Consider the following 56634-nt stretch of genomic DNA (forward strand, 5'->3'; position numbering starts at 1 on the left):
TGATAGCGCCAGCGTGCAAACGCTTGCACGCCTTGGCCTCAAGACGGCAGGCAGCCTGTTTGATCTGCCGCGCCCGGCCCTCGCCCGCCGGTTTCGCGGCAAACCGTCCAAAATGGTGGCCGATCTTCTGACGCGGCTTGATATGGCCATCGCTGGTCGCGAAGCCCCTATATCGCCCCTTGAAGCGCTGCCGAGCTGGCAGGTGCGGCAGGCGTTTGCTGAGCCAGTGCTGCATACTGAAACTGTTGAGATCGCCTGCCGCCAGCTGCTTGAGGAGCTCACAGGCGCGCTTGCTCGCGCCGAACAGGGCCTGTCGCGCCTTGGCCTGCATGCCTTCCGCGTGGACGGCAGCGTGCAACAGGTCACCATCGGCACCAACCGCCCCAGCCGGGACGCCGGGCACCTGATGCGACTTCTGGCGGAAAAAATTCCGCTTCTGGAGGCCGATTTCGGCTTCGATTTGTTGATCCTCAAGGCTTATGAGACCGAACGCCTCGCCCCCACCCAACTGACGTCCAGCCGGGACCGGGAGGACCAGACAGCCTCCGAGGTGCTGGACAGGCTGAGTACCCGCCTGGGTCCTGGTACGGTCAGGCGCCTCAAGCACCGGCGCAGCCACCTGCCGGAACGCATGCAAAGCTTCATGCCCATAGGCGCCGACGCGTCTGACTGGGAAAGCCTGCCAGACGACCTGCCAGACAGGCCGCTCCGCCTGCTGTGCCGCCCCGAAGCCATCGATGTACTGGCGGAAGTGCCCGAGGGCGCGCCCAAGCGCTTTCGCTGGCGCCGGATGGAGCACCGGGTTGTCCGCGCCGCCGGCCCCGAACGGATCGCGGCCGAATGGTGGCTGTGCGAAGAAGACCGCACCCGCGACTATTATAAGGTGGAGGTGTCATCCGGCGCCCGTTTCTGGCTGTTCCGCTATGGTCTTTACACAGTTCCCGGTCCCGGCGCCCATCAGGCTGAGCCCGCCCGGGAGGTACCGGACTGGTATCTCCACGGCTTTTTCCCCTGAGGTCGGCCATGTATGCGGAACTGCAAATAACCAGCAATTACAGCTTCTTGTGCGGCGCTTCTCATCCAGATGAACTGATCATCACGGCCAAGGCGCTAGGGCTGAAGGCTGTGGCCATCACAGACCATAACACCCTGTGCGGTATCGTCCGTGGACATATCGCTGCCAAGGCTCACGGCATCGACTTTATCCCCGCCTGCCGGTTGAACCTGCGCTGCGGTACCAGCCTGCTGGCTTACCCCATAGACCGCGCCGCCTATGGCCGGCTGACGGAGCTGCTCACAATTGGCAACCGGCGGGTGGAAAAAGGCGCCTGTGACCTGTCGCTTGAAGATGTAGCGGCCTTTGCCAAAGGCCATATCTTCACCCTGCTGCCGGAAAGCGTGGGGGATGCGCTGCCCAAAGCCCTGCCCCAACTGAAGGAACAGCTGGATGCACCGCTTTACCTGGCGGCCTCTCACCGCTACCGGGGGGATGACCGGCAGCGGATCGCTGTGTTGGCGAGCGTGGCCGCACAGGCCCGAGTGCCCCTTGTTGCCACAGGCGATGTGCTTTATCACGCGCCAGACCGGCGGCAACTGGCTGACACCCTCACCTGCATCCGCACCCACAAGCGTATTGAGGAAGCTGGATACTTGTTGGAGGCCAATGCCGAACGCTTCCTCAAGCCCGGGCATGAAATGGCGCGCCTGTTTTCAGACCATCCAGATGCCATCAGGAACACGCTGGAGATCGCACAGCACTGTCGCTTTTCGCTGGATGAGCTGCGGTATAACTATCCGACCGAGCCGGTACCTGACGGCTTGACGCCACAAGACCACTTAGCGCAGCTGTCACGCCGCATGATCAAGGGGCGCTTTCCTGCCGGCGTGCCGGATCATGTGTCCGCAACCCTAGAGCGCGAACTCAGCATCGTCGGCCGCAAAAACTATGCGCCCTATTTCCTGACCGTCTATGACATTGTGACCTACGCCCGCAGCCTGAACATCCTGTGCCAGGGGCGCGGATCTGCGGCCAATTCAATTATCTGCTTCGCCCTTGGGATCACGGATGTGGACCCAACCGAGGTCGACTTGCTGTTTGACCGCTTCATCTCGGACGAACGCGACGAGCCCCCGGACATCGACGTGGATTTCGAGCATGAGCGCCGCGAAGAAGTGATCCAATATATCTACCGGCGCTATGGCCGGCACCGGGCCGGACTTGCGGCCACGCTGATCACTTACCGCCCGCGCAGCGCCATCCGCGAAGTGGGCAAGGTGATGGGCCTGTCGGAAGACACCATCGGCGCGTTATCTGGCACGGTCTGGGGCTCCTACGGCCATGACATCCCCAATGAGCAGGTCCGGGAGGCCGGGTTTGACCCTTCGGACAAGCGGCTCAGGCAAACCCTGACACTTGCCCATGAAATCATGGGATTTCCCCGGCACCTGTCGCAGCATGTCGGCGGCTTTGTGCTGACCGAAGCACCGCTTCATGAAATCGTGCCCATCCAGAATGCCGCGATGGATGACCGCACAGTGATTGAATGGAACAAGGATGACCTGGATGCCCTGAATATCCTGAAGGTAGATGTACTGTCGCTTGGCATGCTGACCTGCATCCGCAAAGCGTTCGACATGATCCGCTTCCATCACGGCCTGCCGTTCACGCTCGCGACCCTGCCCAAAGAAGACGGCGCCACCTACGACATGCTGGAAAAAGCCGACACCATCGGCGTGTTTCAGGTGGAAAGCCGCGCCCAGATGAGCATGCTGCCACGCCTGAAACCACGGAAGTTCTATGACCTGGTCGTACAGGTAGCCATCGTCCGCCCCGGGCCCATTCAAGGAGATATGGTTCACCCCTACCTCAGGCGGCGCCAGGGCAAAGAGGAACACGAGCTTCCGTGGCGCGACCCTGCGTTCGGCACGGCGGATGAACTGAGGGATGTCCTGAAGGCAACTTACGGCGTGCCGCTCTTTCAGGAACAGGCCATGAAAATTGCGATTGTCGCGGCGGGCTTCAAGCCCGCGGAAGCCGACCAACTCCGGCGGTCGATGGCGTCTTTCCGCAACCACGGCACCATCCACAAGTTCGAGCAGAAGTTCATCACGGGCATGACAAGCCGCGGCTACAAGGCCGATTATGCCGAACGCTGTTTCAATCAGATCAAAGGGTTTGCCGATTACGGTTTCCCGGAAAGCCACGCGGCGGCTTTCGCCATGCTGGCCTATGCCTCTGCCTGGCTCAAGTGCCATTATCCCCATGTGTTTGCAGCCGCCCTTCTCAATTCGCAGCCGATGGGCTTCTATGCCCCGGCGCAGATTGTACGCGACGCGCGCGAGCATGGCGTGGAGATCCGCCCTGCAGACGTCAACAAAAGCAGTTGGGACAGCCACCTGGAGCCCGCACCTGACAATGAGTGGCAATGGGCCATACGCCTGGGGCTTCGCCAGATCAAAGGAATCGCGCAGATAACGTCCGATACGCTGACCAAGGCCCGTACCCGCCCCTATGAGGACGTAGCAGACCTGCATCGGCGCACTGCGCTTCCCATCAGCCAGCTTGAAAAACTGGCGGAGGCGGATGCGTTCCGGTCCTGCGGGCTCGACCGGCGACAGGCGCTTTGGCAGGTGCGTGGCCTCGTGGATGCCCCTGACTTGCCTTTGTTCCAACATTCGGGCACGCGGGAACAGGCGGAAGCGGATAGCGTTACCCTGCCTCAGATGCCGCTATCGGAACATGTGGTCAATGATTATCAGACCATGCGGCTGTCGCTGAAGGCCCACCCGCTTTATTTTCTTAGGCGCAAGCTGCAGTCACAGGGAGCTATCCGGTGTACTGATCTGGCCGAGTGCGGCGACGGCGCCAAAGTCAAGGTGGCGGGCCTGGTGCTTGTGCGCCAACGCCCCGGTAAGGGGAATGTGGTTTTCATAACGCTGGAAGATGAAACCGGCGTCGCCAACATCATTGTCTGGAAACGGTTGTTTAAAAAACAGCGCGCCGTCGTGATGTCCAGCCGACTTTTGGTGATTGAGGGTCTATTGCAACATGAAGATGGCGTCACCCATTTGATTGCAGAGCACCTGAGTGATGCATCGGCTAATTTATTGCTGCTGTCGGATGAAAATCCCGCGGCAGAGAATCTCCCAGCCTATCGTGGCGCGACCCACCCCCGAAATGTTAAAAATCTGGTACCCAAGAGCCGGGACTTTCATTAGGAATTGCATGAATACACGCACTGCGCTATTCAAACAAGAAAAGTTAAGTCTTTGATATATATAATTTTAAACCTTCAGGCTCGCAATTTAATCGACAATTTTAGTAAAAAAAAGACCTAGATTTGTAACATCATTAACCTTTGGCTACTAATCTGGACATACTGAAATCAAACGAAGTTCGTGCCTTATGTCTATGTCTGAAAAATTGTTTGGCGGCCTGTTTTTCTTCCTGTGCGCGCCAATGCTTCTCATCCTGGCTCCGACGGGCCTGAGCTTCGGCGTGGTTTCACTCGTATCCCTTGGGTACACGCTGCGTTACATCGTGACCACCCGGCACCGCTGCAACAGCTGTGGGCACATCTTCACATTTCGACTGAAAGACTATATTGCACTGGCAAAAAGCCGCTTCTGCTGCCCGCACTGCAAGAAGAAGAAGCGCTGGTCTAGCCTGTCTCACTATTAAGGCATAAATTCCGGAAAATCAGGAAACAGGTTGAAGCCGGGTTTCGAAAGTCCCCAGGGCATCCATGCGGTCTTTCAAAATCTGGGTTACCTGATGATAGTCCTTGGGCGTGTCCACATCGATCGCAGCTTCAGCAAAAGGCAAACGCACGGCACGCGCTTCGACACCCAATACCGCAGACGCACGCCCGAATGCCTCGTCCACAGTATAGCGTTTAAACAACAGCCCCAATAGGTTGCGATAGCCAAACGCTTTAAAGAGCTGCCAGGGTTTCTTGCGCTTCATTTCAATTTGTCGCCAGAAATCGAGCACAGGCAATGCACCAGAATTGGTGAAGGCAAAAAGATTTGCACCGGAAAGCTGGGTCTCGCGAAACGGCAGGTACGTCCGCTTCGATCCTGGGTGCTCGGCATCCAGGTGTTTTTTCTCGACAAAGCCAACAGACAAGGCGCCGCCTTCCATGGCTTCCGTACAAAAACGATCTACCATTGCCGATGTAAGCAAGGCGTGATCAGCTGTCGTCACAAGAAACGGCCACTCCCCGCCAGCGCTTTCAAGGGCACTGCCTACGCTGCAACAAATGGTGTCGCGGCAAGGAATAACCTCAACCGGCACATCGTACCCTGCCCGAATATCAGGGCAGCATTCTTCCAGCTGCGCAGCGTCATCAAAGACGATGACGACACGCTTTACTGAGCGGGACCGAACGAGAGAATCAACAACGCGTTCAACCATCGGCTTGCCGCAAATGGGAACCAGCGCTTTATATTGACCGCCAAAAATTGAAGCAACAGGGTCTGTGTTCGACCGCGTACCCGCCAACACCACAGCTGTGAACCGTCGCTCTACAGCAGACATTTCAGACAACCGGTTTAACGTGTTGGAATGATTGGGTTGATGTGCAGCCTCAAACTCATACATGGCCATTTCTTTCATGCCCGGACAGCCCCCCTAATACCCCTATTAAACCTACCGACCGTTCATGGCCGAGTTTTCCGGTCCTCCCAAACCGGCGGTTCGCTTCCGAACCGACCCCTATCTGTATAGGAGCTGTCATGCAAAAGCAATGATTCTGACCGATACGCATCACAAAAGCCCGGTATTCAGGCGATCTGAATACGCCTTCAGGACATGGATTTCTGTAGTTTAGGTGACCAGAGCGAGACCCAAAAGCCTGCCACCAGCCAACCAAAAATGACATCAGACGGCCAATGGACACCAAGATAGATTCGGCTGAGTCCAATCCCGATGAATAGTAGCGAGACACCGATCACCAGTGTCCGGCCCCGCAGCGATGCGCTATAGAGCCGGGCAAGCATAAGAAGTGAAAGGAATACGGCAGCAGAACGCAACGTATGCCCGCTGGGGAAGCTGGCACTGGATGCATGCACGACATGCTCGACGATATCAGGACGTGCCCGACCGAATACAGCTTTCAGAATAGCCGATAGCAAGAAGGAACCGCCAGCCATCACCAGCAAATACAGAGCAGCCGAGCGCTGCTTGCGCACCATCAGCCAGCCAATCGTCCCAACCGACAGGATGATTAATGTAATAGTGTCGCCGACATGCGTTAACCCCAGGACTGCCTTTTCAACCCACAAGGGGCCGACTGGGTCTGCGCCAGCTGAGTCTGCGCGGAATGCCAACACGCCTGCTCGATCAAACCCGTCAAGCACGCCGGAGAAGGTTACGCCCACCCAGACAATACACAACAGCAGGAACAAAAGTGGTAAGCGATATGCCTGAACCCAAGACGATTGAGATTGTGCGGTCATATGGTGCCCTCCCTGGCCTGATTTTCGGTCCTATCTATAGAGCTTGCTCCGGGTAAAGACAAAGATATTCGGGTTCATAATCTGGCCCTGCACCGCCCAGAATCTATCGGTCGCGATGACATCTGCGCCTAGGTTCAAAATATCAAGATACTTGCTGTCGTCACCCGACCGGAAGATCTGACCATCAATTGAATAGCCAGGATTGCCAAGGGTGCCCACGATAACGCGCCAGCCCCGATCATGGAGCATCTGGTAGAAATCCTTCGGTGCAAGGCTGGTGCCCGTCCAGGCAATGATGGTTTCAGGTTTTAGGCCGCTGGCCTCAACAGCCGCCAGCTCTTCAACGTTTCGCATGGTTACGGTTTGCATCATTGATGGTGCAATGGCTTGATACTCAAGTGCCTGATCAAGCGAATAGGTTATCGCAACGACATAGTCGCTGGCGCCGGCAGCCTCAACCTCACGCGCGACAGCCCGGAAGTCAGTCCCCGTCTTGATATCCAGGGTCAGGATCGCACGCCCTGTCGTCCACCTGAGCACATCAGAAAGCTTGGGCACCCGATGACCGGTGTTACGGCCTTCCTGGTCCACCAACGTCAATGGCGCAATGTCAGGCCAGACCGCCTCCGCGACACGGCCTTTACCGGTGGTCGTGCGGTCCAGCGTGTTGTCATGCATCAGGATCAATGTGCCATCCGCCAATTGGGCGACATCCACTTCCATAAGACCTGGGCCGTACCGCAGCGCATTCTGCATGGCCTCAATGGAATTTTCCGCAAACCCCGGCGCTGGAGCACCCCGATGATGGCTGACCAGCGGTATCCTGAGCGGGTGCCAACGGAAGAAATCTGCCAATCCGCCGGGCGGCACCTCCAGATAATAATAGCTGTCACCAACCGGTGGCGGCACGTTCTCTGCCTGCACAATGGGGCACGACAGGAAAAGAGCGAACAGGAAAGCCAGCGACTGCAGCCGTTTTATCATCGGATATCGTCCTTCTAAGGGTTGACCTTCATTGCCCAAGCCACGAATGTGTCGAAGCAGCAACCAACAGTTCAAGGGTAGTTCTATCATGTCAAGCAATGCATCAAATGCAGCCTATTCGGTGGATGACCTTCTCGAGATCATGCGTAAGCTGCGCGACCCCGATGGTGGCTGCCCATGGGACCTGGAGCAAAGCTTTGAAACCATTGTACCCCACACAATTGAGGAAGCCTATGAGGTGGATGAAGCGATCCGTCACCATGATATGGAATCGCTGAAGGATGAACTCGGCGACCTGATGTTCCAGGTGGTGTTCCATGCCCAAATGGCCATGGAAGCCGGCCATTTTGCCTTTGACGATGTGATCAATGCTATTTCTGACAAGATGGTTCGACGACACCCGCACGTGTTTGGCGACGCATCGATTGAGACAGCTGATGCACAAACTGCTGCTTGGGAAACCCAGAAAGCGAAAGAACGCCAGAAGAAGGCTGACGAGCAAGGCAAGATAGCCTCAGTTCTTGACGGCGTATCCATCAGCCTGCCCTCGCTTTTGCGCGCAGTGAAGCTGCAAAAGCGGGCCGCCCGGGTCGGCTTTGATTGGCCAGAAACCGCCTGTGTGCTTAATAAAATGCAGGAAGAAGCAGCCGAACTGGTCGAAGAATATAAGAAAGGCACCGACAAGGATCGCCTTAAGGAAGAATTTGGGGACCTTTTGTTCGTAATGGCAAACCTGGCCCGCCACATGGATATCGACCCAGAGGAAGCCCTGAGGGGCGGTAACGCCAAGTTCGAACGACGTTTCCACCGTATTGAAGCATTGCTCGCGGAAAAGGGTAAAGAGCCAGCCCAGTCATCCCTTGAAGAGATGGACCGCCTTTGGGATCAGGCCAAGGCCGAAGAGAAAGCCGCGGAATGACCGAAGACGAGGACATTCTAAGAAAATTACAGCCGCTACTGGCCCGACATCCCCATGTTTCGGTGGAACTGACGGATACCGGCTTCAGGACACTTCTCGCCAATCGAAACCCCAACCTGCTCGGTAATTTTGCGGGTGGCGACATGGCATACGCCGCCAACGCAGCAGCCGGGTTTGCCTGTATCGTTGCGGGTACGATCGCAGAAACTGCCTCAATTAACATTGAGTGTCTGGCGCGGGGAGATGGCGAATTTCTTGTAGCCGATGCCCAGATCATTCGCCATGGTAGTCGACTGATCAGAACCAGGGTTGATGTTCACGTGCGGAAAGGTGAACGGGAAAAACTGGTCGCGATCGCACAGATCAACATGGCGCCATTGGCTGACCAGTCACTGCTTGATTAACTGAAGGAAAGCAGCGGGAAAGCGCCCGCTGTCACTATCTTGTTTTTGCAGTGAATTTTGCCCAGGCAACCGGATCAACGGTGAAATTATAGCAGACACCGTCTTCGCCATGTTCTTCGCTCAGAATTTTGGCATTGGCATGAAGCCAGGCCTGCGTGGCGCCGTCGCTATAAGGCACCGTCAGTTCAACACGGTGGTCCTGTGCACTCAAAATGGCGTCAATCGCCTGAATAAGCGTATCGCAACCTTCGCCTGTCAAACCGGACAGCGCCACCACCCGGTCCTGGCGGTCCGCCTTGTTCATGGCGGCTTCACGCATTTCTTCCGTCAGCAGGTCAGCCTTATTGAGCGCCTCAATGATCGGCGTGCCGTCCGCATCGCTTTCAAAATCAACGCCCAAGTCGCCCAGAACCTCTTCGACATCCTTTTTCTGCACATCGCTGTCTGGATGGGCTGCGTCGCGCACATGCACGATGACGTCTGCTTCCAGCACTTCTTCAAGCGTTGCACGAAAAGCCGCCACCAACATGGTGGGCAGTTCCGACACGAACCCAACAGTGTCTGAAAGAATGATCTTGCGCCCGCTTGGCAGGTCAATTGACCGCATGGTTGGGTCGAGAGTGGCAAACAGCATGTCTTCCGCCAATACTTCAGCGTCCGTCACCATGTTGAATAAGGTCGACTTCCCGGCGTTCGTGTACCCCACCAGAGCTACAATCGGATATGGCGTTTTCTGCCGCTGTGCGCGGTGAAGAGTGCGTGTCCGTGTTACAGTCTCAAGCTGGCGCTTGATCCGGGTAATGCGGTCGGCAATGATCCGGCGGTCGGCCTCAATCTGGGTTTCACCCGGACCGCCCATGAAGCCGGCACCACCCCGCTGGCGCTCCAGGTGGGTCCATGACCGCACAAGCCGGCTACGCTGGTAGTTGAGGTGTGCAAGCTCTACCTGCAACTCCCCTTCCTTGGTGCTGGCGCGGTTGCCGAAGATTTCGAGAATCAGCGCCGTGCGGTCAATGACCTTGGCGCCAACTTCGCGCTCCAGGTTCCGCTGCTGGATCGGGCTCAGTTCACAGTCGAAGATAAAGAGATCGATCTCTTCGTCCTTGGCGAAGTCTTTCAAATCGCCAAGCTTGCCGACACCCAGGTAGGTGGCCGGGCGCACACCGCGCAGCGGTATACATTCGCCACCGACAAGGTCGATGTCGATGGCAAGCGCAAGCCCTTTGGCTTCCTCGAGGCGGGCCTCAGGAGAGCGGACAAGCGCGTCTGCTTTGCGGGAATCCTTCACATAAGGATGGACAACGAATACGCGTTGACGGGCTGCCTCATCCTGGAGGTAGCCTAATCCTTCGGTTGACCAGCCGCCGCCCGGCTGATCGGCCGAACGGTCATCGGATCGGTCGGTCAATTAGTCCTCAATATCTTTTTCCGGCTCAAACAATTGCACTGGGCCAGATGGCATCACCGTAGAGATTGCATGTTTGTAGACCAGTTGGGAATGGCCATCACGGCGCAACAACACACAGAAGTTGTCGAACCAAGTGATTACTCCCTGCAGTTTAACACCGTTGACTAAAAATACCGTTACCGGCGTTTTGGTTTTGCGAACGGCGTTAAGAAAGACGTCCTGGAGGTTTTGATTTTTTTCTGACATGGACTGTCCGTTTGTTTTTTACGTTATAATCATTGCGCCTGTAGAGCATAGTGCCGCCGCCGATCCGTTTGATCCGGTGCCGACAAGCACCTTCCCCGTCATATATCGGCTGCGGGTACATATATGTCAGACACTCTCGCTGTCGGTCAACAGCCTTCGTACATTTATCCGCGCCAAAAACTTCTTGTGATCAAGGCAAGAAACAGTGATGCCTCAATCCGCCCAAGCAGCATCAGGCCGGACATAATCATATAGTCAACTTCCGTCAGCCCTGAAAAACCGCTGAAATATGGATCGATCATGGTAATCAGCGGCCCGGATAGCGTCAGGGCCGACACAGACATGGCAAGCGCAGACTGAAAATCAATACCCAGGATTGCCAAAAACAGGCTGCCAAATACAAGCATCAGCACAAAAGCGCCGACCAGAAGCCAGATGGCCTCGATATCCCGGCGCTCGATGGCAAAGGACTGGAACCTAAGGGATTTTACGCCGTGGGGGTGCGCCAGCCTGTCCACTTCCTTGCGCGTCAGGAAATAGACCACAATCAACCGCAGCTGCTTGATGCCGCCCGTCGTGCTGGCTACTGCCCCACCAAGACAGGCTAGGACAATCAGGATTATGGCACCGGCATCGATGCCGTCACCTGTGAACCCCATGTCTGCCGGTGAGAATCCGGTGGTAGACATGGCCGAAATCGCCACAAACAGGCTGTGCCAAAGGCCCAACCAATCGCCGGGAAATGCCAAGAGGAACAGTACGCCCGTTCCGCCAGCCACCAACAGCAGGACGCTTTTGCTTTCCAGCCCCTGCGGATGCTTGGCCTTTACCCGTAACAGCCGGGCCCGCATGATGTCCCAATTGAGCATCGCGAAAACCATGAACACAGCCAGTACTGCCTGGGTCCCGACGTCTTCGATCTTGTTAGATCCATCAGGCCCTATGCCCGTGGTGCTGATCGCACTCATGGCCAACTGCAGGGCTTCAAAAAGCGGTACGCCAGTCAACATCAAAAAGGCGCAACAAGCTACTGTAAATAAAGCATAAATTGGCGCTATTGAGATAGCCACTGCACGGAGCCGGGGATAGCCCGTTTCACTGTCACCATATGGCAGTGGCGAGCGGTGCAATTGTACACCGCCACTATTGATCGCAGTCAGGATCGACAAGGTCATGCAAATGGCCAGAAACCCGCCAATCCAGGATGCCTGCACACGCCAGAAAGCAATGGAAACGATGGTTTCATGCGCCCCTTCGTAGGCACTGCTGCCCGTCGTCGTGATCAGAGACATCCCCTCGAAGAAAGCTGGCACCAACCCTTGATCCGGAAAGATGAAGAAGAAAGGCATGCCCGCAACGATCGCGAGCGCGATCCCGCCCACCACCGGCAACAGGATGGTCAGCCGTGTCACTTTGATTTGTGGTGTTGAACGGAACCCAAGGAAAAGCGACCCGCCGATGACCGACATCACCATGATGGACGCCAGGAAGCCGCTTGCGGCATGCGCTTCCTCAAGAGACGTCGCAATGAAGAAGGGTACGGCCTGTGTGGCGCTCAGAAGAAGGATCCAGCACCCAATCAGGTAAAAAAGCCGGCTACGCCACATGTGCTGACCCTAAAAGATGTCGGCGCGGGCAGAGAAGAGCTGCTCGATCTTTTTCACCGCTTCCGAAAGGGCAAGGATAACAACCCGGTCCTCACCCATCAGTACGGTATCTGCGCTGGGCGTAATCGCTTCTTCACCGCGCACGATCATACCGAATTTCACATCGCCGTGCAGCCGGAGCTCACCTATCGATCGCCCTGCAACTTCCGAGCCTTCAAGGACTTCCGCCTCAATGATCTCGGCTTTGCCCTCAAAGATACTGTATAGGTCGCGGATACGACCACGGCGGATATGGCGCACGATGGAGGATACTGTGGTTTCCCGCGGGTCAAGCGCTACATCGATCCCCAGCGAGCCAACGAGGCTACCGTAGATTGGGTTGTTCATCAGGGTAATGGCCCTTGGGCAGCCCTGCTGCTTGGCCAGCAATGACGACAGAATGTTCACCTCATCGTCGTTGGCCACGGAAACAATCGTATCTGTCTGGGCAATGTTAGCTTCCTGGAGAATTTCCCGGTCAAGCGCGTCACCATTAATCACAACGGTTCGGCCCAATTTTTCCGCGATCAGTTCAGCGCGCTTCTTGTCATACTCGATGATTTTGAGGTTGCTGACCGACGCATTGCCTTCAAGCTGCTGTGCCAGGAACAGGCCGATGTTACCGCCGCCCACGATCACAATACGCTGGGCAGCCTTTTCTTCGTGCCCAAACACAGCCATGGCCCGCTCTGTTGTCCCGGTTTCAACCGCAATATAGATAGCGTCACCCGCCTGCAGTTGGTCATCGCTTCGAGGCACGAATATCCGCTCTCCGCGCACCACAGCCGTCACGGTGGTCTGCAGGTTCGGGAACAGTTCGGTTAGCTGCCTCAGCGGCGTATCCACGACCGGGCAGTTTTCATCCAGCACAAGGCCAATCATACGCACGCGGCCGTCCACGAACGGCACCATATTGAAGGCACCCGGGACTTCGAGCCGACGCCGAAGGGCTTCCGCCACCTCAAGTTCCGGCGAGATGATCACATCAATCGGCATATTCTCGCGGGAGAACAAATCACCCCACGTGGGCTTCAGGTATGTCTGGTTCCGGATGCGGGCAACCTTGGTAGGCACACTGAAAAGTGAGCTGGCCACCTGGCATGCGACCATATTGACCTCATCCGACCAGGTTACCGCGATCAGCAGTTCCGCGTCTGAGGCCCCTGCCCGGTCCAGCATGGACGGATCGGATGCATGGCCCACAAGTGCCTGCACATCGAGGGATTCACTGATTTTTCTGATGAGGTCCGGTGACCGGTCGATCACCGTAACATCATTCTGTTGGTCGGCCAGGTGCTTCGCGATATTGAAGCCCACTTGGCCGGCGCCACATACGATGACTTTCATAATTCCCCGTAACGCCTAATAGCTATCGTCGCCAGTTCAGACCTCAGACCCATCGCCATTCCTGGCGGATCCGGTCAAGCCCAGAGACTTCAGTTTCCTGTGCAGGGCGGAGCGCTCCATACCAATGAAAGCGGCCGTCCGCGAAATATTGCCACTGAAACGGTTGATCTGAACTTTCAGATATTCCCGTTCAAAGGCCTCCCGTGCCTCCCTCAGCGGCGTGGTCATAATGGCGCCATTGCTGCCTGAGTGCAACAGATCACCGGAACCGCTCTGAATTTCCGGCGGCAACTGATCCGCCGTGATTTCACCGTCCAGGTCATCGGAGCCCATGATCACCACGCGTTCCATGATATTTTTCAGCTGACGCACGTTGCCTGGCCAGTCGTAGGATTGAAGCGCCGCAATCGCGTCATCTGCCAGATGCACCTTCGGACGGCCTGTGGCTTCCGCAAGTGCGTCCAGAAAGTTCTGGGCCAACATCGGAATATCTTCACGCCGTTCGGACAGGGACGCCATCTTGAGCGGCACCACATTCAACCGGTGGAAAAGGTCTTCGCGGAAACGGCCTTCAGCAATCTCAGCAACCAGATCCTTACTGGTTGCCGATATCACCCGCACATCCACTTTTACACCCGTGTTGCCTCCCACGCGTTCGAACGCCTGATCCGTCAGGACCCGCAGAATCTTCGCCTGCGTCGGCAAAGGCATATCGCCCACTTCGTCGATGAACAATGTGCCGCCGTGCGCGCGCTCAAAGAGACCGGTTTTCACAACCCCGCCGTTTTGTTCAACGCCGAAGAGCTCCTGCTCCATCCGGTGCGGCTCCATCGAAGCGGCACTCACCACAATGAAGGAGCTGCCTACCCGGTGCGACCGGTTATGGATTTGCCGCGCCGCGACTTCCTTGCCTGAGCCGGACGGGCCATGGATCAGCACCCGGCTGTTGGTGGCTGCCACTTTCTCAATGCTTTGCCGCAAACCATTGATAGCATTTGATTTTCCCGTGATATCCACGGTGAAAACGGATCGCTTCTTCAGCTCTTCGTTTTCGCGGCGCAGGCGCTCCGCCTCCGTCGCGCGCTGGACCGTCAATAGCAGGTGATCCGCCTCAAAGGGCTTTTCGATAAAGTCGTAAGCCCCCTTCTTGATCGCCGCCACAGCTGTTTCGATATTGCCGTGACCACTGATCACAACGACCGGCAGCTCCCGGTGGCGGGACTTCACCAATTCAAGGATTTCCAGCCCATCAAGCTTGCTGCCCTGAAGCCAGATATCCAGCACCATAAGTGACGGCAACCGAGCTTCAATTTCGGCAAGACCGGTATCGCTGTCGCGCGCGGTGCGCGTGTTGTAGCCTTCGTCTTCCAAAATCCCGGAAATCAGTTCACGAATGTCTTCTTCGTCGTCGATGATAAGGATATCAAGAGCCATCTTTAGGCTTACTCCCTGTTTGGTCACTCAGCCGCGCTGGCGCTGTTTTTCGGCGTCAACTGCGGGTTCTCAGATTCGGTTGGGTTCGCTTCAGCACGCTGATGCAAGGCAGCATGCGAGAATGTCAGCACGGCACGGGCACCCACAGGCTTGCGGTCCTGGATTTTTACGGTGCCGCCATGCTCTTCCATAATGCGGCGCACAATAGCAAGGCCAAGACCTGTGCCTTTGGCGCGGGTGGTCACATAGGGCTCCATCAGGCGGTTTTTCTGTTCCTGAGGCAGGCCAAGGCCATTGTCCTCCACTCTGATCTCCGTCCGGGTATCATCCTGGATCATCGTCACCTTGATCAGTCCGGGTTCAACGGTATCGTTGATGTTTTCCATGTCTGTCGCGGTACGCGCCAGCACGGATTCAGATGCGTTTTTCAGGATATTCGTCAGCGCCTGCCCGATCAGGCGGCCGTCACACGGCAGCGGATGGCGCTCTTTGGGGATATCCGTCGTGAACTGGATTTTCGAAGACGCCACGTCCTGCAGGAACACAGACTGCTTCACCACGTCGACAAGGTCGGTTTCCTTGAAGATGGGTGACGGCATCCGCGCAAATGATGAGAACTCATCCACCATACGACGCAGGTCACCTACCTGACGGATGATCGTGTCGGTACACTGGGAAAAGACCTTGGCGTCCGTGGTGATTTCCTTGGCATACTTGCGCTTGAGACGCTCGGCCGACAGCTGAATTGGGGTCAGTGGATTCTTGATCTCGTGAGCAATCCTGCGGGCCACGTCCGCCCATGCGGCGGTCCGCTGGTCGGCCAGCTGTTCCGTCAGATCGTCAAAGGTCACCACATAGCCTGCGATATTGTCGTTCTCGGACTTTTCAACGAATACCCGAACCAGAAGCGTGCGACCCTCTTCACCCACTTCAACCTGCACCTGGCCCTTCGCTTCGCCTGCGTTCGATCCTTCGGCCTGAGCTAGCAGTTCGCGGAATTCAGGCACCACATCATGCAGACGAAGTCCGATCAGTTCATCGTGAGCCCGCCCGAGAAGGCTAGAGGCCGAACGGTTCGGCAGGAAGATAGTGCCGTCCTGCTGCATGCCGATGACGCCTGCAGACACGCCCTCCAGCACTTCTTCCAGGAAGCGGCGGCGTTCATCCAGTTCCTTGTTGGCGTCCAGAAGCGCGTCCTGCTGTTTGGCCAGTTGGTCAGTCATGCGGTTGAAGGCGCGGCTTAGAGTGCCCACCTCGTCGCTTGTCGGTACACTGGGCACCCGGGCATCCAGTTCGCCCTTCCCGACCCGCTCAGCGGCGTCCACAAGGTTCGACAGCGGCGTTACCAGCCTGCTGGAGAACCACAAGCCGACCCAGATCGCAGCAAGCAGAATCAAGAGTGCCACAATGATGAATACCACGTTGAACTGCAGCTGTATGTCGCCGCGCTGCACCTCCAGGTTTTGATAATCTGCTACGGCACTGCGTGTCGCTTCCAGATAGGCCAGTACCTGTGGGTTCAGGTCTCGCGCGACATAAAGATACGTCGGCTTGAAAAAGGAGGTCAGGCGGATCATACCAACCACGGTGTTGTCCGCACGGTTTGAGGCCACGAAGGTCCCATCATGCCGCACCCGGTCGATCATATCGTCCTTCAGGCGGATGGTGGCCAGCTCCAGCCCCTGACTAGCCCGGGCGAGCACGCTTCCCTCAGTGTCACTGTCCTCAATCTCGATCACCAGCACTTCCGAAAGCAGCCGCGTATTCAAGGCGCCGTAAGCTACCTGCCTCAACGCCAACTGGTCGGCCTGCTGCAAGGGTGTCATGCGGTTGAAGGCCAGCGCAATGGCCTGCATGTCCTTCTCGATCGTGGCGCGGTGTTCGACCATATAGGCCTCCGCCACCTCAAGAGAGTTGTTGATGGTGGAACGCACCTTCTCGCTGAACCAACCCTGAATACCAAACTCTAGGAACAGGGCCGAGAAGACGGTCATGATGATCGGCGGCACAATCGCGATGGCGATGAAAAAGCCGGTCATCTTGGTTTGCAGGCGTGAACCTGCCGCTTTGCCTTTCTTGGAACTCCAGATACGCACGAACCATCGGCCAATAGACACGCCAAGCGCCATCAGAAGCGCCAGGTTGATGGCCAGCAGCACCCGCATGGTACGACCGGACGTTACCTCAAACGGTGCCGACTTGCGCGACATGGTGATGTAGGTAGCAATCGCGGCGATCACTGCCAGAATGGACAGGAGAATCTCAAGCCGACCGCCCAGATTGAAGCGCCGAGCCCAAAGCATGAAGCGGGCCCAACGGCGGTTAGGCAGCTTCGGAATCTTGGGTGCATCTGGCGAGGCGATCTTTGACATAGCGCCCATGATGCATATTTGTCACATTTGTTCCAGAAATATCACACTGGTGCGGCAAAAAAATTGCGCAGCCCAAGCCCTAGTTGGATTTGGCAGGCATGGAAATATCCAGTTCACGGATCTTTTTCCGGAGCGTATTGCGGTTAAGGCCGAGGAGCTCAGCCGCCTTCACCTGATTCCCTTGTGTTACAGCGAGCACTTTCTGGATCAAGGGCCGCTCGACTTCCCGGAGAATGCGCTGGTACAGGCCCGCAGGCGGCAGATCGTCATCGTGATAATCAAAATATTGGTCCAGATGCTGGCGAACCGTTTGCGAAAGATTACCGCCGCTCACACTGGCCATCATGCCCATCGGGGCACCGGCGAGCTCTGACGTCGACCGCTCAAACTCGCTTTGAATGATGGTGCCGGAAATCTCATTGCCCGGATAAAGCGCGCAAATCCGGTGTAGGAGGTTTTCCAATTCGCGTACGTTGCCAGGCCAATCGAACGATTTCAGTACCTTTTTGGCGCCGTCTGTCAGCTTCTTGAGCGGCAGGCCACTGTCTGCGGCCTTCCTCAGGAAATGTTCAGCCAGGTCCGGGATATCATCCGCACGATCCCGAAGCGGCGGCAGATTGAGCGGCACCACGTTCAGGCGGAAGAACAGGTCTTCCCGGAAATCGCCGGACCGCACCATATTGCGCAGATTGCGGTTGGTTGCGGCCACAATACGGACGTTTGCCTTGATGCTGGCCTGACCGCCCACAGTCCGGTATTCGCCTTCCTGCAGTACCCTCAGAAGGCGCGTCTGGGCCTCAAGCGGCATATCGCCGATCTCATCCAGAAACAGCGTACCGCCCTTTGCCTGACCAAAACGGCCCAGCGTTCGGGTTTCAGCACCGGTAAAGGCGCCGCGCTCGTGACCAAAAAGCTCGCTTTCGATCAGTTCCTTGGGGATGGCTGCCATATTGACCGGCACAAATGGATTGTCTGCCCGCGGCCCATGATTGTGGATCGCACGCGCCACCAGTTCCTTGCCTGTACCGCTTTCGCCCGTCACCATCACTGTCAGGTCGGTGTTCACCACCCGTGCCATAGTGCGGTAGATTTCCTGCATGGCGGTAGACCGACCTATGATCAGGCTATCATCTTTTTCGATTGCAGTATAAGAACTTGCCCCACGTTCTTTAAGTGCTTTCTTAACCGCGGAAACCAGCTCATCAATATCGAACGGCTTCGGCAGATACTCATAGGCGCCCTTGCCGGTTGCCGCCATGGCTGTCGCAAGCGTATTCTGGGCACTCATGATAATGAACGGCAGATCCGGGCGTGCCTCAATCAGTTCCGGCATAACGTCCAGCCCGCTACCGGACGGCATGACCACGTCGGAAATCACCACATTGCCCTGCCCGCCCAGCACAAGGCGCTTCAGCTCAGGGATATCCTCAGCCTCCAGCACAATCCAGCCTTCCTGGCGCAGTGCTTCGCTGACCACCAGGCGAATTGTCATGTCGTCATCTGCAACGATAATGTTCGGTTTAGCCTGAGCCATTATTTTGCGTCCTCATGTAGGGCAAGCTGAATTTTGAACACGGCACCGCCGTGTGGATGGTTGTCGCAGGTCACTGTACCGCCCATTTCACTGACATAGCGCGCCACCAGGGCAAGCCCAAGCCCGGTACCACCTTCCTTGCCGCTTACGAATGGGTCGAACAAGTGGCCTTTCAGGTGATCGGGGATGCCGGGCCCGCTATCGTGGATCGCGATCTCGATCGGCAGGCGAATACGTTCGCCAGACCGGCCTGTGATCCAGATACCGTGGCGATATGACGTCGTGATGGTTATGTCCGCTTCGGCCCCCGCCGCCTCAACAGCATTCTTGATCAGGTTCAGGAAAATCTGCACCAGGCGGTCGTAAAGACCAGCGACCGGTGGCAGGGATGGGTCAAACCGCGGGCGGAAGATACATTTGGCACCAAATCCAGCCACAGCCACATTCAGCACATGATCCAGCACTTCATGGATATTCACCGGTTCCAGTACCGCCTGCGACGGATTACTGAAGGTCTCTAGTTCATCCACCAGACCCTTGATGCGGTCGACTTCCTTGCAAATGAGTTCAGTCAGCTTGATGTTCTTGTCATCAAGCGCCCGGCCCATCAATTGGGCTGCACCACGAATACCCGACAGCGGGTTCTTGATTTCGTGTGCCAGCATGGACGCAAGACCACTGACGGAGCGCGCAGCGGCTTCCATGTGGTCGCGTTTTTCCAGAAAAGCGGTAATCCGCCGCGGCTGGGCCGTCAGAAGGGTCGCCCCCTCGCTGCCATATGGGTGGGCATGCAGGTCCATCAGCTCAATATCACCAATTGGCGGCACCACCGAAACGTCATAGCTGTTCAGGGGTGTGTTTTCGTCCCGTGACCGCGCAACAATATTGAGCGCCTCAGCGCCGATGCCTCGGATCTGGCCGATCGATGCGCCAATCAGGCTTTCGCGGCTGCGTTCAAAGATTGCTTCTGCCTGGGCATAGACGTCAAGGATGCAGTTATCGGCACCAACAACGAACACGGCTTGAGAAAGGCTATGCAGGATGTCCTGGGCGACAATCTCGTCCACCGGTTTCCGATCCAAGCCCTCCCCCGCGCTTGTCATCACGCAGCCGCCTGTTCGCACAGCGGCAAATAGAATTCCCTGAGCGCCGCCTTGACCTTCTCAGGTTCCTCAATGCGGTTCACTTCATTGCGGAACTCTGCAGAGCTGTGGAGCCCCTTGGTGTACCAGCCCAGATGCTTGCGTGCGATGCGAACGCCACCCTCGACGCCATAATGGCTCAGGATGTCATCATAATGTTCCAGCACGAGGTCGAGTTGCTCTTCAAGCGCAGGCTCGTCAATCTTTTCGCCTGTGCGCAGGTAATGCATAACCTGGCCCACAAGCCATGGCTTGCCGTAGGTGCCACGGCCGATCATGACGCCGTCAGCGCCAGAATCCTGAAGCGCCTGGTCGACGTCGTCGAAGGTGTTGATGTCGCCGTTCACGATGACAGGCAGGTCCACAGCTTCCTTGACGATGCCAACCTTCTTCCAGTCAGCATGGCCGCGATACATCTGGCAGCGCGTACGCCCGTGAACCGTGATCAGCTTAACACCGGCTTCCTGTGCGATCTTCGCAAGCTCCGGCGCGTTGAAGCTGCTGTCGTCCCATCCGAGGCGCATTTTCAGCGTAACAGGCAGGTTCACCGCATTTACAGTCGCGTGAATCAGCTCACCCGCATGGTCCAGGTCCCGCATCAAGGCGGACCCCGCATGGCCGTTCACAACCTTTTTGACCGGGCAGCCCATATTGATATCGATGATGGCCGCACCGCGATCTTCGTTCAGCTTGGCAGCTTCCGCCATACGCGCGCCTTCACAGCCCGCCAGTTGAACCGACATCGGAAATTCCTCGGCGCAGCTGGTGGCCATTTTCTGGCTGCGTTCGCTGGCGCGGATCATGGCTTCAGACGCAATCATTTCAGACACGACAAGGCCAGCCCCGTAGCGCTTTACCAAACGCCGGAACGGCAAATCAGTAACGCCGGACATGGGCGCGAGGATCACAGGGTCTTTGATTTCGACCGGACCAATGTTAAGAGCCATTTTACAAACCTACACTTTACGCTTATACGCACTGCCTAAATATTGGGCACTGCTTATGCCAGAAGTTTTGGTAAAAAGCCAGCCCGAGATTGAAAGGCCTCGCATGACGCAAGTTTCTATCGTGATAGTGGCCGCCGGGCGTGGCAGCCGGGCCGGAGAAGGCCTGCCGAAGCAATATCGTAAGCTGGGCGGAAAGATGGTGCTGACGCGTACCATCGAATCGTTTCTGACGATTGATCCTGCTTACCGCATTCAATGCGTGATCCATCCTGACGACGAGGCCCTGTTCCAAGAGGCTACTGTTGGCTTTGACTTGCCTTCACCCGTTCACGGCGGCGCGACCCGGCAGGAAAGTGTCTATAAGGGCCTCAAGGCCCTCAGCCCCGACACAGACTATGTTTTGGTCCATGACGCAGCGCGGCCATTTGTGACGGCGGACGTTATCTCTGGCGTCATTGATGCGCTTGATGCCAAGGCCGAGGCCGTTGTGCCTGCTGTCGCGATTACTGACACCCTCAAGAAGGCAGCAGACGGCATAATTCAGCACACGGTTGACCGCACCAACCTCTTCGCTGTGCAAACACCCCAGGGGTTCCCATACGCCAATCTCATGGCAGCCCATGAGGCAGCAGTAGGTAAAGATTTGACGGATGATGGCGCCGTTGTGGAAGCTGCAGGCGGTAAGGTTACCCTCTCAGTTGGCGACGGCCGCAATTTCAAACTGACAACCCCAAACGATTTCAAGAAGGCAGAGCAGCAGATCATGATGGCCCTTGGCGACATTCGAACCGGCAGCGGCTATGACGTTCACCGCTTTGAAGGCGGCGATCATGTCTGGCTGTGTGGCGTCAAACTACCGTTCACCAGATCCCTCAAGGGCCATTCGGACGCCGATGTCGGCCTGCATGCGCTGACGGACGCCATCCTGGCGGCCTTGTGCGACGGCGATATCGGAACCCACTTTCCGCCCTCAGATAATCAGTGGCGCGGGGCCCCAAGCGATGTGTTCCTCACCTTCGCCCGAGACCGGGTTCTGGCGCTGGGCGGCCAGATTGGCCATGTCGGTGTCTGCCTGATCTGTGAGAAGCCCAAGATTGGCCCGCATAAAGACGCCATGCGTGACCGTGTCGCCGAGCTTTTGGAAATTCCGGCAAGCCGTGTGAGCGTGCAGGCCACAACGACTGAAAAACTGGGCTTCACCGGACGTGAGGAAGGCATCGCCGCGCAGGCGACCGCAACCCTCCGCCTGCCACTGGGAGATATTTGATGGCGAAAGTATCCTTGCGTACATGGGAAGGCCGGCACCGGAGCTTCGCCTTCTGGTGGGTAACAGCGCTTGGTTCAGGCATGTTGCGGCCAGCCCCTGGCACCTGGGGATCACTGCTTGGGGTCATTGCCGGATATTTTATGCTGGAAGGCGGTGTCGACCAGATCGAGATCGCAGCCTGGGTGGTGGGGATCACGCTCCTGTCCTCCAAACTGATAGACAGTATTGAAGCCATCACAGGCATCCACGACGCACCTGAGATCGTTATCGACGAAGTTGCAGGCCAATGGCTGGCGCTGCTGCCGCTCGTGGGCCTGACAGGGTCGCCTTTCCTGTTCGCCTTGGCTTTCCTGTTGTTTCGCTTTTTCGACATTCTCAAACCCTGGCCGATCGGCTGGCTGGACCGGCAGGTGAGTGGTGGTTTTGGCGTCATGGTGGATGATTTGGTGGCTGGCCTTATGGCCGCAATTGTTATATGGGTCCTTCTAACATTCGATTTGTTAGAGTGGGCGATTTAATGGTATCCAGATTTAAAGAACAAATATCCACAAAAACACCCGGCTTTATAATAAGCCTGACAATCGGACTGGCCGCCAGTTTCCTGAGCGAACATTACGGCGCCCCGGCAATGCTGTTCGCCCTTCTGCTTGGCATGGCCATGAGTTTCCTGTTCGAAGACCCGAAGGCCCGCCCGGGCATTGAATTCACAGGGTCAACCATCCTGCGCATCGGTGTTGCCCTGTTGGGCTTCCGTATCGCCTTTTCCGATGTTGTAGCCCTTGGTTGGCCAACGGTGACCATGGTTGCGCTGGGTGTCGGCAGCACCATCCTGTTTGGCGTGCTGGTTGCTCGCCTGTTGGGCATGAGCAGCCCGTTTGGCGGCCTGACGGGTGGCGCAGTGGCCATTTGTGGTGCGTCTGCCGCGCTGGCGATATCAGCCGTCCTGCCAAAGGGCAAGAATCTGGAGCAGGACACGATCTTCACCGTTGTGGGTGTCACCACGCTGTCCACCCTGGCGATGATCCTTTACCCGATGATCAGTGCTTTCTTTGGTTTGAACGACGCTGAAGCGGGTATTTTTATCGGCGCCACCATTCATGACGTGGCCCAAGTGGTGGGGGCTGGCTATTCTATCTCACCCGAAGCGGGTGATTTGGCAACGCTCACCAAACTGATGCGGGTGGCGTTGCTGCTGCCTGTCGTCTTCATGTTTATCATGGTGTTCAGGAACAGCCCGTCAGAGGGCAAGAAACCGCCACTGTTGCCACCGTTTCTCGCGGCTTTCGTACTGTTTGTGGTGATCAACAGCTTTGTGCCGTTGCCTGAAGTCGCCACAGAAAACTTGACGGCCTTCTCAAGAGTTTGTCTGATTACTTCCATTGCCGCCATCGGGCTCAAGTCCGACCTGAGGAAAGTGATGCAGGTAGGCCTGAAGCCTGTCCTTTTGATGGTGGCGGAAACCGTATGGCTCGCGGGCCTGATCCTGCTGTGCCTGCCAATGATTGGATAAGCATGTTCAACACAGAGATTTTGGCACTGGCGGAAAAGGTACTTGATTTGGCCAGAAGCCAGGGTCAGATGATCGCCACAGCCGAATCCTGCACAGGGGGCTTGATCGCGGGCGCACTGACCGAAATAGCCGGGTCATCCGATGTAGTTGATCGCGGCTTCATAACCTATTCAAACGAAGCAAAAAACCAGATGCTGGACGTGAGCTCTGAAAGCCTGGCGCGCTTTGGTGCCGTATCCGAGGCTGTTGCCAAGGAAATGGCATATGGCGCCATCGCAGCGTCCCGTGCGGACGTCAGCGTGGCGGTCACAGGCATTGCCGGTCCCGGTGGCGGGTCTGCCGAAAAGCCCGTGGGACTGGTTTGTTTCGGGCTGTGCCGGATTGGCGAATCCCCGATCGCCCAGAGCATCCAGTTCGGTGATATCGGACGCAGCGACGTAAGGCGCCGCACCGTTCTAACCGCACTGGAAATGCTCCATGACGCGTTATCGACTTAGCTGTCGAGCTTTTTCGACCAGGATTCCACCTTCACTTTCAGATGGTTATGCTCGTCCTTGATTTCGCGCTCAAAATGCTCGTCGAACGACTCGCCCTTTTCCTGCGCCTTTACGACGCGATCATTGAATGCCTTCAACTCGGCCACCAGCTTGTCATAATCCCGCTTGTATTCGCCACTTTCGTCATTGTCGAAAATCGGGTGCTCGGAATGCTCTTCCAGATACTGTTCGCGGGCGCGAAGCTCTTCTACCAGTCGATGCATAAATGTGGTCATGGTTGCCTCCTTTTATCTGAGAGGAGCATCATAACACAGGGATTTGCGGGGAAACTTGACGGGCGTCAAGTGGGTCAGGCAGGGCCGTAAAGCACAGTGGCACGCTCTTCAAACGCATGCATCATGCGCTTGCAGGCTTCGCCGAACAATGGGCCAATCACCTGATTGAGGATGCGGCTGGAAAATTCGAAATCCACTTCGAAATCCACAAGACAGTGGCCATTTTCCTGAGGAATGAAGCGCCAATGGTTATAAAGCCGCTTCATCGGGCCTTTGATGTAATCCACATCCACCTTGCGGTTTTCCTCGAGCGTCACGCGGGAGGTGAAGCGTTCGCGGAACATTTTGAACCCGATGATGACATCGGCGTCAAACTGTCCTGCTTTTCTGCCATATACGCGCGCGCCCAGGCACCAGGGCAAAAACTCGGGATATTTTGCCACGTCGGCGACAAGAGCAAACAGCTGCTCGTCCGAATAAGGTAAAACCTTCTTTTCAACAAAATGGTGCATCAACAACCCTCATACTCGGCTCGCCACGTCCTAGCCTGATTTGACATGAGGGTAAAGCCCTCAGATCAATCCCGCCATTTTTGCAAGGACCAGTATGCCGGCAACCAAAATGCCCGTGATACTCTGAAGTATTGACGACAAAACAACGGCAAAGAAGGCCTTCGGCCATGACATGCCAAAGAACACCTTGGCAGCATGCAGTAACACGATGAACCCAATGAAGACGCTGATGCCTTGATCACTGCTCCCAGCTGCCGCAAGCACGATGACAAGCAGGGCAGAATACAGATTGGTCTGTCCCATGGCAAAGGCGAGAAAGCTGAGCGTTTCAGCATAGTTCCTGCCCGAGCGCCAATATTGCCAGCGCAGCAGGAAAGCGAACAACGGCAGTGTGAGGAAGGAGATGAGATTCATATTTTCCCGAAGGACTGACCTTAAGGCTTCGCCTATCTGGAAAACCGTATCCGTTTCCTTGACGTCACCATCAATATGAACCATTCCATCGGCCATAGTGTCCAACCCGATGGTCAGCGCGATGACGGCAAGAGCAAATGCCGATGTTACCAGGAAATACTTGATGGGATTGACGTAGGAAAACCGTTGGCCGCCAATATAGTTCAGCGCCACCTGGCCCGGATTTCTTGTCAGCTCCCTTATCGTGCGCCAAATTGTGGAATCAAGGTCCATGAACGCAAAGAAGGCATTCACAAACAGTTCCTTTGCGCTCAGGCGGCTTGGGATGTGCTTCTGGCCGCAGGCGCTGCAGAAAGATCCATGCAGATATGCGTCGCAGTTTTTGCAGGTGATGACCGCCTTGGCTGACTGTGTTTCTGCCATTGATAGACTTCCCCATCAGGCTAAAAGCCCTACCCCAAACATTTCAACGGACACCCTTCAAGGGACGCCGGTCAGCCATGTCTGGTCTGCAATAGATCTCGCTGATTTCTGCGCTGCAGTTTCTATACTGGATTGTCGGCGCGTCGGTCTCGATTACTCTGCAGCCTTGAGCTGCTTGTCGCGCGCAGCCTTCAGCAAGGCAAAGTCGTCGCCCGCCAGATAGCTTGAACGCGTCAGGGGGGAGGATGAGATCATCAGGAAGCCCTTGCCCTTTGCCATACGCTCGTAGGCCTTGAATTCAGCGGGTGTCACGAACCGGTCAACCTTGGCGTGGCGCGGCGTGGGCTGAAGATACTGGCCAATGGTCATGAAATCGATATCCGCCATGCGCATATCGTCCATCACCTGGCTCACTTCCATGCGCTCTTCTCCAAGGCCAACCATGATACCGGATTTGGTGAAAATGGACGGGTCCACCTTCTTCACGGTTTCAAGCAGGCGGAGCGACTGGTAATAGCGCGCGCCAGGGCGGATCTTCGGGTAGTTCCGCGGCACGGTTTCCAGATTGTGATTGAATACATCTGGCTTTGCTTCGGCAACCATCTCGATGGCGCCCGGCTTGTTACGGAAGTCAGGTGTCAGGATTTCGATGGTCGTGGTCGGGCAGCGGTCGCGGATCGCGCGGATCACCTTGACGAACTGCATCGCGCCGCCATCATCGAGGTCATCCCGGTCCACAGACGTAATCACAATGTGATTGAGGCCCATTTCGGCGCAGGCCTCTGCCGTGTTCATCGGCTCCAGCGGGTCAACCTGCATGGGGCGACCTGTCTTGACGTTACAGAAGGCACAGGCCCGGGTGCAAGTGTCCCCCAGGATCATGATGGTGGCATGCTTCTTCTGCCAGCATTCGCCCAGGTTCGGGCAAGCCGCTTCTTCGCAGACGGTGTGCAGGTTCTTGGAGCGCATCATGCGGCGTGTTTCCATCGCCTGCTTGCTCGTCGGCGCCTTAACCCGCAGCCAATCCGGCTTGCGCTGGTACCCGGTCGCCTTCTGCTCAGTTGTCTTCTGTTCAGTCGTCATGCTCGAAACACCATCTTTGCTAGCGTTAAACGGTATAAGGCCGCCATTTTGGCGACCTTATAATGCATTAAGGGCGGTGACATCCACCAAATTGTGCAAACCAGCTATGCGCTACCCTGTAACCGGATATGGGCAGACTGCGCCAGGAGGCTCTTGCTTGCCCTACAGTAGCACATAAAGCAGGTATCCGGCCACGCCCAGATGTGCCAAAAGCGTCAAGATCATGCCGAACGCACGACTGTTGCCTGTGCCATCGGTGGCGAGCATGGAAAATGCATGAAATGCGCGGCCCAGAAGCATGCATCCCCCGGCCCCGAACAGCACCGGCGGTCCAGCCCCGTTCATTTCACACAGCGCAAATACCACGAGGAAAAGAGGCACATGATCAAGGAAGTTTGATTGGGCAGCTCTTCGCCGCGCCAAGTCCTTATTTCCGCCATCCCCAAAGAAAATGCCGGTTGAAACACGCTTGATCCCAACCTGTAGCGTCAAGGGCACCAACGCGATAGCAAAGATTGCCGCCAGAATCGCAGAAAACTGTAAGCTCATAAATTTCCCCCAAGTATGTGATTTTCACTATTCCTACATTGGCATATCGAGAACCGGAGCCACTTCAATAGTGCCCCCGACATGGACATGCGGCGAAACCGCCGCCATCTTCAGCGCAGCATCCATGTCGACTGCCTGAACCAGCGTATACCCAGAGATCGGGTTAGCGCCGCCGCCTTCAACAGCCCCGTCCCCCGTCACAGTATGGGATTTACCCACAGCGTGACCCCGATCAAGCACGGCCTCGCCAAGGCCTGCCATCCAGTCCATCCAGCTCGCCATATGGGCCTTACCTTCCTCTTCGGTCATTGATGACGGCCCACCATGGTAAGCAAATACAAATTTGGGCATGTGACTCTCCCTCTTAGGTGTCTTGAAACGATGAAGGCATCATGGGGGGAAATAAAATATGTTAAAGAACATATTAAGGAAGATGCTAGCATTGCCGTGAAGGAGGCGCCCCATGCCCTATAGTGCAGAACACAAGGAACAAACCCGCGCCAAGATTGTTGAAACCGCGCGCAAACTGTTTAACCGTCACGGCTTTGACGGTGTAACCATCGATCAGGTTATGGAAGCCGCCGGCCTGACAAGGGGCGGGTTCTACAACCATTTTCCAAACAAGCAGGCGCTCTACAGCGCAGCTGTATCCAGCTTCCTGATGGGCCGCGGGGCGAAATGGCGCGCCGAAGCCGGGGTCGACCCCACCTGCCCTAGCCCAGAAATGGTGATGAACATGATGAAAAGCTACCTGTCGGACGAACATCTGGGTGATGTGGAAGGTCAGTGCCCGATGATCGCGCTGCCATCGGACGTCGCTCGGGAAAACGATGCCGTAAGAGAAGCCTACCGCCAATTGCTGGAATCGATGGTGTGGCTTTTCGAGCAATGTATTGGATCTGGCCAAGAATCCCGCCGACAGGCGCTGACGCTGGCCGCGCTGTGTGTCGGGGGAATGACGCTTGCCAGAACCCTGCCGGACTGCGAGTTAGCACAGGAAGTCAGACAAGCGGCCCTTAAGTCTGCGGAAGATATACGCAGCAGCAAGGCGGCCTGATCCGACCATAAAAAACGGGGCGCTTGGCCCCGTTTATGCTCTGAATACAGTGTCTAGAAGTGAATGGCCTTGCCATAAGCATCCAGCACGCTTTCGTGCATCATCTCACTGAGCGTCGGGTGCGGGAACACCGTGTGCATCAGTTCCGCTTCCGTGCTCTCAAGCGTACGGGCCACAACATAGCCCTGGATCATCTCTGTCACCTCGGCACCCACCATGTGCGCGCCCAGCAGTTCGCCGGTTTTCTTGTCAAAGACAGTTTTCACCATGCCTTCCGGCTCGCCAAGTGCAACAGCCTTACCGTTACCAATGAAGGGGAAGTTGCCGACGCGTACGTCATAGCCTTCTTCCTTGGCCTTGGCTTCGGTCAGGCCAACACTTGCCACCTGTGGGCGGCAATAGGTACAGCCAGGGATATTGCCCTTGTCCATCGGGTGCACGCCTTTGACACCGGCGATCTTCTCAACCGCCACAATGCCTTCGTGCGATGCCTTGTGGGCAAGCCATGGTGCGCCAGCAACGTCGCCAATGGCCCAAAAGCCGTCCACGCCAGTCTGGCCCCATTCGTTTGTGACGATATGTCCGCGATCAACCTTGATGCCCACGTCTTCGAGGCCAAGGTTTTCCACGTTCCCGGTGATACCGATGGCAACGATCACACGGTCAACAGTGATCTCTTCCTTCTTGCCTTTGGTCTCAACCACGCATGTAACGTTGTTCTTGCCCTTCTTCAGCTCGGTGACCGACGCATTCGTCTTAATGGTCATGCCCTGCTTCTTGAAGGATTTCTCTGCAAATTTCGAGATATCGGCGTCTTCAACCGGCAGCACCCGGTCCATCATTTCAACAACGGTCACGTCTGAACCAAGTTCGTTGAAGAAGCTTGCGAACTCGATGCCGATCGCGCCAGAGCCGATGACCAGCAGTTTCTTCGGCATTACCTTTGGTGCAAGTGCGTGCTTATAGGTCCAGACCAATTCACCGTCTGCCTTCAAGTGTGGCAGCTCACGCGCCCGTGCGCCTGTCGCCAAAATGATATTCTTGGACGTCAGCTCCGTTGTCTTTCCGTCCGGCCCATTCACCACAAGCTTGCCCTTACCGGCAATTTTTGCGTCGCCTTCAACATGAACAACCTTGTTCTTCTTGAGAAGCGACTTGATACCGCCGTTCATCTGCTTGGCAACGCCGCGGCTGCGCTTGACGATCGCATCCAGGTCAAAATCGATCTGGCCGATCTTGAGACCGAAGTCTGCGCCATGCTTGGCTAGATGCAGCACTTCAGCCGACCGCAGCAGCGCCTTGGTCGGGATACAGCCCCAGTTGAGGCAAATGCCGCCCAGGTGTTCGCGTTCAACGCAGGCGACCTTCATGCCCAGTTGAGCACCACGGATCGCAGCCACATAGCCACCCGGGCCACCACCAACAACTACAAGATCATAACTCTGAGACATTCTTTAAATCCTTTCGGGATTTTCAACGCGCCTTGGATCGTCAACGCCACCCGTGTGGTCGGTCGTTGCCTTTTCGATCAACAGGACGCTGCATTCCTCAGGCGCATATGGTTTGTGTTCAACGCCCTTGGGCACCACAACCATTTCGCCTTCCTCAATCCAGTCCTGGCGATCCCGATAGTCCATGCGGAAGCGGCCATCAATCACCAGAAAGAACTCATCTTCGCCTTCATGGGCGTGCCAGACAAAGTCCCCAGACAGTTTGGCCAGCTTGACGTGATAGCCATCCAGATCCCCGATCAGTTTCGGAGACCAGTGATCGCTGAATGTGGCTAGCTTGGCCTTGAGATTGACTGGTTTCATCAGACACTCCCCTAGAGCAGCATTGTGATCGGGTCTTCAATGTACCCTTTGAAGGCCGCCAGGAACTCAGCGCCTACAGCGCCGTCAATCGCACGGTGGTCGCACGACATAGTGACATTCATCACCGTGGCAACAGCAAGCGCCCCGTCCTTGACGACAGGCCGTTGTTCACCGGCTCCAATGGCCAGAATCGCACCCTGCGGCGGGTTAATCACCGCGCTGAATTCCTTGATCCCATACATGCCAAGGTTCGAGATCGAAATGGTGCCGCCCGCATATTCTTCCGGCATCAGCTTGCCGTCACGGGCCTTGCCTGCAAGGTCTTTGACGTCTGAGGAAATCTCAGCCAGGCCCTTCTGGTCTGCGCCGCGCACGACCGGCGTTACCAGGCCACCATCCACAGCAACCGCTACAGAGATATCAGCACGTTCGTACCAATACATCTTGTCGCCTGCGAACTGGACGTTGGCAGCAGGCACTTTCTTGAGCGCCAGCGCCGTCGCCCGGATGACAAAATCATTCACGGAGAGCTTAACGCCGCTGTCGGCCAGCTTGGCATTCAGTTCCTTGCGCTGCGCCAGCAGCTTATCCAGCTCACATTCGATGGTCAGATAGAAATGCGGCACGGATGTCTTGGATTCGGTCAGACGCTTGGCGATAACCTTGCGCATGCCAGACAGGCGTTCTTCGTGATAAGGAATATCGTCGTGCGGGCCATACTCGGTTGCTGCAGCCGGTGCTGCCGCTGGGGCGGAAGCAGGCGCGGCGGCGGGTGCTGCTTTTTCTGCGCCACCTTCAACTGCGGCTTCAACGTCGCGCTTCACGATACGGCCGTGCGGGCCGGAGCCGGAAACTGCGGCCAGGTCGACGCCTTCCTGCTTGGCGATGCGCTTCGCAAGTGGCGACGCCTTAATGCGGTCGCCGCTGTCTTGGGCAGGCGCTTTTTCCGATTTTGCTGCTGGCTTGTCATCAGCTGCCGGTGCGGGTGCTGCTTCTTTGGCCTCTGGCTCAGGAGCAGCCTCTTTCTTTGGCTCTTCCGACGGCACTTTGACATCTTTGACGTCTTCGCCCTCTTCCGCCATAAGCGCAATCAGTTTGCCCACCGGCACTTCGTCCGTGCCTTCAGCCACCAGGATTTTCGCGACTGTGCCGTCGTCGATGCTTTCAACTTCCATCGTCGCCTTGTCGGTTTCGATTTCAGCGATTACATCGCCGGATTCTACCGTATCGCCTTCTTTCACCAACCATTTGGCAAGCGTGCCCTTTTCCATGGTGGGCGACAGTGCAGGCATAAAAATTTCAATAGCCATACTCGTTCTCTTCCGGTCTGGACTTCCGGGCTGTTATTGCCACAGCCCGTTCATATTTACCCCAAGCGCATATCCAAGCGCTCCAATCAAGATCAGCAGGATCAAGGCAACGACGATATTTTCAACGCCAAGCAGCGGTCTTCCTTTGTTTGCCGCACCCAAAGTTGGATCACGATAATCCAACTTTGATCTGACACTTTGAAATTTGCCTTTCAAAGCGTGACGGTTAACAAGGCGACGCCACTTCCTTCCCCTCATCCAATCTCCTTATTACTCCGCGTAGCAAACCGCTTTTGCGGCTTTGACGATGTCGGCTGCGCTCACAACCGCGGCTTTTTCGAGGTTGTTGGCATATGGCAGCGGTACATCCACGCTGTTCACGCGGGTGACCGGCGCGTCCAGCCAATCAAACGCCTGCTCCATCAGCTGCGCCGATACATCAGATGCCACCGAACACTGTGGCCAGCCTTCTTCCGCAATCACACAACGGTTGGTCTTCTTGACGCTTTCGATCAGCGTATCAAGATCAAGCGGGCGAATGGTGCGAAGGTCGATCACCTCGGCATTGATGCCCTCTTCCGCCAGCATGTCTGCAGCCTTGAGCGCCTCCCCCACGGTGATCGAATAGGACACGATGGTTACATCCGCGCCTTCACGGAAAATACGCGCCTTGCCGATTGGCAGCGTGTAATCATCCAGCTCAGGCACTTCGAAGCTTTCACCGTACATCAGCTCGTTCTCAAGGAACACGACCGGGTTCGGATCCTGGATCGCAGCCTTCAGGAGGCCTTTACAATCCGCCGCATCATACGGTGCAATGACCTTCAGGCCCGGCACATTCGCATACCATGCCGCATAGTTCTGGCTGTGCTGCGCGCCCACGCGGGATGCCGCGCCATTCGGGCCACGGAACACAATCGGGCACTGCACCAGGCCGCCTGACATATAGCGGGTTTTGGCAGCCGAGTTGATGATATGGTCAATCGCCTGCATGGCGAAGTTGAAGGTCATGAACTCAATCACTGGCTTCAGGCCAGTAAAGGCCGCGCCTGCACCGAGACCGGCAAAACCGTGCTCTGTGATTGGCGTGTCGATCACGCGTTCCGGGCCGAATTCGTCCAGCAGGCCCTGGGTTACCTTATAGGCACCTTGGTATTCCGCCACTTCCTCGCCCATCACAAACACGTCGCCGTCTTTGCGCATTTCTTCGGCCATAGCGTCACGGAGTGCTTCACGCACCGTCAGCTTCACCATGTTGGTGCCCTCAGGCACTTCAGGATCACGCAGGTCCTTCGATGACGTCGCCGCACCTGTGAATACAGTTTCCTGCTCGTCAGGATCCTCTTTGGGCGCCGGCAGTGGCGCAGCAGCCTCTTCCTTCTCAGCCTTTGGCTTGGAAGATGACGTATCAACGTCCTTCACGTCCTCACCTTCTTCGGCCAGGATCGCAATCAGCTCGCCAACCGGCACGTCATCCGTGCCTTCAGCCACCAGAATTTTGGCAACAGTGCCGTCGTCAATGCTTTCAACTTCCATCGTCGCCTTGTCGGTTTCGATTTCCGCGATCACGTCGCCGCTTTCAACTGTATCGCCTTCTTTGACCAGCCATTTGGCCAGTGTGCCCTTTTCCATGGTGGGAGAGAGGGCCGGCATCGTAATTTCAATCGCCATTGGGTGTCTCCCCCTTACGCCAGCACATCAGTATAAAGTTCAGAAAGGTCAGGCTCAGGGCTTTCCTGCGCGAATGTCGCGGCATCAGCAATAATCGCCTTCACTTTCTTGTCGAGTTCCTTGAGCTCTGCCTCGTCCTTGAAGCCAGCATCCAGAATGCGCTGCTTCACCTGGTCGATTGCGTCATGCTCAGCGCGCATTTTCTGCACTTCTTCTTTAGACCGGTATTTCGCCGGATCGGACATGGAGTGGCCGCGGTAGCGGTATGTCTTCATCTCAAGGACAAATGGGCCGTTGCCCTCACGGCAATGTTTGACCGCTTCGTCCATGGCAGCACGGACCTCGAGCACATTCATGCCGTCTACCTGCTTGCCGGGAATGCGGAAACTTTCGCCGCGACGGTAAAGCTCAACCTCAGAGGATGACCGGCTGACGCTGGTGCCCATGGCATACTGGTTGTTCTCGATGATATAAATCACAGGGAGGTTCCAGATGCGCGCCATGTTGAAGCTTTCATACACCTGACCCTGGTTGGCAGCACCGTCACCGAAATAGGCAACAGAGACATTGTCAGTCTTGCGGTATTTGGCTGCAAACGCGAGGCCAGTGCCCAGTGACACCTGCGCGCCCACGATACCGTGCCCGCCATAGAAGCCATTTTCAGGGTCAAACATGTGCATCGACCCGCCCTTGCCTTTGGAACAGCCACCGGAACGGCCGGTCAGCTCTGCCATAACGGCTTTAGGGTCGGTGCCAGACACGATCATGTGGCCGTGCTCGCGGTAGCCGGTGATCACTGAGTCGCCCTTCTTGAGAGCCGACTGAATGCCGACAACAACGGCTTCCTGACCAATATACAGGTGGCAGAAGCCACCAATGAGCCCCATGCCGTACATCTGGCCTGCCTTCTCCTCGAAGCGGCGGATCATCAGCATTTGCTCATAGAATTCAAGCAGTTCGTCGTTAGAAGCCTTGTATTGTTGCGGCTTCGCCGTACGGCGGCGCGCGGGTGCGCCCGACTTTGTGGTGGATTTTTTTGTAGTCATCTCGGCCTTCCAGAAAAAGGTCGCAGGCAGGAACGCCCGACACTCAATGCATGTGAGGCCTATGGATACCCTCGTTTTGCCACATTTGCAATAGGGTATAACTTATTGATTTACATGGAAAAAATTTAATTAACCAGAAATAAGTTAATTAATGAGAAGCATCAGACAGAAACACCACAACCTCATCAGGATGAGTGAAGCCGAGGCGTTGCCGCACCTGCTCTTCAAGCATGTCAGGATCAATGCTGCGGTTGTTCAAGCGGGAAGTACGAAGCTCAAGCGCGGCACGTTCTGCCCCTACATCGCTCGCCAGGGCCGCAAGCTCAACCTGCTGGGCCTCAAGGCGCTTCAAAGCCGCAAGGCTGTTATCACCCTGAAAGGCATGATACGCGAAATAGGCGACCAAGAAGATCCATACCCCGGCCAACCAGGCCTGGCTCAAATGACGTGATATTTTTCCGACTCGCTTCATGATTCGAATCATCTCATAAGCGAATCGGGCACGCAAGCGAAAAAACACCCGAAAATGCAGTTTTTTCGAATAGAATCAGGAAGGTAAGAAAACGCCCCTGCCCGAGTCTCTTCCAGGCAGAGGCGTTTATTTATTCGAGGGTGTTAGCCCTTCAGGATCGCGCGGCCTGCGTAAACAGCCGTGCTACCCAGCTCTTCTTCGATGCGGATCAGCTGGTTATATTTCGCCAGCCGGTCGGAGCGTGCGAGCGAGCCGGTTTTGATTTGGCCACAGTTCATGGCAACTGCGAGGTCCGCGATGGTCGCGTCCTCAGTCTCGCCAGAACGGTGCGACATCACGCTGGTGTAGCGCGCGCGGTGCGCCATCTCAACGGCCTGCATGGTCTCGGCCAGCGTGCCAATCTGGTTCACTTTCACGAGGATCGAGTTGGCAACGCCCTTCTCGATACCGTCTGCAAGACGTGCCGGGTTAGTCACGAACAGATCATCGCCCACCAGCTGGACTGTGTCGCCAATGCGGTCCGTCAGCATCTTCCAGCCGTCCCAATCGTCTTCGGCCATGCCGTCTTCGATGGAAATGATCGGGTATTTGGCAACCAGGTCCGCGTAATAGTCCACGAGACCAGCGCTATCCAGCTCCTTGCCCTCACCCTTGAGGATATATTTGCCGTCATGGAAGAACTCGGTCGAGGCAGCGTCAAGCGCCAGATACACGTCTTCGCCTGGCTTGTAGCCCGCGCTTTCAATCGCATTCATGATGAAATCAAGCGCATCGACCGTGCCGTTCAGGTTCGGTGCAAAACCGCCCTCGTCGCCTACAGCCGTATTGTGGCCAGCTTCGTGCAGCTTGGCTTTCAGTTCGTGGAAGATTTCGGCGCCAATGCGGATCGCGTCGGTCACGCTGTCGGCATTCACCGGCATGATCATGAATTCCTGCACGTCGATCGGGTTATCTGCGTGCTCACCACCGTTGATGATATTCATCATCGGCACTGGCAGGATATGTGCGGCAGGACCACCAAGATAGCGGTAGAGCGGCAGACCCAGGCTGTCAGCGCTTGCTTTGGCAATCGCGAGCGACACACCAAGGATCGCATTCGCACCCAAACGGCCTTTGTTTTCCGTGCCGTCAAGGTCACGCATGGCCTGGTCGATGGCCAGTTGGTCCTCGCTGTCCAGCCCCACCAGCGCATCGAACAGCTCACCGTTTACGGCTTCAACTGCCTTCAGAACGCCCTTGCCGCGATACCGGCCACCACCATCGCGCAGTTCAACAGCTTCATGGGCGCCAGTTGACGCACCAGAAGGCACTGCCGCACGGCCAAAGCCGCCGTCTTCAAGATAGATGTCTACTTCAACGGTGGGGTTGCCGCGGCTGTCCAGAATTTCGCGGCCAATGATATCGATAATCGCACTCATGGGCTGTTCCTTAATCGCTCAAGATGGGAAAGGATAAAAACTTGCGGCGCGATTGTTACCCTTTCACGGCCTCTCCCGCAAGGCCCAGTCTGTCGGTATCATGGATTGTTGCTGGAAAATTCCTAATCCTGGAGATAACTTTCCTATCGGCAACAGGGAGAAAAAGCATGGCATGTCGCCACCGTCATTTTATCGCAGCAGGTTTGGCTTTCGCGCTCGGAACTGGGGGTGCCTCCGCAGACGATAGCATTCATCGATATCGCGCTGAACATGAACGTCAGATATTGTCCGACTTTCGGGACTTCCTCAGCTTACCCAATGTCGCCAGCAGCGCACCCGACATGATGGCCAATGCGGCGTGGATCGAGCGGTATATCGCCAAACGTGGTTTTACCTCACAGATCGTCGCAGAAGGTGGCGCGCCGTACGTGATTGCCGAACGGAAGCAGCCCGGCGCAAGCCAGACCATCCTGATATACGCCCACTTCGACGGCCAGCCGGCAGAGCCCCGAAATTGGTCCTCGCCTCCATTTGAGCCAACGCTGCGTGACGGCCCTGTGGAGCTGGCTGGAGAAACTATCAGTTGGGAAAGCCTCACGACCATCAATCCTGAATGGCGTATTTTTGCCCGTTCAGCAGGTGACGACAAGGCGCCGGTGATAGCACTGATGGCCGCGCTCGATGCAATGGAAGCCGCGGGCGACGTACCTAGTGTGAACATCAAACTGATCCTTGATGGAGAAGAGGAAGCTGGCTCCCCTACCCTGGACAATATTCTTCAGAAGCATGCGGACAAGCTTACTGCGGACCTTATGCTCTTCTGCGACGGCCCAATGCATCAAAGCCGCATGCGCCAACTGGTTTTCGGGGTTCGAGGCACCATGACCGTGGACCTGACGGCTTTCGGGCCAGCAAGACCTCTTCATAGCGGGCACTATGGTGGCTGGGCTCCGAATCCATCCGAACAGCTGATGCGCCTGCTGGCCAGCATGAAAGATGATGATGGCCGCATTATCATACCGGGGTATCTCGATGACGTGCACCCGCCTACTGCCGCCGAGCAACAAGCAATCAGCACCCTTCCCAATATGGATACGGCCCTCAAAGACGAGCTATTTCTCTCAAAGACGGAGGGCGGGGGAAAGCGCGTCGAAGAGATATCCATGGGCCCTTCTATCATCGTCAAAGGCTTTGAAGGCGGCGGGGTTGGCAAACAGTCGCGCAATATCATCATGCCATCGGCAACCGCCTCCGTAAATCTGCGCCTTGCTCCAGGTCAGACCCCGGAACGCGTGATTGCACGATTGAATCAGTTTTTCTCTGACCAAGGCTTCACCCTTTATTCAAAGCCACCGACCCCAGAGGAGCGCGCGGTAAGCAGCGCATTGTATGTGGATTGGCGGCCAGGCGGATACCGTGCCTACCGCAGTGATCTCGGCAGCGCTGAAGCGCAGAAACTGGTTTCAATCCTGAACAGATTTGACGGCAAAGAAACCCTTCTGACACCAACGATGGGCGGAAGTTTGCCAATCTATCTCTTTGAAGACACCTTCCCGAAGATGCCGATCATAATTCTACCGATTGCCAATCACGACAATAATCAACATGGCCGCAACGAAAATCTTCGCATCCAAAATCTTTGGGACGCGATCGATGTATATGCTGCGGTGCTTTTGGAATACGGCAAGCCGTGATCAGAGATTATAGTTGTCTTCAAGCGCGTAATTCACTTGCCGCACCCGGGCCAGATATCCTGACGGCAATTGCTCCGCCAGTCCGTCTGCAATCAGCCTGATCTCGGCCTTCAGTCGCGACAGATCTGCACGCTTTTCAGTCTCTTCCGGCTGGAACTGCAGGCGAATTTCCGTTTCAGCCAAAACCGCCTCAAGTCGGGACACAGACCACATTGGAAATTTTTCCGAGAAGGCGCGCATGTCTGTCAGCGCATCATTCAGATTGCGCCACTGCATTGAGCTCCCGAGGACACTAAGCTCGCGGATACGCATGTAAAGAAGCGCGCTGTCTGCGTTCTCACCACGGGTGAAAGTGAATGCGCGGGCCGCAGCGAAGAACTGATGGGCAACATCAATTTGTTCGACTTTAGCTGCGGCGTGGGCGGCTTCAACATTGAGTGCCATAAGGCGCTCACTATTACTTGCTGACTGAACGAGTTTGAGGGCCGTTTGCCACGCTTCCACAACGCGCTTCCTGTCCCGCGCAGCCGTTGCCGCTCTTGCATGCAGCAAGGCAAATTCGCCGACCATCGGTACAATTGGATTAGCGATCTGACTGAAATGTTCCCATGTACGGGCAATGCCAGAATAGGCCCTTGCAAGCGCCTCTTCGTCATCGGTCGACCTGAATGTGTCCAGATAATAGGTAACCGCCTGTGCGGTTTCCGCCGCCTTTTCCTCCGGCGTTCTGGCCGCGACCGAACTTGCCATCAGGCCAGCGATTACCACGGGAAGTATCAGTGTTCTCAGCATGTATCTTTCCTCATCTGCGCGGCATATTTTACCGCATCAGGCGTCTTCGGAAAGTATATATGCAAAAAGGGGGCCGAAAAGCCCCCTTCTCCAAAATCACTATTTTTGCCAGTATTTATACCAGCCGTGCCTGCTTCAATGCCGCTTCAACAAAGCTTGCGAACAGCGGATGCGGGTCAAACGGCTTGGACTTCAGCTCAGGGTGATACTGAACACCGATGAACCAAGGGTGGCCAGGAATTTCCATAATCTCTGGCAGTTCACCATCGGGTGACATGCCGGAAAACAGCACACCGGCCTCTTCAAGACGTTCAACATAGCCGATATTCACTTCATAGCGGTGACGGTGCCGTTCCTCGATCTCTACCTTGCCGTAGATGTCCGCGACATGTGAACCCTCCTTGAGGTTCGCTGGGTATGCGCCCAGACGCATGGTGCCGCCCAAGTCGGTATCTTCTGTGCGCTGCTCGACGCTGCCGTCTTCCTTGACCCACTCGGTAATCAGGCCGACAACCGGCTCTTTCTGCTCCCCGAACTCGGTCGAACCCGCGCCTTTGATGCCTGCCAGATGGCGGGCCGCCTCAACGGTGGCCATCTGCATACCCAGACAGATACCGAAATACGGGATCTTGCGCTCGCGGGCAAAGCGTGCGGCAGCAATCTTGCCTTCTGTGCCGCGCTTGCCGAAGCCGCCAGGCACCAGGATGGCGTGGACATTTTCAAGCCTGCTGATCGCATCGTCGCGTTCAAACACTTCGGATTCGATCCATTCGATGTTCACTTTCACCCGGTTAGCGATACCGCCATGGATGATGGCTTCATTGAGCGATTTGTAAGCATCCTTCAGGCCGGTGTATTTTCCGACCACAGCAATGGTCACTTCGCCTTCCGGGTTCTGCACCCGGTCCATGATGTCTTCCCAAACCGTCAGGTCCGGCTTCTGGCTGTGTGCCAGGCCAAAGGCTTTGAGCACTTCCGTGTCCAGGCCTTCCTTGTGGTAGGAAATTGGCACCTCATAGATGGAGCTGACGTCCAACGCCGGAATAACGGCTGTTTCGGCCACATTACAGTAAAGCGACATCTTGCGGCGCTCACCGTCCGGGATCGGGTGCTCTGAGCGGCACACAAGGATATCCGGCTGAATACCGATGGAACGCAGGTCACGTACACTGTGCTGCGTTGGCTTGGTCTTCAGTTCGCCAGCCGCCGCCAGATAAGGCACTAGTGTCAGGTGAACGAAAATGGACCGTCCTTTGCCAAGGTCGATAGACAGCTGGCGGATCGCTTCCATGAAAGGCGCAGCTTCGATGTCGCCGGCAGTACCACCGATTTCACACAACATGAAATCGATACCTTCCTGCTCAGCCAGCGCAAATTCCTTGATGGCGTCTGTTACATGCGGGATTACCTGTACGGTACCGCCCAGATAGTCGCCACGGCGCTCCTTCGAAATGATCTGCTGGTAAATCCGGCCAGATGTGATGTTGTCGCTCTGACGCGAGGCAACACCAGTGAAACGCTCATAATGGCCCAGGTCCAGGTCTGTCTCTGCGCCGTCATCGGTTACAAATACTTCGCCATGCTGGTACGGGCTCATCGTGCCCGGGTCCACATTCAGGTATGGGTCCAGCTTCCGCAGGCGAACTGAATAGCCGCGGGCTTGCAACAAAGCGCCCAACGAAGCAGACAACAGTCCCTTACCCAGGGAACTAACAACACCACCAGTGATAAAAATATAGCGCGTCATGGAGCCTCTCTAATCCCAAAAAAGCATGCCACACCGGACAGGTTTGCTGCCTGGTAACTCAACAAAAATACTATCTACATAAAGAGAAGCGGGGGCTCGTGGCCCCCGCTTTAAAGTCTCTTGTCCTAGCCGTCCTCAGGAACGGTAGGTATTTCAGGGAGTTGGCTTCCGCCATCTTCCTGTTCCTGCTGGATCACTTCCTGAACAACGGTATCTTCGGCGCTCTTTTGAGCCGCGAACCATCCAAGAAGAAGTGAGTTGGCAAGAAAGACAATCGCCAGCCATTTTGTCGTGCGGGTAAGCAGGTCCCCGGCGCCACGAGCGGTCATCATGCCACCCTGTCCGCCGCCAATACCAAGTGCACCACCTTCCGAGCGTTGCAGCAAAATGGCAACAACCATAGCAAGGGCTACAATCAGATGAATGCTCAGCAATACGGTTTCCATGTACCTGTCCTACCTAACGTTGGCCAACCCGACCCGATTATACAAATCTTGGCCGGGATTCAAAGCGCGGTTTCTAGACCTCTTTGACCGGTTTGCCAACCCTAAATTTTTAATTCCGGTATGCGTCGATGATACCGTTGAAATCCGAAGCCTTCAGGCTTGCGCCTCCGACGAGGGCTCCGTTCACATTGTCGGCTGCCATCAGCTCGGCTGCATTCGAAGGCTTCACAGACCCGCCGTAAAGAATCCGGAAGCCGTTTCCAGCATCACCGAAGCGTTCCACGAGCGCACCACGGATTGCGGTGTGCACTTCAGCCACATCTGCAACCGTTGGCGTGCGGCCAGTACCAATGGCCCAAACAGGTTCATAAGCCACAACCGTGTTCTCAGGTGTGCTGCCAGCCGGAACCGACTGTGCAACCTGCCCCAGCACCACGTCCAAGGTCTTGCCGGCATCGCGCTCGGCTTCGGTTTCGCCCACACATACGATCGCCTTCAGGCCTTCGGCGAGCACTGCGTTTGCTTTGTCGCGGACGAGTGCACTGCTTTCGCCGTGATCCGCCCGACGTTCGGAGTGGCCAACAATCACATAAGATGCACCCGCATCGCGGAGCATTTCAGCTGAAATATCCCCCGTGTGGGCACCCGATTTATTCGTATGGCAATCCTGGGCACCAATCGCCACGCCGGTCGGTGCGTTTGATGCGAACGCGGCAATCAGGGTGAAAGGTGGGCAGATCAGCACGTCGCAATCAGCGGCAGAGCCATCACTAAGGTAATTCCCAAGCGCCTCGAGTTCCGCCTGGCTCGACGCCAGACCGTTCATTTTCCAGTTTCCTGCAACAAGGGCAGTCGGTTTCATATTGGGGCCTCATATGATTTCTATTTAGAATTTTTATGGCTCGGTGATTAGCAAATTAATGCCCCCCTGACCAGCTTCCTGTTTCCTTCTTCCTGCCGGTTTTTGCTCTCACCTGACGCGCCTGCTCATCTGGCGGCAAATCGCCTGTTGCAGCGCGCCCAAACCCTGCTTATGATGCGCGGCCAATCCGGTGGGCTATTCCACCCAAATTTACGTAATGATTAATCGACGGGAGCTCGGGCGCATGCTGCTCAAACTTCGCGGGGGACTGGATTCCTTTTTTGTAACTCTTCTTCTTGGCGTTCTGATTGCCGCTTTTGCAATCTGGGGCATCGGCCCTGGCATGCTTGCTGGCAACACGCAATCTGTCGCCACAGTTGGGGACACCACGGTTCCGACAGCGCAGTATGCTAATGCGGTCCAGCGCCGGGCACAGCAACTGCAAGCGCAGTTTGGCGGCCAGTTCACGGCCGACAGGATTATCCAGATGATGCAGCTGGACCGTCAGGTTCTGCAACAAATGATCCAGGAAGCTGCCATCGCGGAAAACACCCGTGAGCTTGGCATCCGCATTACCGACGCCCAACTGGCGGCGGAGCTTCTGCAGTTCGATGCCTTCAAGGCCCCTGATGGCAGCTTCAGCCAACAGATGATGGCTCAGGCACTTAACCAGGCCAACATGACGCAGAAAGAACTGTATATCGGCCTGCGCCGCGAAGCAGCCAGCAACCAGTTGCTGGGCAGCATCACGCAAGGCGCACCGGTGCCTCGCGTCCTTGCTGAGCGCCTGTACACCTGGCAGGCTGAACGCCGCCGCGCGACCATGATCAATTTTGCAGCCTCTGACATTACGGATGTTGCAGAGCCGACTGAGGAAGAGCTTCAGGCTTATTATGAGGACTCCAAGTCGAATTATATGACGCCAGAGCGCCGTAGCTATAACTACATCATGCTGACACCAGCGCAGTTCGTGGACGAAGTCGAGATCAAGGAAGAAGACCTTCTGCAGGCTTATGACTATCGCCGCAGCGAATATGTACGCGACGAAAGCCGTGATCTCCAGCTGGTCAGCTTCGCCGACAAGGAAGCTGCTGACGCGTTCATAGAACGTGTTGCAGCAGGTGAAGATTTCATTGCCCTTGGCGCGGAACTGACTGAATTCTCAGCTGAAGAGCTGGAGCTTGGCGCCAACACCAAAGCCGATCTGCAGACAGATTTCGACAGCACAACAGCCGATGCCGTCTTTGCCCTGGGCGAAGGCGAACTGAGTGCACCGATTGAGGGCCTGGCCGGTTGGAACGTTTTCCGGATCAAAAGCATCACAGCCGGAGAAGAACAAACGCTGGAAGATGTTCGCGCCGACCTTGAAGCATCACTCAAGGCAGAACACGCCGTTGACCTGATGTTCGACTTCCTGCCAGACCTTGAAGACGCCATCGCAGAAGACGGCACCCTGACGGCCGCAGCCACAAAACTGAACGTGCCACTGGCGACTGTGTCGGAAGTGGACGGTCGGGGCCAGGGTCCGGACGGATCTCCGAAAGTCACCCTTCAGGAAGAAGGCACGGTACTTTCCGAGGCGTTCCGGACAGAACTGGGTATTGAGCCAGAGCTCAAGGACCTTGACCCAACCGACAGCACCAAGGGTGTGTTCTTCGTCGAAGTCACTGAGATCAAGGACCCAGCCGAACGCTCGTTTGAAGATGTCCGGTCCGAAATCAGGAGCGCCTGGATCGCCCAGCGCCGCCAGGAAAAGGCTGGCGAGATTGCGGAAGCAGCGAAAGCACGCCTCGAGGCCGGTGAAGAAGCCGAAGCCATTGCGCTGGATCTAGGCGGTACATCCTACGACGCCAAGAATGTCTCGCGCACGGCCGAAGGAACGTCAGGACTGTCGGCCAATATCCGCCGCCTGATCTTTGACCTGGGCGTTGGCCAGATTGATGCAGAGCGTGCCGCAGACGGTAACGGCTATGTGGTCGTTCGTGTCAATGACATCACGCCGGGCGATCCTGTCCGCGATGCAGCAAAGGTTGACGCCCTGCACGCTGAGCTAAAAGCCCAGTTCGGTAGCGAGCTGTTCGAACAGTACCAAGCCAAGCTGCTCGACACCTATTCGCCTGAGATCAACAACTCCCTGGTGAACCAGCTTTTCCGCCGCGACGCGGAAGAATAACACACGGCGGTGATCAGGCAGTGAGCGGCACGTCAGAACAACCGGACACCCTGGAAGCGCAGCGCGCGCTTTACCAGGACGGCAAACCCCAGGTCGTATCCACCACGTTAGTGGCCGACCTGGATACGCCGGTCTCTGCCTACCTCAAACTGGCACAAGGGGAGACATACTCATGCCTTCTCGAATCAGTCGAGGGCGGTGAAACCCGCGGTCGTTATTCCATCATTGGCCTGCGCCCGGATATTGTCTGGCGCTCCCGTGGCAGCAGCGTTGAAGTATGCCGTGACTATGGCGCCGACGCCGCTGCGTTCAAGCCCGTCGATGAAGCCCCACTCGAAAGCCTGAGGCAGCTCCAACAGGAAAGCCTGATTGACCTGTCCCACAGCTTGCCGCCAATGGCTGCGGGCCTCGTGGGCTATATGGGGTATGACATGGTCAGGCAGATGGAAACGCTGCCGGACGCCAAAACCGATCCGCTCGGGCTCGCGACATCGATTTTCGTGCGGCCCACCGTGATGGCCATCTTTGACAGTGTCACCAACCTGATTACGCTTGTAACACCGGTGCGTCCAAAGGATGGCGTGTCTCCGGACACCGCGCTTGCCGAGGCGGACAAACGCCTCGACATGATGCTGGAGCGCCTTGACGCGCCACTGCCGCTGACCGCGGGACCAGCAAGCCCGGTATTCGAGGAACCTGTGTCCAACACCGGCCAGGCCCGCTTCCACGACATGGTCAAAAAGGCTCAGGAATATATCCTGGCGGGCGACATTTTTCAGGTCGTTCTCAGCCAGCGCTTTTCCATGCCGTTCGAGCTGCCGCCTTTTGCCCTTTACCGGGCGCTCAGGCGTACGAACCCATCGCCGTTCATGTATCACCTGGCGTTCGAGGACTTCGCCATTGTTGGCTCCAGCCCCGAAATTCTAGTGCGCCTACGCGATGACGAGATCACAATCCGTCCCATTGCAGGCACCCGAAAACGTGGCGCCACACCAGAAGAAGATGCCGCCCTTGCCGCAGACCTACTGGCAGACCCAAAGGAACTGTCAGAGCATCTGATGCTTCTGGATCTAGGCCGCAATGACGTTGGCCGCGTTGCCAAGCCTGGCTCTGTTGAGGTCACGGCCCGCAACACCGTCGAATATTATTCCCACGTGATGCATATCGTTTCGAACGTGATCGGTGAAATCGATCCGAAGTATGATGCGATTGACGCACTTGGTGCCGGGTTCCCTGCAGGTACGGTTTCAGGTGCCCCGAAGGTTCGGGCGATGGAAATCATTGACGAGCTGGAAGTCGATGCCCGCGGGCCCTATGCAGGCAGCGTCGGCTATTTCAGCGCCAACGGCACGATGGATACCTGTATTGTGCTAAGGACCGCAATTGTCAAAGACGGCCAGATGCACGTACAGGCTGGTGCAGGCGTGGTTGCAGACAGCGACCCGGAATCAGAGCACCAGGAATGCCAGAACAAAGCCCGCGCTTTGGTGACCGCGGCCAAGGAAGCCGTGCGCTTCGCCAAATCGAACAGGGGCTAACCCCCGCCCTACTCGCCAGGCCGTGAATGCGTCGCGTCGCCGTTCATCACAACCGCATGTTGGCGCTTGGCCTCAAGGGCCCCGACCAACTGTGATACAGGCACCAATGCGATCCCCTTGGCGGCCAGCGTCTTTTGCCAGTCCTTCAGCGTTTCCAGCGTCACCGGATATGGGTGGCCTATCGCGATAGCATAACCCCGCACCCTTGCAATCCGTTCAGCCTTCCTGAGCTGCACCTCAATGGCATCCCGTTGCTGCACGTTATCAAGAAACACGTCCCGCGCGATGGTGGGCACACCAAGCGCCCTGGCCGCACTGATGCCAACACTTTTCGGTGACGTCAGGCTGTCAAGAAACAGCCAGCCATCGGCTTTCAAGTGCGCCATTATCTGCACCATGTGCCCGGCATCTTCCGTCAGCAGGCTGCCCATATGGTTATTGACGCCCACAAAGCCGTCAAAGCGGCTGAGGTTCCAGTTCAGGCGGCGCTCGAACTCCTCTGGCGCCAATCCTTGTAAAAGGGCATTGGTCCCGGGGTCAGCAACATCCCCCTTGGGCTGCATGGGCAGGTGAACCATCAGTTCATGCCCTGCGGCCCGCACCCGACCGGTCTGGTATACCAACTGCTCGGCATAGGGGAGGTAAGCCAGCGTGTATGGACCTGTCATTTCAGCCAGTTCCTCTGTCGCCTGATAGCTCAGCCCCAGGTCATCGATCACGATGGCAATTCGCGGCAGCTTTGTTTCTTGCCAAGCCACGGCATATTGACGCCAGGCCGGGTCCACCTTTTCAGGCAGCAGCTTTTCCAGATCCTTTATTGGCACGGTCACCTCGCCGTCGCCATCCATATCCGACAGCACAGCCAAAACGTCGGGGTCCAACTCCGGCTCTGAAGCCTCATTTGTCAGAAGCGGTGTGGTCGGCTCCTGCTCCAGCACGCTATATAGGCCCACGCCGATCAGGACGATCACCAGGCTGTAGACACCAATCACCAGCTTTTTCAGCCGCTTACTCATAAATCTCCGTTCCCTGGCTTGCCATTTGGGTGGCGCGTCCCTTTCGTTTCAATTTTTCTTAAGCCCAACTGGCCAAAGTCTTTTGTAAATGCCGCGAAATTGACCAGTCCGCCATTGACATTCAAGGTGAAAGCCGCAATGTCCATCTAGTTTATGAATCAGCGAGCGGTTTCAATGTATATTCTGATCGATAACTACGACAGCTTTACCTACAATTTGTACCATTATGTGATGGAATTGGGGGCAAAAGTTGAAGTCTGGCGTAACGATCAGATTACAGCCACGGAAGTGCTGGCGAAAAACCCGAAGGGCATCATCATCAGCCCCGGTCCCTGCTCTCCTACAGAAGCGGGCATATGCCTTGAATTGATCGAAGCCGCTTCAGGGAAAGTGCCTGTTTTCGGTGTCTGTCTGGGCTTTCAAAGCATTGGCCAGGCGTTTGGCGGCGATGTCGTGCGTGCGCCATATGTCATGCACGGCAAAATCAGCGACATCACCCATACCGGCACCGGCGTGTTCAAGGGGCTGCCAAGTCCCTATAAAGCCACGCGCTATCATTCCCTGATTGTCGAACGGGATACCCTGCCCGATTGTCTGGAAATCACGGCGGACACCGCAGACGGCCTGATCATGGGCCTGCAGCACAAAACATTGCCGCTCTATGGCGTTCAGTTCCACCCGGAAAGCATCGCGTCCGAACATGGCCACGCGCTTCTGAAGAATTTCATCGATATCTGTGAAGGGGAACAGGCAGCATGAGCGACCTTAGACCCATTCTGGCAAAGCTGGCAGACGGCGAAACGCTGACAGCCGACCAGTCCCAGGACGCCTTCAACATCATCATGTCAGGCGCGGCAGACCTGGCGCAAATGGCTGCCTTCATCATGGCGCTTCGGCTTCGGGGCGAACAGGTAGACGAAATCGTGGGTGGTGCCCGTGTGCTTCGGTCCAAGGCAACCCAGATAAAAGCGCCTGAAGGCATTGTCGATACCTGTGGTACGGGTGGTGACGGCCTCGGTACCTATAACATTTCAACGGCCGCGGCGATTGTCACGGCTGCGGCGGGCGCGCCGGTGGCAAAGCACGGCAACCGCTCCGTATCATCCAAATCCGGCTCCGCTGACGTTTTGATGTCGCTCGGTGCAGAGCTTGAGATTTCCCAGGAAGCGAATGAGCAGAGCTTGGTTGACAACAACTTCGCCTTTCTGTTCGCGCCGGCGCACCACAAGGCCATGCGCCATGTGGCCCCTGCCCGCGGCAGTTTGCAGCTGCGCACCATCTTCAACCTCCTGGGTCCGCTCGCGAACCCCGCACAGGCCAAACGCCAGATACTGGGCGTATTTGACCGCAAGTGGCTGCGCCCGATGGCAGAAGTGCTGCAAAAGCTAGGCAGCGAGCATGTCTGGGTCGTGCACGGCAGTGATGGCCTTGATGAAGTCACAACCACAGGCCCAACCTATGTGGCGGAACTGAAGGACGGCCAGATCACGGAATTCGAGGTGACACCGCAGTCAGTAGGGCTTGAAGTTTCCGACATCGAGGACCTCACGGGCGGTGACGCCGACGTCAACGCCCAGGCCATCCGCGATCTTCTAGCGGGCAAGCCTTCCGCCTACCGCGATATCGTGCTGATGAACGCAGGTGCCGCCCTCGTTGTGGCCGGAAAAGCTGCAACCCTCAAAGAGGGCGTTGACCTGGCCGCCAGCACGATCGACAGCGGCAAGGCGGCTGCGGCACTGCAGAAATGGGTGGCCTTCACCCAAGCCCATGCGCCGGAGAAAGACTGATGGCTGACATCCTGCAGGAAATCTGCGACCGCAAGCGCGAGCATGTGGCTGCAGTGAAAGCCAGCCTCTCGCTCGCCGAGCAGGAAACCCGTGCCAAAGAGGCCACTGCTCCGCGCGGTTTTATCAAATCGCTGCAGGCGTCTGTGACCGATGGTAGGTACGGCTTCATCTGCGAGATCAAAAAGGCCAGCCCCTCGAAGGGCCTGATCCGGCCTGACGACTTCGACCCAGCCACGCTCGCAGAGGCTTACGAGCGCGGCGGTGCCTCCTGCCTGTCTGTATTGACCGATGAGCCCTATTTCCAGGGACATGACGACTATCTCAAGGCGGCCCGCGCAGCCGTATCACTGCCGTGCCTTCGGAAAGATTTCATGGTTGATCCTTACCAGGTAGCGGAAGCCCGCGGTTTGGGCGCAGACTGTATCCTGTTGATCATGGCGGCCCTTGATGATTCGCTCGCGGCTGAACTTGAGGCTGAGGCGCACAAGTGGGGTATGGACGTACTGATTGAAGTCCATGACGCGCCCGAGCTTGAGCGCGCCCTGAGGCTCAAGAGCCCGCTTGTAGGCGTCAATAACCGGAACCTGAAAACCATGGATGTCTCGCTTGAGACCACGCTTTCGCTGGTACCCGGCTTCCCGGAAGGTAAGATCGCTGTTGCAGAATCTGGCCTCAGGACCCAAGAGGACCTTGCAGCCTGTGCGCAGGTTGGGGCACATTGTTTCCTCATAGGCGAAACCTTCATGCGCCAACCAGATGTGGAACAAGCGGTGCGTGACCTTCAAAAAGCGTCATAACACGCTAATCTAAAAGGATAATATATGTCTAAGCTGTCCCATATTGACGAAACCGGTGCCGCGCACATGGTGGATGTGGGGGACAAGGCTGCGACACACCGCATTGCCATCGCCGAAGCCTTTGTCGAGATGAAGCCGGAAACGCTCAAGCTTATTCAGGCTGGCGACCTGCCCAAAGGCGACGTACTTGGCGCTGCACGGCTTGCCGGCATCATGGCAGCAAAGAAAACCAGCGACCTGATCCCGCTATGCCATCCCCTGCCGATTACCAGCGTCAAGGTTGAGATCGCGCCTGCATCTGACACCAGGCTTCGGATCGAAGCTTATGTGAAAGTAACGGGCCAGACCGGCGTGGAAATGGAAGCGCTGACCGCTGCGTCTGTTGCGGCGCTGACCATCTATGACATGGCCAAGGCGGCCGATAAGGCCATGCGCATTGAAGGTATCCGCCTGCTGCGCAAAGAAGGCGGCAAATCCGGAACCTATGAGGCCGAATGATGATTTCTGTTGAAGACGCGTTCAAACGCATCGTTGAAACCACAAAGCCCCTGACAACCGAAAAGATCGTGCTTGAGAAGGCTTCAGGACGCGTGCTTGCAGCCCCTTTGACTGCCCGTCGCACCCAGCCGGGCGCAGATATGTCTGCCATGGACGGCTACGCGGTCAAAAGCAGCAGCCTTACAGGAAAACCGACAACCCTGAAGCTGATTGGCGAAAGCGCGGCAGGAAGCCCGTTTCCCAGTGCCTGCGGTGACGGGGAAGCTGTTCGTATTTTCACGGGTGGCATTGTCCCTGAAGGCGCCGACCAAGTGGTTGTGCAGGAAGACTGCACGGCGGAAGCCGATAGCGTCACGACGGCAATAGGCCCTGAGGCTGGCCGCCATATTCGGCTGGCAGGCATTGATTTCGCCGTGAAACAGATTGTGCTGGACCAGGGAACCTACATCAGCCCCAAATCCATTGGTCTGGCCGCTAGTGCCGGGTATGACCATCTGATGGTCCACCGTGCCCCCAAAGTGGCAATTCTGGCGACGGGGGACGAACTGGTTCCGCCAGGCAAGAAGGATTTTGAGCCGTTTGAGACCGTCAACAGCACGGCCCCACAGATTTCCGCCCTACTGAGCGACGCGGGCGCCGAAGTGACCATTCTTGGCCAGACCGGGGATGACCTCAAAGCACTCAAGGCTGCGGTCAAGAAAGCTGCGGGCGCCGATATATTGATTACAATCGGCGGCGCATCGGTGGGCGATAAGGATTTCATGCAACAGGCTTTGGCGTCCGAAGGCATGGCGCTTGATTTCTGGAAGGTCGCCATGCGCCCCGGCAAGCCCCTGATTTTTGGCACAATGGGGCAGACCAAGGTGATCGGCTTGCCCGGCAACCCGGTTTCGGCCTTTGTGTGCGCCCTTCTGTTCGCCCGGCCGCTCGTGGACCAGATGATGGGACGGCCAGCGCCCCTTCCAGCCGGCGTTCCGCTACCGCTCGCCACCGATCTCGCTGAAAACGGCCCACGGCAACATTACATGCGGGCCCGCCTGGTCGGCGAACCCGGTAGCCGACATCTCGATCCCGCTATCGCCCAGGACAGCAGCCTGGTATCGGTTCTCGCGCAGTGTGACGGTCTGATTGTGCGCGAGCCGAACGCGCCAGTGGCAAAGGTCGGCACCATGGTACCGTTCCTCCCATTTTAGCGTGTATTACCCGAAGGCCTTGACATTCATCCAAAAGGTGAACTAAAAGAGAACATATCGAAAACAAACCCGGAGGGAGCTATGTTAACCGCCAAACAGAACCAGCTGTTGCTTTTTATTCAGGAGCGACTGGCCAGTTCAGGTGTTTCCCCTTCGTTCGATGAAATGAAAGACGCCCTTGGGCTTAAGTCAAAGTCCGGTGTTCATCGCCTGATCAATGCGCTCGAGGAACGTGGTTTCATCCGCCGCATGGCCAACAGGGCCCGCGCGATTGAGATTCTCAAGACACCAGACAATGCAGCGCCGCAGCGTGGTGGCGACAATGTTATCAGCGCCCCCTTTGGCCAGGCAAAGACGCCATCCGCGCCCTCTGCAGCTGGCGATGACAGTTTTGAAATCCCGCTTCACGGCAAGATCGCAGCTGGTACGCCGATTGAGGCGCTGGAAAACCGCGACAGTTTTGTTTCAATCCCCGGCGCCATGATGGGCCGCGGTGATTGTTATGCGCTTGAAGTCTCCGGCGATTCCATGGTTGAAATGGGCATCCTGGACGGCGATACGGTTGTGATCGAAAGCGTCAACACCGCGCGTGATGGCGAAGTCGTTGTTGCACTGGTGGACCGCGAGGAAGCCACGCTCAAGACCCTGCGCCGCAATGGTCAATTCGTTGAGCTGGTACCTGCCAACCGCGATTACCAAACCCAGGTGCTGAAAGCGGACCGTGTTCAGGTTCAGGGCCGTCTTGTTGGCCTCTTGAGGCAGTATCACTAAGATCAGACTGCTATTGGAGGCTAGCCCTCCTTTTTTGGCCCTGCATGCCAGGGCCGATTACCCCGTTCCCGGCTCCAGCGTACTTCGCCTGTTTTCAGGTCATAGGCCACCGGGCCATAGCGCGCCAGTCCCTCCTCGGATAGTTTAACGCCGTTACCACGACAATAGCGCCGCCAGCGTACCGGCATGATAACAATATCTGCCTGGACGCAGTCTCGCCGCATACCGCCAAGGCTTCGTGCCGTTGCGACGACCAACCCCGTCGGTAACCTGATGAGACATCCGTCACTATCACATTGACGTTTGAGGCGTCCTGGCACCTCGTCGGGCGAAATACCCCAGTATCGTGCCCAGGCATCGTCCCTAAAGCTGCCACGGCGCCCACCCGAGATATCAAATCGCCCTGCTGACTGGTCAAAAACCGCAATGATGTTTCCGCCGCTATCAATCAGCAGATCATTCCTTGCGTCTTGATACAGGAAGGGAACGGCCAGTAGGCCTGCAACGACCGGAACCCACACTGTCCGGCTCTTCAAAAGCAGGCAGAGAAACAAGACGATACTGGCGACAACAATGAAGGCCGCGGATTGCTGGGGGATGTGGGCGACCCCGTAACTAGGGGCGCCGAACGCCCCGGCGACACCCCGCACCAGATCCAGCGCGGCCCCCATCAGGTGCAAAACCGGACCATCCCAGCCCAGCGGCATCACCAGCAAGGCCAGAAGCGCAAGTGGCATCACAACAAGGCTGACAATCGGAACCGCCAACAGGTTGGCCCCCAGCCCAACCAGCGGCGTGGCCTGGAAATGATAGAGCGCAAAAGGCGCCACAGCGATTTCCGCCACAATGGTTGTAAAGGCAGTCATGGCCAGAAAGCGGCCCACCTTGGCCAAAAGCCCCTGCCCCATGGGCATTCGAAAAGTCGACTTGGCCAATCGCTCATATGCCACCACAAGCGCCGATGTTGCTGAAAACGACATCTGGAAACCGACAGAAAGAATCGCTTCAGGCCAAAGGCTCAGGATAATGCCAGCAGCAATCGCCACATTACGGAGCGACAGGACCCGGCGGTCCAGGAGGATTGCCAGCAACCCAATTGAAACCATGATAAAGGCCCGCACAGTGGCTGTGCTCATGCCCGACAGCAGCAAATACCCAAGCGCCACACTCCAGGCAGCAACTGCGGCCAGTTTGCGCGGCGGCACACGAAGCGCAATCCCGGGAAAGGCTGCAAACAGGAATTCGAACAGAAAGAAAGCGGCCGTGGTGATCAGTCCCATATGCAGCCCTGATATTGCCATCAGGTGCGCCAGCCCGGCATCGCGGAAATCATCCACTGTCTGGTCGGTCAGATAGTGCCGGTAGCCCACCAGCAAGGCAACGGCCACGGCACCAGACTGATCGGGCTGCCTTGCCATGATGCGCTGCGCTACCTGCTGCCTGATGCCCTCAATGCCAGCTGCCACGCCAAGCCCGCCGGTCTCCGGCATGCCAAGGACATCAATGGGCGCGACTGCAAAGCCTTCTGCGCCAATGCCGTCAAAATAGGCTTTTCGGGCGAAATTGAACCCGTCCGGCGTTATGGCGCCCCGCGGTTCATGCAGAAGCGCCTGTGTGCGAACCATAGTGCCCGGCGTCAGCTCGCCCCTTATGTCCGTACGAACCAGCAGCCGCACGCTCAGAGGCAGGCTTTCGGTCTCGCCCTCCATCGCAGAAGGTAGGACGATGAGACGTGTTGAGCCGCCCGGGCGCGCCTCCACCGTTTTCACGCTGCCTTCAAGCGAAACATAGCGCTCAGGCCCGAAAGCGGGGGCGTGAAGCCTGTCAATTCGAGCTGCCGCACATACCATCCCCATCAACAATGCCAGTATCATCTGGACCGCTGTCCGCTGAAGCTGGCGGGCGACAAATGCCGCCACCAGGACTGATGCCGCCATGAACAACAGCCAGGACAAGGTGAATATTTCACTATTCGGCACGATTTGGAGCAGGCACCCTGACGCGAAGGCGGCCACCATAATCATCAGGCGCCACTCCCCGTGCACGTGTTGCAGTGCGTCATAACCTCGCTTGAAGGGCAACGCCGGGGCCTTGAGGATGAAAGTGGGCACAGTTCCGCCTATTAAAGGATGAATTCTTGCGATCAGAGGTATAGTATCGCTTTGATTTTTGTGTCGGAACATAAAAAATTGCTGCACTGCAATTTGTGTTGTGAAGAAACATGTGATACAAGCCAATCAAATTTTCTTTTAGGCCGCTCCATCACTTTTCCAGCGTCCTATATTTGTTATAAACAACAAGGGTTTAGTTCCTGAGCATGCAAACTGACATGCCCACTGTGGTTACACGATTTGCGCCTTCTCCGACTGGATTTCTCCATATCGGCGGGGCCCGCACCGCTTTGTATAATTGGCTTCTTGCCCGCCACTTTGGCGGAAAATTCCTGCTACGCATTGAAGACACCGATAAAAAGCGTTCCACCAACGAAGCAATTGACGCCATTCTTGAAGGCATGAAATGGCTCGAGCTGGACTGGGACGGTGATGCCATCAGCCAGGCAGGCCGGGCGGAGCGTCACGCGGAAATTGCCCGTGAGCTACTCGAGAAAGGCAAGGCATACAAGTGTTTCGCCACTTCTGAAGAACTGACGGCAGCCCGCGATGCAGCCCGCGCAAGCGGCGGCAACTTCCGTGGTGACCTGTGGCGCGACCGGGACGAAAGCGAAGCCCCTGAAGGCGCGCCCTATTCCATCCGCATTCGCATGCCCCGTGAAGGCGAAACCACCATTTCGGATGCCGTTCAGGGCAAGGTTACTGTCCAGAACAGCAACCTGGATGATATGATCATTCTCCGCTCTGACGGTACGCCAACCTATATGCTGGCTGTCGTTGTGGACGACCACGATATGGGCGTAACCCATATTGTACGCGGCGATGACCACCTCAATAACGCCTTCCGCCAGCACCAGATTTATGAAGCCATGGGATGGACGCCGCCCGTGCTCGCTCATATCCCGCTCATTCATGGTCCGGACGGCAAGAAACTGTCGAAGCGCCACGGTGCGCTTGGTGTGGAAGCATACCGCGACATGGGCTATCTGCCTGCCGCGATGCGCAATTATCTGCTGCGTCTTGGCTGGAGCCACGGCGATGATGAAATTATCTCTACCGAACAGGCTATTGAATGGTTTAGTCTTGAAAATGTCGGTAAAGGTGCTGCCCGTTTCGATTTCGACAAGCTCGACAATCTGAATGGCCACTATATTCGCAATTTAAATCCTGACGCGCTCTTGTCCCTGATCAGAAACGATCTAGAAAAGGAAGTGGGTCACACACTTGAAACTGCTGAGGAAGAGCGCCTTATCAAGGGCCTGCCCGCCTTGGCGGAACGTGCGAAGCGGATGCCTGACGTTACAGAGAATGCGTCTCTGTTCTGTAACGTTCGCCCGCTAAGCCTTACCGAGAATGCTGCCAAAGCCCTGCAAGGCGATATGCCTGCCTTGATGGGTAAAGTGGCAAATGAATTGGAAGCAGTAACTGACTGGGAAGCTTCAGTTATTAAAGCTGCCATTTTCTCTTTCGCGGAAGCGGAGGAATTAAAACTAGGCAAAGTGATGCAGCCGGTCCGGGCTGCCGTAACTGGCGGAAGACAGTGCGGTGACCTGGTAGAAACCCTGGAGATTTTGGGCCAGGAAGAAACGATCGGTCGCTTGAGGGACCTCATTGCCGCTTAGCCTTGTAGGTCTGCCCCGGCAGACTGTATTTTTTATGAAGGAGTTTGGACCATGACAAATGATCCCCTTAAACTGGCCGGCGCCGGCGAAGACGTCGACCTTCCTGTGATGGAGGGGTCTGTAGGTCCGAAGGTGATTGATATCCGCAAGCTTTATGCGCAGACGGGCATGTTCACCTTTGACCCTGGATTTACATCGACTGCGAGCTGTGAGTCTAAAATCACCTATATCGATGGTGAAAAAGGCGAATTGCAATACCGCGGATACCCAATTGAACAGCTGGCGGCCGATAGCGACTTCATGGAATGCTGCTACCTCCTGCTGTTTGGCGAACTGCCCACGAAAGCTGAAAAAGAGAAGTTTGTGTGGGATATTACCCACCACACAATGGTGCACGAGCAGCTGCACCGCCTGTTCCTTGGCTTCCGCCGCGACGCACACCCTATGGCCGTCATGGTGGGTGTTGTTGGTGCCCTGTCGGCATTTTATCACGACAGCACTGATATCAACGACCCGCACCAGCGCATGGTGGCAAGCTACCGCCTGATCGCCAAAATTCCGACGATCGCGGCAATGGCATACAAATATACGGTCGGCCAACCGTTCGTATATCCACGCAACGACCTGTCGTACGCGGGCAACTTCCTGCACATGATGTTCTCAGTGCCTGCAGAACAATATAAGGTCAGCCCGACGCTTGAAAAAGCCATGGACCTGATCTTCATCCTGCACGCTGACCACGAGCAGAACGCGTCAACATCGACTGTCCGTCTGGCTGGCTCCTCTGGCGCCAACCCGTTTGCTTGTATCGCTGCTGGTATTGCGTGCCTCTGGGGCCCTGCCCATGGCGGCGCCAATGAGGCCTGCCTGAACATGCTTGCGGAAATCGGCACCGTTGACCGTATTCCTGAGTTCGTGGCACGCGCCAAAGACCGCAACGATCCATTCCGCCTGATGGGCTTTGGTCACCGCGTCTATAAGAACTTCGACCCACGGGCGACCGTGATGCGCGATACCGCCCACAAAGTTCTGCAGGAACTGGGTGTGGACGATCCGCTGTTTGACGTGGCGATGGAACTTGAAAAGATTGCGCTTGAAGACCCTTACTTCGTTGAGAAGAAGCTCTACCCGAACGTAGACTTCTATTCCGGCATCATCCTGAAGGCCATGGGCTTCCCGACCGAGATGTTCACGGTTCTGTTCGCTCTTGCACGGACTGCCGGCTGGATTGCACAGTGGAAAGAAATGATCGAAGACCCGACCCAGAAGATCGGCCGTCCTCGTCAGCTCTACACTGGCGCACCGAAGCGGGACTATGTACCGGTAGAAAAGCGCTAAACTGCGTTAGTCAGAGAAATTCAAAAGCCAGTCCCTCGGGGCTGGCTTTTTTCTTGCCTGCAATTCTGTGTCATACTGCCATGCGACCT

At 56.5% G+C, this 56634-nt stretch carries 53 protein-coding genes (1 of these 53 only partly in view); 21 read left to right on the forward strand and 32 right to left on the reverse strand.

Translation table 11 applies throughout. The features are described 5' to 3' along the window. From B3Z17_RS18820 to B3Z17_RS18830, 3 genes are all read left to right on the forward strand, one after another. Positions 1–1015 carry the 3' portion of a Y-family DNA polymerase gene (locus B3Z17_RS18820; RefSeq protein WP_286831419.1) on the forward strand. The gene continues 572 nt to the left of window position 1, outside the view, so 1015 of the gene's 1587 nt are visible here — the last part of the coding sequence; the start codon falls outside the window, past its left edge; it ends in the stop codon at positions 1013–1015. An 8-nt stretch (positions 1016–1023) separates the two neighbouring features. Further along, positions 1024–4218 (forward strand): error-prone DNA polymerase, encoded by a 3195-nt coding sequence (locus B3Z17_RS18825; protein ID WP_286831422.1) that lies wholly within the window; start codon positions 1024–1026, stop codon positions 4216–4218. A 193-nt stretch (positions 4219–4411) separates the two neighbouring features. After that, entirely contained in the window at positions 4412–4681 is a 270-nt protein-coding gene (locus B3Z17_RS18830) for a hypothetical protein (RefSeq protein WP_286831425.1), read from the forward strand. A gap of 18 nt (positions 4682–4699) precedes the next feature. Here the strand turns inward: B3Z17_RS18830 and B3Z17_RS18835 are convergent, their stop codons facing one another. From B3Z17_RS18835 to B3Z17_RS18845, 3 genes are all read right to left on the reverse strand, one after another. After that, positions 4700–5617, reverse strand: a complete 918-nt coding sequence (locus B3Z17_RS18835; RefSeq protein WP_286831427.1) for a nucleotidyltransferase family protein — start codon at positions 5615–5617, stop codon at positions 4700–4702. A gap of 188 nt (positions 5618–5805) precedes the next feature. Further along, positions 5806–6459 (reverse strand): phosphatase PAP2 family protein, encoded by a 654-nt coding sequence (locus B3Z17_RS18840; protein ID WP_286831429.1) that lies wholly within the window; start codon positions 6457–6459, stop codon positions 5806–5808. Between the two features lie 30 nt (positions 6460–6489). Then, positions 6490–7443, reverse strand: coding sequence for a glycerophosphodiester phosphodiesterase family protein (locus B3Z17_RS18845; protein ID WP_286831431.1), 954 nt, complete (start codon positions 7441–7443; stop codon positions 6490–6492). Between the two features lie 88 nt (positions 7444–7531). Here B3Z17_RS18845 and mazG point away from each other — a divergent pair, with 88 nt between their 5' ends. Beyond that, positions 7532–8362, forward strand: a complete 831-nt coding sequence (gene mazG, locus B3Z17_RS18850; RefSeq protein ID WP_286831433.1) for a nucleoside triphosphate pyrophosphohydrolase — start codon at positions 7532–7534, stop codon at positions 8360–8362. Next, entirely contained in the window at positions 8359–8766 is a 408-nt protein-coding gene (locus tag B3Z17_RS18855) for a hypothetical protein (protein ID WP_286831435.1), read from the forward strand. The genes mazG and B3Z17_RS18855 overlap by 4 nt, the downstream gene beginning before the upstream one ends. 34 nt (positions 8767–8800) lie before the next feature. On the opposite strand, the gene hflX is transcribed toward B3Z17_RS18855, so the two are convergent. From hflX to dusB, 9 genes are all read right to left on the reverse strand, one after another. Beyond that, positions 8801–10174: a GTPase HflX gene (hflX, locus tag B3Z17_RS18860; protein ID WP_286831437.1), complete on the reverse strand. Its 1374-nt coding sequence runs from the start codon at positions 10172–10174 to the stop codon at positions 8801–8803. Then, positions 10175–10420, reverse strand: coding sequence for an RNA chaperone Hfq (gene hfq / locus B3Z17_RS18865; protein WP_068149198.1), 246 nt, complete (start codon positions 10418–10420; stop codon positions 10175–10177). Positions 10421–10584: 164 nt separating this feature from the next. Continuing rightward, the gene (locus tag B3Z17_RS18870; protein ID WP_286831441.1) at positions 10585–12027 is read right to left on the reverse strand and encodes a TrkH family potassium uptake protein; all 1443 of its coding nucleotides are present in this window, start codon (positions 12025–12027) and stop codon (positions 10585–10587) included. Between the two features lie 9 nt (positions 12028–12036). Next, positions 12037–13413 carry a Trk system potassium transporter TrkA gene (trkA, locus tag B3Z17_RS18875; protein WP_286831444.1) on the reverse strand — a complete coding sequence of 459 codons (1377 nt, stop codon included), beginning with the start codon at positions 13411–13413 and terminating at the stop codon, positions 12037–12039. Between the two features lie 36 nt (positions 13414–13449). Further along, on the reverse strand, positions 13450–14847 hold the full coding sequence (locus tag B3Z17_RS18880) for a sigma-54-dependent transcriptional regulator (protein WP_068306194.1): 1398 nt from the start codon (positions 14845–14847) through the stop codon (positions 13450–13452). A gap of 23 nt (positions 14848–14870) precedes the next feature. Next, complete coding sequence (locus tag B3Z17_RS18885) at positions 14871–17219, reverse strand: sensor histidine kinase NtrY-like (RefSeq protein WP_160328624.1); 2349 nt, start codon at positions 17217–17219, stop codon at positions 14871–14873. Between the two features lie 79 nt (positions 17220–17298). Further along, positions 17299–18753 (reverse strand): nitrogen regulation protein NR(I), encoded by a 1455-nt coding sequence (gene ntrC / locus B3Z17_RS18890; RefSeq protein ID WP_286831448.1) that lies wholly within the window; start codon positions 18751–18753, stop codon positions 17299–17301. Further along, the gene (locus B3Z17_RS18895) at positions 18753–19835 is read right to left on the reverse strand and encodes a two-component system sensor histidine kinase NtrB (protein WP_286831451.1); all 1083 of its coding nucleotides are present in this window, start codon (positions 19833–19835) and stop codon (positions 18753–18755) included. Before B3Z17_RS18895 ends, ntrC begins: the two co-directional genes overlap by 1 nt. A 20-nt stretch (positions 19836–19855) precedes the next feature. Beyond that, positions 19856–20842 (reverse strand): tRNA dihydrouridine synthase DusB, encoded by a 987-nt coding sequence (gene dusB, locus B3Z17_RS18900; protein WP_286831454.1) that lies wholly within the window; start codon positions 20840–20842, stop codon positions 19856–19858. A gap of 103 nt (positions 20843–20945) precedes the next feature. Here dusB and B3Z17_RS18905 point away from each other — a divergent pair, with 103 nt between their 5' ends. Genes B3Z17_RS18905 through B3Z17_RS18920 form a run of 4 tightly spaced genes read left to right on the forward strand, consistent with a single transcriptional unit; the run spans position 20946 to position 24116 of the window. After that, positions 20946–22109: a bifunctional 2-C-methyl-D-erythritol 4-phosphate cytidylyltransferase/2-C-methyl-D-erythritol 2,4-cyclodiphosphate synthase gene (locus B3Z17_RS18905; protein WP_286831457.1), complete on the forward strand. Its 1164-nt coding sequence runs from the start codon at positions 20946–20948 to the stop codon at positions 22107–22109. Continuing rightward, entirely contained in the window at positions 22109–22627 is a 519-nt protein-coding gene (locus B3Z17_RS18910) for a phosphatidylglycerophosphatase A family protein (RefSeq protein ID WP_286831459.1), read from the forward strand. The genes B3Z17_RS18905 and B3Z17_RS18910 overlap by 1 nt, the downstream gene beginning before the upstream one ends. Next, positions 22627–23619 carry a YeiH family protein gene (locus B3Z17_RS18915; RefSeq protein ID WP_286831462.1) on the forward strand — a complete coding sequence of 331 codons (993 nt, stop codon included), beginning with the start codon at positions 22627–22629 and terminating at the stop codon, positions 23617–23619. Before B3Z17_RS18910 ends, B3Z17_RS18915 begins: the two co-directional genes overlap by 1 nt. 2 nt (positions 23620–23621) lie before the next feature. Continuing rightward, positions 23622–24116 carry a CinA family protein gene (locus B3Z17_RS18920; RefSeq protein ID WP_175445642.1) on the forward strand — a complete coding sequence of 165 codons (495 nt, stop codon included), beginning with the start codon at positions 23622–23624 and terminating at the stop codon, positions 24114–24116. On the opposite strand, the gene B3Z17_RS18925 is transcribed toward B3Z17_RS18920, so the two are convergent. The 6 genes from B3Z17_RS18925 to B3Z17_RS18950 all read right to left on the reverse strand — a co-directional run bounded on the left by B3Z17_RS18925 (position 24113) and on the right by B3Z17_RS18950 (position 27723). Beyond that, a complete protein-coding gene (locus tag B3Z17_RS18925) occupies positions 24113–24391 on the reverse strand; it encodes a hypothetical protein (protein ID WP_286831465.1) in 279 nt (92 codons plus the stop codon). The genes B3Z17_RS18920 and B3Z17_RS18925 overlap by 4 nt on opposite strands. Before the next feature lie 74 nt (positions 24392–24465). After that, on the reverse strand, positions 24466–24903 hold the full coding sequence (locus B3Z17_RS18930; RefSeq protein ID WP_068306175.1) for a type II toxin-antitoxin system RatA family toxin: 438 nt from the start codon (positions 24901–24903) through the stop codon (positions 24466–24468). A 60-nt stretch (positions 24904–24963) separates the two neighbouring features. Beyond that, a complete protein-coding gene (locus B3Z17_RS18935; protein WP_286831468.1) occupies positions 24964–25740 on the reverse strand; it encodes a DUF3667 domain-containing protein in 777 nt (258 codons plus the stop codon). A 153-nt stretch (positions 25741–25893) separates the two neighbouring features. Beyond that, positions 25894–26823, reverse strand: a complete 930-nt coding sequence (gene lipA / locus B3Z17_RS18940) for a lipoyl synthase (protein WP_286831470.1) — start codon at positions 26821–26823, stop codon at positions 25894–25896. A gap of 162 nt (positions 26824–26985) precedes the next feature. After that, positions 26986–27372 carry an MAPEG family protein gene (locus tag B3Z17_RS18945; RefSeq protein WP_286831473.1) on the reverse strand — a complete coding sequence of 129 codons (387 nt, stop codon included), beginning with the start codon at positions 27370–27372 and terminating at the stop codon, positions 26986–26988. A 33-nt stretch (positions 27373–27405) separates the two neighbouring features. Beyond that, the gene (locus tag B3Z17_RS18950; protein ID WP_286831475.1) at positions 27406–27723 is read right to left on the reverse strand and encodes a hypothetical protein; all 318 of its coding nucleotides are present in this window, start codon (positions 27721–27723) and stop codon (positions 27406–27408) included. 112 nt (positions 27724–27835) lie between these two features. Between B3Z17_RS18950 and B3Z17_RS18955 the strand changes: the two genes are divergently transcribed. Continuing rightward, positions 27836–28429, forward strand: a complete 594-nt coding sequence (locus B3Z17_RS18955; RefSeq protein WP_286831478.1) for a TetR/AcrR family transcriptional regulator — start codon at positions 27836–27838, stop codon at positions 28427–28429. Between the two features lie 53 nt (positions 28430–28482). On the opposite strand, the gene lpdA is transcribed toward B3Z17_RS18955, so the two are convergent. From lpdA to eno, 8 genes are all read right to left on the reverse strand, one after another. After that, the gene (gene lpdA / locus B3Z17_RS18960) at positions 28483–29880 is read right to left on the reverse strand and encodes a dihydrolipoyl dehydrogenase (protein WP_286831480.1); all 1398 of its coding nucleotides are present in this window, start codon (positions 29878–29880) and stop codon (positions 28483–28485) included. Positions 29881–29883: 3 nt separating this feature from the next. Continuing rightward, positions 29884–30243 (reverse strand): cupin domain-containing protein, encoded by a 360-nt coding sequence (locus B3Z17_RS18965; protein WP_286831483.1) that lies wholly within the window; start codon positions 30241–30243, stop codon positions 29884–29886. Positions 30244–30254: 11 nt separating this feature from the next. Next, positions 30255–31553 carry a pyruvate dehydrogenase complex dihydrolipoamide acetyltransferase gene (locus B3Z17_RS18970; RefSeq protein ID WP_286831486.1) on the reverse strand — a complete coding sequence of 433 codons (1299 nt, stop codon included), beginning with the start codon at positions 31551–31553 and terminating at the stop codon, positions 30255–30257. 33 nt (positions 31554–31586) lie between these two features. Continuing rightward, positions 31587–31811, reverse strand: coding sequence for a hypothetical protein (locus B3Z17_RS18975; protein ID WP_068306158.1), 225 nt, complete (start codon positions 31809–31811; stop codon positions 31587–31589). A gap of 12 nt (positions 31812–31823) precedes the next feature. Next, a complete protein-coding gene (locus B3Z17_RS18980) occupies positions 31824–33224 on the reverse strand; it encodes a pyruvate dehydrogenase complex E1 component subunit beta (RefSeq protein WP_286831488.1) in 1401 nt (466 codons plus the stop codon). 14 nt (positions 33225–33238) lie between these two features. Beyond that, complete coding sequence (pdhA, locus tag B3Z17_RS18985) at positions 33239–34270, reverse strand: pyruvate dehydrogenase (acetyl-transferring) E1 component subunit alpha (RefSeq protein ID WP_286831491.1); 1032 nt, start codon at positions 34268–34270, stop codon at positions 33239–33241. Between the two features lie 148 nt (positions 34271–34418). Continuing rightward, on the reverse strand, positions 34419–34742 hold the full coding sequence (locus B3Z17_RS18990; RefSeq protein ID WP_286831493.1) for an FtsB family cell division protein: 324 nt from the start codon (positions 34740–34742) through the stop codon (positions 34419–34421). Between the two features lie 143 nt (positions 34743–34885). Then, a complete protein-coding gene (gene eno / locus B3Z17_RS18995; RefSeq protein ID WP_068306148.1) occupies positions 34886–36160 on the reverse strand; it encodes a phosphopyruvate hydratase in 1275 nt (424 codons plus the stop codon). A gap of 167 nt (positions 36161–36327) precedes the next feature. Here eno and B3Z17_RS19000 point away from each other — a divergent pair, with 167 nt between their 5' ends. Continuing rightward, on the forward strand, positions 36328–37854 hold the full coding sequence (locus B3Z17_RS19000; RefSeq protein WP_286831496.1) for a M20/M25/M40 family metallo-hydrolase: 1527 nt from the start codon (positions 36328–36330) through the stop codon (positions 37852–37854). Here B3Z17_RS19000 and B3Z17_RS19005 read toward each other — a convergent pair whose 3' ends face one another. From B3Z17_RS19005 to tpiA, 4 genes are all read right to left on the reverse strand, one after another. Then, positions 37855–38646 carry a hypothetical protein gene (locus tag B3Z17_RS19005; protein ID WP_286831498.1) on the reverse strand — a complete coding sequence of 264 codons (792 nt, stop codon included), beginning with the start codon at positions 38644–38646 and terminating at the stop codon, positions 37855–37857. 115 nt (positions 38647–38761) lie between these two features. Beyond that, positions 38762–40393, reverse strand: coding sequence for a CTP synthase (locus B3Z17_RS19010; protein ID WP_286831500.1), 1632 nt, complete (start codon positions 40391–40393; stop codon positions 38762–38764). Between the two features lie 125 nt (positions 40394–40518). Further along, positions 40519–40839, reverse strand: a complete 321-nt coding sequence (secG, locus tag B3Z17_RS19015) for a preprotein translocase subunit SecG (RefSeq protein WP_068306140.1) — start codon at positions 40837–40839, stop codon at positions 40519–40521. Between the two features lie 109 nt (positions 40840–40948). Next, positions 40949–41701 (reverse strand): triose-phosphate isomerase, encoded by a 753-nt coding sequence (tpiA, locus tag B3Z17_RS19020; protein WP_286831503.1) that lies wholly within the window; start codon positions 41699–41701, stop codon positions 40949–40951. Positions 41702–41945: 244 nt separating this feature from the next. On the opposite strand from tpiA, the gene B3Z17_RS19025 reads away from it, so the two are divergent. Together B3Z17_RS19025 and trpE are read left to right on the forward strand one after the other, a co-directional pair. Further along, positions 41946–43874 carry a SurA N-terminal domain-containing protein gene (locus B3Z17_RS19025; RefSeq protein WP_286831506.1) on the forward strand — a complete coding sequence of 643 codons (1929 nt, stop codon included), beginning with the start codon at positions 41946–41948 and terminating at the stop codon, positions 43872–43874. Positions 43875–43894: 20 nt separating this feature from the next. Further along, entirely contained in the window at positions 43895–45412 is a 1518-nt protein-coding gene (trpE, locus tag B3Z17_RS19030; RefSeq protein WP_286831509.1) for an anthranilate synthase component I, read from the forward strand. Positions 45413–45420: 8 nt separating this feature from the next. Here trpE and B3Z17_RS19035 read toward each other — a convergent pair whose 3' ends face one another. Further along, a complete protein-coding gene (locus B3Z17_RS19035; protein WP_286831512.1) occupies positions 45421–46428 on the reverse strand; it encodes a divergent polysaccharide deacetylase family protein in 1008 nt (335 codons plus the stop codon). Between the two features lie 174 nt (positions 46429–46602). Between B3Z17_RS19035 and B3Z17_RS19040 the strand changes: the two genes are divergently transcribed. The 6 genes from B3Z17_RS19040 (at position 46603) to lexA (ending at position 51474) form a co-directional block, all read left to right on the forward strand. Continuing rightward, positions 46603–47187, forward strand: coding sequence for an anthranilate synthase component II (locus B3Z17_RS19040; protein ID WP_286831513.1), 585 nt, complete (start codon positions 46603–46605; stop codon positions 47185–47187). Beyond that, on the forward strand, positions 47184–48215 hold the full coding sequence (trpD, locus tag B3Z17_RS19045) for an anthranilate phosphoribosyltransferase (RefSeq protein WP_286831515.1): 1032 nt from the start codon (positions 47184–47186) through the stop codon (positions 48213–48215). The genes B3Z17_RS19040 and trpD overlap by 4 nt, the downstream gene beginning before the upstream one ends. After that, positions 48215–49012, forward strand: a complete 798-nt coding sequence (trpC, locus tag B3Z17_RS19050; protein WP_286831518.1) for an indole-3-glycerol phosphate synthase TrpC — start codon at positions 48215–48217, stop codon at positions 49010–49012. The genes trpD and trpC overlap by 1 nt, the downstream gene beginning before the upstream one ends. A 24-nt stretch (positions 49013–49036) precedes the next feature. Further along, entirely contained in the window at positions 49037–49510 is a 474-nt protein-coding gene (gene moaC / locus B3Z17_RS19055; RefSeq protein WP_068306121.1) for a cyclic pyranopterin monophosphate synthase MoaC, read from the forward strand. Beyond that, entirely contained in the window at positions 49507–50703 is a 1197-nt protein-coding gene (gene glp / locus B3Z17_RS19060; RefSeq protein ID WP_286831521.1) for a gephyrin-like molybdotransferase Glp, read from the forward strand. Before moaC ends, glp begins: the two co-directional genes overlap by 4 nt. Positions 50704–50784: 81 nt before the next feature. Further along, on the forward strand, positions 50785–51474 hold the full coding sequence (gene lexA / locus B3Z17_RS19065) for a transcriptional repressor LexA (RefSeq protein WP_286831525.1): 690 nt from the start codon (positions 50785–50787) through the stop codon (positions 51472–51474). A gap of 20 nt (positions 51475–51494) precedes the next feature. Here lexA and B3Z17_RS19070 read toward each other — a convergent pair whose 3' ends face one another. Next, positions 51495–53585 carry a ComEC/Rec2 family competence protein gene (locus B3Z17_RS19070; RefSeq protein ID WP_286831528.1) on the reverse strand — a complete coding sequence of 697 codons (2091 nt, stop codon included), beginning with the start codon at positions 53583–53585 and terminating at the stop codon, positions 51495–51497. Between the two features lie 218 nt (positions 53586–53803). Between B3Z17_RS19070 and gltX the strand changes: the two genes are divergently transcribed. Further along, on the forward strand, positions 53804–55207 hold the full coding sequence (gltX, locus tag B3Z17_RS19075; RefSeq protein ID WP_286831530.1) for a glutamate--tRNA ligase: 1404 nt from the start codon (positions 53804–53806) through the stop codon (positions 55205–55207). Positions 55208–55258: 51 nt separating this feature from the next. Continuing rightward, entirely contained in the window at positions 55259–56545 is a 1287-nt protein-coding gene (gene gltA, locus B3Z17_RS19080; RefSeq protein ID WP_068306111.1) for a citrate synthase, read from the forward strand. The last annotated feature ends 89 nt before the right edge of the window (positions 56546–56634 follow it).

Origin of the sequence: Kordiimonas sp. UBA4487, assembly GCF_002389025.1 — a bacterium.
Lineage (GTDB): Bacteria > Pseudomonadota > Alphaproteobacteria > Sphingomonadales > Kordiimonadaceae > Kordiimonas > Kordiimonas lacus.

What these genes read in the sequence shown, in the direction of transcription:
- B3Z17_RS18825 (WP_286831422.1), top strand. Translation starts at nt 1,024, where the DNA reads ATGTATGCGGAACTGCAAATAACCAGCAATTACAGCTTCTTGTGCGGC.
- B3Z17_RS18830 (WP_286831425.1), top strand. Translation starts at nt 4,412, where the DNA reads ATGTCTGAAAAATTGTTTGGCGGCCTGTTTTTCTTCCTGTGCGCGCCA.
- B3Z17_RS18835 (WP_286831427.1), bottom strand. Translation starts at nt 5,617, where the DNA reads ATGAAAGAAATGGCCATGTATGAGTTTGAGGCTGCACATCAACCCAAT.
- B3Z17_RS18840 (WP_286831429.1), bottom strand. Translation starts at nt 6,459, where the DNA reads ATGACCGCACAATCTCAATCGTCTTGGGTTCAGGCATATCGCTTACCA.
- B3Z17_RS18845 (WP_286831431.1), bottom strand. Translation starts at nt 7,443, where the DNA reads ATGATAAAACGGCTGCAGTCGCTGGCTTTCCTGTTCGCTCTTTTCCTG.
- mazG (WP_286831433.1), top strand. Translation starts at nt 7,532, where the DNA reads ATGTCAAGCAATGCATCAAATGCAGCCTATTCGGTGGATGACCTTCTC.
- B3Z17_RS18855 (WP_286831435.1), top strand. Translation starts at nt 8,359, where the DNA reads ATGACCGAAGACGAGGACATTCTAAGAAAATTACAGCCGCTACTGGCC.
- hfq (WP_068149198.1), bottom strand. Translation starts at nt 10,420, where the DNA reads ATGTCAGAAAAAAATCAAAACCTCCAGGACGTCTTTCTTAACGCCGTT.
- B3Z17_RS18870 (WP_286831441.1), bottom strand. Translation starts at nt 12,027, where the DNA reads ATGTGGCGTAGCCGGCTTTTTTACCTGATTGGGTGCTGGATCCTTCTT.
- trkA (WP_286831444.1), bottom strand. Translation starts at nt 13,413, where the DNA reads ATGAAAGTCATCGTATGTGGCGCCGGCCAAGTGGGCTTCAATATCGCG.
- B3Z17_RS18880 (WP_068306194.1), bottom strand. Translation starts at nt 14,847, where the DNA reads ATGGCTCTTGATATCCTTATCATCGACGACGAAGAAGACATTCGTGAA.
- B3Z17_RS18885 (WP_160328624.1), bottom strand. Translation starts at nt 17,219, where the DNA reads ATGTCAAAGATCGCCTCGCCAGATGCACCCAAGATTCCGAAGCTGCCT.
- ntrC (WP_286831448.1), bottom strand. Translation starts at nt 18,753, where the DNA reads ATGGCTCAGGCTAAACCGAACATTATCGTTGCAGATGACGACATGACA.
- dusB (WP_286831454.1), bottom strand. Translation starts at nt 20,842, where the DNA reads ATGGCTCTTAACATTGGTCCGGTCGAAATCAAAGACCCTGTGATCCTC.
- B3Z17_RS18905 (WP_286831457.1), top strand. Translation starts at nt 20,946, where the DNA reads ATGACGCAAGTTTCTATCGTGATAGTGGCCGCCGGGCGTGGCAGCCGG.
- B3Z17_RS18910 (WP_286831459.1), top strand. Translation starts at nt 22,109, where the DNA reads ATGGCGAAAGTATCCTTGCGTACATGGGAAGGCCGGCACCGGAGCTTC.
- B3Z17_RS18915 (WP_286831462.1), top strand. Translation starts at nt 22,627, where the DNA reads ATGGTATCCAGATTTAAAGAACAAATATCCACAAAAACACCCGGCTTT.
- B3Z17_RS18920 (WP_175445642.1), top strand. Translation starts at nt 23,622, where the DNA reads ATGTTCAACACAGAGATTTTGGCACTGGCGGAAAAGGTACTTGATTTG.
- B3Z17_RS18925 (WP_286831465.1), bottom strand. Translation starts at nt 24,391, where the DNA reads ATGACCACATTTATGCATCGACTGGTAGAAGAGCTTCGCGCCCGCGAA.
- B3Z17_RS18930 (WP_068306175.1), bottom strand. Translation starts at nt 24,903, where the DNA reads ATGCACCATTTTGTTGAAAAGAAGGTTTTACCTTATTCGGACGAGCAG.
- B3Z17_RS18935 (WP_286831468.1), bottom strand. Translation starts at nt 25,740, where the DNA reads ATGGCAGAAACACAGTCAGCCAAGGCGGTCATCACCTGCAAAAACTGC.
- lipA (WP_286831470.1), bottom strand. Translation starts at nt 26,823, where the DNA reads ATGACGACTGAACAGAAGACAACTGAGCAGAAGGCGACCGGGTACCAG.
- B3Z17_RS18945 (WP_286831473.1), bottom strand. Translation starts at nt 27,372, where the DNA reads ATGAGCTTACAGTTTTCTGCGATTCTGGCGGCAATCTTTGCTATCGCG.
- B3Z17_RS18950 (WP_286831475.1), bottom strand. Translation starts at nt 27,723, where the DNA reads ATGCCCAAATTTGTATTTGCTTACCATGGTGGGCCGTCATCAATGACC.
- B3Z17_RS18955 (WP_286831478.1), top strand. Translation starts at nt 27,836, where the DNA reads ATGCCCTATAGTGCAGAACACAAGGAACAAACCCGCGCCAAGATTGTT.
- lpdA (WP_286831480.1), bottom strand. Translation starts at nt 29,880, where the DNA reads ATGTCTCAGAGTTATGATCTTGTAGTTGTTGGTGGTGGCCCGGGTGGC.
- B3Z17_RS18965 (WP_286831483.1), bottom strand. Translation starts at nt 30,243, where the DNA reads ATGAAACCAGTCAATCTCAAGGCCAAGCTAGCCACATTCAGCGATCAC.
- B3Z17_RS18970 (WP_286831486.1), bottom strand. Translation starts at nt 31,553, where the DNA reads ATGGCTATTGAAATTTTTATGCCTGCACTGTCGCCCACCATGGAAAAG.
- B3Z17_RS18975 (WP_068306158.1), bottom strand. Translation starts at nt 31,811, where the DNA reads ATGAGGGGAAGGAAGTGGCGTCGCCTTGTTAACCGTCACGCTTTGAAA.
- B3Z17_RS18980 (WP_286831488.1), bottom strand. Translation starts at nt 33,224, where the DNA reads ATGGCGATTGAAATTACGATGCCGGCCCTCTCTCCCACCATGGAAAAG.
- pdhA (WP_286831491.1), bottom strand. Translation starts at nt 34,270, where the DNA reads ATGACTACAAAAAAATCCACCACAAAGTCGGGCGCACCCGCGCGCCGC.
- B3Z17_RS18990 (WP_286831493.1), bottom strand. Translation starts at nt 34,742, where the DNA reads ATGAAGCGAGTCGGAAAAATATCACGTCATTTGAGCCAGGCCTGGTTG.
- eno (WP_068306148.1), bottom strand. Translation starts at nt 36,160, where the DNA reads ATGAGTGCGATTATCGATATCATTGGCCGCGAAATTCTGGACAGCCGC.
- B3Z17_RS19000 (WP_286831496.1), top strand. Translation starts at nt 36,328, where the DNA reads ATGGCATGTCGCCACCGTCATTTTATCGCAGCAGGTTTGGCTTTCGCG.
- B3Z17_RS19005 (WP_286831498.1), bottom strand. Translation starts at nt 38,646, where the DNA reads ATGCTGAGAACACTGATACTTCCCGTGGTAATCGCTGGCCTGATGGCA.
- B3Z17_RS19010 (WP_286831500.1), bottom strand. Translation starts at nt 40,393, where the DNA reads ATGACGCGCTATATTTTTATCACTGGTGGTGTTGTTAGTTCCCTGGGT.
- secG (WP_068306140.1), bottom strand. Translation starts at nt 40,839, where the DNA reads ATGGAAACCGTATTGCTGAGCATTCATCTGATTGTAGCCCTTGCTATG.
- tpiA (WP_286831503.1), bottom strand. Translation starts at nt 41,701, where the DNA reads ATGAAACCGACTGCCCTTGTTGCAGGAAACTGGAAAATGAACGGTCTG.
- B3Z17_RS19025 (WP_286831506.1), top strand. Translation starts at nt 41,946, where the DNA reads ATGCTGCTCAAACTTCGCGGGGGACTGGATTCCTTTTTTGTAACTCTT.
- B3Z17_RS19035 (WP_286831512.1), bottom strand. Translation starts at nt 46,428, where the DNA reads ATGAGTAAGCGGCTGAAAAAGCTGGTGATTGGTGTCTACAGCCTGGTG.
- B3Z17_RS19040 (WP_286831513.1), top strand. Translation starts at nt 46,603, where the DNA reads ATGTATATTCTGATCGATAACTACGACAGCTTTACCTACAATTTGTAC.
- trpD (WP_286831515.1), top strand. Translation starts at nt 47,184, where the DNA reads ATGAGCGACCTTAGACCCATTCTGGCAAAGCTGGCAGACGGCGAAACG.
- trpC (WP_286831518.1), top strand. Translation starts at nt 48,215, where the DNA reads ATGGCTGACATCCTGCAGGAAATCTGCGACCGCAAGCGCGAGCATGTG.
- moaC (WP_068306121.1), top strand. Translation starts at nt 49,037, where the DNA reads ATGTCTAAGCTGTCCCATATTGACGAAACCGGTGCCGCGCACATGGTG.
- glp (WP_286831521.1), top strand. Translation starts at nt 49,507, where the DNA reads ATGATGATTTCTGTTGAAGACGCGTTCAAACGCATCGTTGAAACCACA.
- lexA (WP_286831525.1), top strand. Translation starts at nt 50,785, where the DNA reads ATGTTAACCGCCAAACAGAACCAGCTGTTGCTTTTTATTCAGGAGCGA.
- gltX (WP_286831530.1), top strand. Translation starts at nt 53,804, where the DNA reads ATGCCCACTGTGGTTACACGATTTGCGCCTTCTCCGACTGGATTTCTC.
- gltA (WP_068306111.1), top strand. Translation starts at nt 55,259, where the DNA reads ATGACAAATGATCCCCTTAAACTGGCCGGCGCCGGCGAAGACGTCGAC.